Source organism: Stenotrophomonas sp. UBA7606, from assembly GCF_002477705.1.
Taxonomy (GTDB): domain Bacteria; phylum Pseudomonadota; class Gammaproteobacteria; order Xanthomonadales; family Xanthomonadaceae; genus Stenotrophomonas.
In genome coordinates, this window is sequence record NZ_DLJW01000094.1 from 1 (window position 1) to 57671 (window position 57671).

The 57671-nt window shown below is 63.5% G+C and carries 53 protein-coding genes, 6 tRNA genes and 1 pseudogene (1 of these 60 running past the window's edge); 18 read left to right on the plus strand and 42 right to left on the minus strand.

What is annotated here, in order from left to right:
* From B2527_RS11810 to B2527_RS11820, 3 genes are all read left to right on the plus strand, one after another.
* Nucleotides 1–361 (plus strand): peptide chain release factor family protein (locus B2527_RS11810; protein ID WP_343124756.1); only part of this gene is annotated, 361 nt, incomplete at its 5' end.
* 134 nt (nt 362–495) lie between these two features.
* A complete protein-coding gene (locus tag B2527_RS11815) occupies nt 496–825 on the plus strand; it encodes a helix-turn-helix domain-containing protein (protein ID WP_293712475.1) in 330 nt (109 codons plus the stop codon).
* Nucleotides 826–956: 131 nt separating this feature from the next.
* A complete protein-coding gene (locus tag B2527_RS11820; RefSeq protein WP_293712478.1) occupies nt 957–1745 on the plus strand; it encodes a tyrosine-type recombinase/integrase in 789 nt (262 codons plus the stop codon).
* Nucleotides 1746–1779: 34 nt separating this feature from the next.
* Here the strand turns inward: B2527_RS11820 and B2527_RS11825 are convergent.
* From B2527_RS11825 to B2527_RS11860, 8 genes are all read right to left on the minus strand, one after another.
* Nucleotides 1780–1855: transfer RNA gene (locus B2527_RS11825), tRNA-Phe, on the minus strand.
* A gap of 55 nt (nt 1856–1910) precedes the next feature.
* Nucleotides 1911–2384, minus strand: coding sequence for a hypothetical protein (locus tag B2527_RS11830; RefSeq protein WP_293712481.1), 474 nt, complete (start codon nt 2382–2384; stop codon nt 1911–1913).
* A gap of 419 nt (nt 2385–2803) precedes the next feature.
* A tRNA-Ala gene (locus tag B2527_RS11835) sits at nt 2804–2879 on the minus strand.
* Between the two features lie 205 nt (nt 2880–3084).
* Entirely contained in the window at nt 3085–4527 is a 1443-nt protein-coding gene (locus B2527_RS11840; protein ID WP_293712484.1) for an amidohydrolase, read from the minus strand.
* Between the two features lie 17 nt (nt 4528–4544).
* A complete protein-coding gene (locus tag B2527_RS11845) occupies nt 4545–6356 on the minus strand; it encodes an amidohydrolase family protein (RefSeq protein ID WP_293712487.1) in 1812 nt (603 codons plus the stop codon).
* 14 nt (nt 6357–6370) lie between these two features.
* Nucleotides 6371–7375 carry a FecR family protein gene (locus tag B2527_RS11850; protein ID WP_293712490.1) on the minus strand — a complete coding sequence of 335 codons (1005 nt, stop codon included), beginning with the start codon at nt 7373–7375 and terminating at the stop codon, nt 6371–6373.
* On the minus strand, nt 7359–7973 hold the full coding sequence (locus B2527_RS11855; RefSeq protein ID WP_293712493.1) for an RNA polymerase sigma factor: 615 nt from the start codon (nt 7971–7973) through the stop codon (nt 7359–7361). Before B2527_RS11855 ends, B2527_RS11850 begins: the two co-directional genes overlap by 17 nt.
* Nucleotides 7974–7998: 25 nt before the next feature.
* Entirely contained in the window at nt 7999–11355 is a 3357-nt protein-coding gene (locus B2527_RS11860; protein ID WP_293712496.1) for a TonB-dependent receptor, read from the minus strand.
* Nucleotides 11356–11540: 185 nt separating this feature from the next.
* Here B2527_RS11860 and B2527_RS11865 point away from each other — a divergent pair, with 185 nt between their 5' ends.
* The 4 genes from B2527_RS11865 to dxs all read left to right on the plus strand — a co-directional run bounded on the left by B2527_RS11865 (nt 11541) and on the right by dxs (nt 16903).
* Nucleotides 11541–12017 (plus strand): LEA type 2 family protein, encoded by a 477-nt coding sequence (locus B2527_RS11865; RefSeq protein ID WP_293712499.1) that lies wholly within the window; start codon nt 11541–11543, stop codon nt 12015–12017.
* Nucleotides 12018–12053: 36 nt separating this feature from the next.
* The gene (locus tag B2527_RS11870) at nt 12054–13844 is read left to right on the plus strand and encodes an acyl-CoA dehydrogenase C-terminal domain-containing protein (protein WP_293712501.1); all 1791 of its coding nucleotides are present in this window, start codon (nt 12054–12056) and stop codon (nt 13842–13844) included.
* Between the two features lie 316 nt (nt 13845–14160).
* Nucleotides 14161–14826 carry an HNH endonuclease gene (locus B2527_RS11875; protein ID WP_293712503.1) on the plus strand — a complete coding sequence of 222 codons (666 nt, stop codon included), beginning with the start codon at nt 14161–14163 and terminating at the stop codon, nt 14824–14826.
* A 166-nt stretch (nt 14827–14992) separates the two neighbouring features.
* Nucleotides 14993–16903: a 1-deoxy-D-xylulose-5-phosphate synthase gene (dxs, locus tag B2527_RS11880; RefSeq protein ID WP_293712506.1), complete on the plus strand. Its 1911-nt coding sequence runs from the start codon at nt 14993–14995 to the stop codon at nt 16901–16903.
* Nucleotides 16904–17175: 272 nt separating this feature from the next.
* Here dxs and B2527_RS11885 read toward each other — a convergent pair whose 3' ends face one another.
* A complete protein-coding gene (locus B2527_RS11885) occupies nt 17176–17331 on the minus strand; it encodes a DUF333 domain-containing protein (RefSeq protein WP_293712509.1) in 156 nt (51 codons plus the stop codon).
* 298 nt (nt 17332–17629) lie between these two features.
* Nucleotides 17630–19855, minus strand: a complete 2226-nt coding sequence (locus B2527_RS11890) for an arylsulfatase (protein WP_293712511.1) — start codon at nt 19853–19855, stop codon at nt 17630–17632.
* Nucleotides 19856–20003: 148 nt separating this feature from the next.
* Between B2527_RS11890 and B2527_RS11895 the strand changes: the two are divergent.
* The 3 genes and pseudogenes from B2527_RS11895 to B2527_RS11905 all read left to right on the plus strand — a co-directional run.
* Nucleotides 20004–20191, plus strand: a pseudogene (locus B2527_RS11895) (transposase); the annotation flags it as partial.
* A 122-nt stretch (nt 20192–20313) separates the two neighbouring features.
* Nucleotides 20314–20622 (plus strand): hypothetical protein, encoded by a 309-nt coding sequence (locus tag B2527_RS11900; protein ID WP_293712513.1) that lies wholly within the window; start codon nt 20314–20316, stop codon nt 20620–20622.
* A 238-nt stretch (nt 20623–20860) separates the two neighbouring features.
* Nucleotides 20861–21091 carry a DUF1653 domain-containing protein gene (locus tag B2527_RS11905; protein WP_293712515.1) on the plus strand — a complete coding sequence of 77 codons (231 nt, stop codon included), beginning with the start codon at nt 20861–20863 and terminating at the stop codon, nt 21089–21091.
* Nucleotides 21092–21185: 94 nt separating this feature from the next.
* Here the strand turns inward: B2527_RS11905 and B2527_RS11910 are convergent.
* The 12 genes from B2527_RS11910 to uvrB form a co-directional block, all read right to left on the minus strand.
* A tRNA-Pro gene (locus B2527_RS11910) sits at nt 21186–21262 on the minus strand.
* 61 nt (nt 21263–21323) lie between these two features.
* Nucleotides 21324–21680 carry a MerR family transcriptional regulator gene (locus tag B2527_RS11915; protein WP_057629341.1) on the minus strand — a complete coding sequence of 119 codons (357 nt, stop codon included), beginning with the start codon at nt 21678–21680 and terminating at the stop codon, nt 21324–21326.
* Nucleotides 21661–21960 (minus strand): integration host factor subunit alpha, encoded by a 300-nt coding sequence (locus B2527_RS11920; protein ID WP_232147785.1) that lies wholly within the window; start codon nt 21958–21960, stop codon nt 21661–21663. Before B2527_RS11920 ends, B2527_RS11915 begins: the two co-directional genes overlap by 20 nt.
* A 21-nt stretch (nt 21961–21981) precedes the next feature.
* Nucleotides 21982–24363 carry a phenylalanine--tRNA ligase subunit beta gene (gene pheT, locus B2527_RS11925; RefSeq protein ID WP_293712520.1) on the minus strand — a complete coding sequence of 794 codons (2382 nt, stop codon included), beginning with the start codon at nt 24361–24363 and terminating at the stop codon, nt 21982–21984.
* A 134-nt stretch (nt 24364–24497) separates the two neighbouring features.
* Complete coding sequence (pheS, locus tag B2527_RS11930; protein ID WP_293712521.1) at nt 24498–25493, minus strand: phenylalanine--tRNA ligase subunit alpha; 996 nt, start codon at nt 25491–25493, stop codon at nt 24498–24500.
* A gap of 200 nt (nt 25494–25693) precedes the next feature.
* Nucleotides 25694–26053: a 50S ribosomal protein L20 gene (rplT, locus tag B2527_RS11935; RefSeq protein WP_054657697.1), complete on the minus strand. Its 360-nt coding sequence runs from the start codon at nt 26051–26053 to the stop codon at nt 25694–25696.
* A 10-nt stretch (nt 26054–26063) separates the two neighbouring features.
* Nucleotides 26064–26261: a 50S ribosomal protein L35 gene (gene rpmI / locus B2527_RS11940; RefSeq protein ID WP_002811096.1), complete on the minus strand. Its 198-nt coding sequence runs from the start codon at nt 26259–26261 to the stop codon at nt 26064–26066.
* Nucleotides 26262–26547: 286 nt separating this feature from the next.
* Nucleotides 26548–27072 (minus strand): translation initiation factor IF-3, encoded by a 525-nt coding sequence (gene infC / locus B2527_RS11945; protein ID WP_293713848.1) that lies wholly within the window; start codon nt 27070–27072, stop codon nt 26548–26550.
* A 63-nt stretch (nt 27073–27135) separates the two neighbouring features.
* The gene (gene thrS, locus B2527_RS11950) at nt 27136–29037 is read right to left on the minus strand and encodes a threonine--tRNA ligase (RefSeq protein WP_293713793.1); all 1902 of its coding nucleotides are present in this window, start codon (nt 29035–29037) and stop codon (nt 27136–27138) included.
* A 334-nt stretch (nt 29038–29371) separates the two neighbouring features.
* Nucleotides 29372–29446, minus strand: a tRNA-Val gene (locus B2527_RS11955).
* Between the two features lie 117 nt (nt 29447–29563).
* Nucleotides 29564–29638, minus strand: a tRNA-Val gene (locus B2527_RS11960).
* Between the two features lie 97 nt (nt 29639–29735).
* Nucleotides 29736–31751 (minus strand): excinuclease ABC subunit UvrB, encoded by a 2016-nt coding sequence (gene uvrB / locus B2527_RS11965; protein WP_293713795.1) that lies wholly within the window; start codon nt 31749–31751, stop codon nt 29736–29738.
* Nucleotides 31752–31852: 101 nt separating this feature from the next.
* Between uvrB and B2527_RS11970 the strand changes: the two genes are divergently transcribed.
* On the plus strand, nt 31853–32464 hold the full coding sequence (locus tag B2527_RS11970; RefSeq protein ID WP_293713797.1) for a GspH/FimT family pseudopilin: 612 nt from the start codon (nt 31853–31855) through the stop codon (nt 32462–32464).
* A gap of 49 nt (nt 32465–32513) precedes the next feature.
* Nucleotides 32514–32590: transfer RNA gene (locus B2527_RS11975), tRNA-Asn, on the plus strand.
* 130 nt (nt 32591–32720) lie between these two features.
* Here B2527_RS11975 and B2527_RS11980 read toward each other — a convergent pair.
* The 6 genes from B2527_RS11980 to B2527_RS12005 are packed head-to-tail and all read right to left on the minus strand — an operon-like array spanning nt 32721 to nt 39340.
* Nucleotides 32721–33155 carry a type IV pilin protein gene (locus B2527_RS11980; RefSeq protein ID WP_293713799.1) on the minus strand — a complete coding sequence of 145 codons (435 nt, stop codon included), beginning with the start codon at nt 33153–33155 and terminating at the stop codon, nt 32721–32723.
* 5 nt (nt 33156–33160) lie between these two features.
* The gene (locus tag B2527_RS11985) at nt 33161–36748 is read right to left on the minus strand and encodes a pilus assembly protein (protein ID WP_293713801.1); all 3588 of its coding nucleotides are present in this window, start codon (nt 36746–36748) and stop codon (nt 33161–33163) included.
* A 29-nt stretch (nt 36749–36777) separates the two neighbouring features.
* On the minus strand, nt 36778–37341 hold the full coding sequence (locus tag B2527_RS11990; RefSeq protein WP_293713803.1) for a pilus assembly PilX family protein: 564 nt from the start codon (nt 37339–37341) through the stop codon (nt 36778–36780).
* The gene (locus B2527_RS11995) at nt 37338–38261 is read right to left on the minus strand and encodes a PilW family protein (RefSeq protein WP_293713804.1); all 924 of its coding nucleotides are present in this window, start codon (nt 38259–38261) and stop codon (nt 37338–37340) included. The genes B2527_RS11990 and B2527_RS11995 overlap by 4 nt, the downstream gene beginning before the upstream one ends.
* A gap of 14 nt (nt 38262–38275) precedes the next feature.
* Entirely contained in the window at nt 38276–38791 is a 516-nt protein-coding gene (locus tag B2527_RS12000) for a prepilin-type N-terminal cleavage/methylation domain-containing protein (RefSeq protein ID WP_293713805.1), read from the minus strand.
* Between the two features lie 15 nt (nt 38792–38806).
* Complete coding sequence (locus B2527_RS12005) at nt 38807–39340, minus strand: GspH/FimT family pseudopilin (protein WP_293713807.1); 534 nt, start codon at nt 39338–39340, stop codon at nt 38807–38809.
* A 253-nt stretch (nt 39341–39593) separates the two neighbouring features.
* On the opposite strand from B2527_RS12005, the gene B2527_RS12010 reads away from it, so the two are divergent.
* On the plus strand, nt 39594–40493 hold the full coding sequence (locus B2527_RS12010) for a sensor histidine kinase (RefSeq protein ID WP_293713809.1): 900 nt from the start codon (nt 39594–39596) through the stop codon (nt 40491–40493).
* Nucleotides 40494–40503: 10 nt separating this feature from the next.
* On the opposite strand, the gene ppnN is transcribed toward B2527_RS12010, so the two are convergent.
* From ppnN to grxD, 5 genes are all read right to left on the minus strand, one after another.
* On the minus strand, nt 40504–41892 hold the full coding sequence (gene ppnN / locus B2527_RS12015; RefSeq protein WP_293713811.1) for a nucleotide 5'-monophosphate nucleosidase PpnN: 1389 nt from the start codon (nt 41890–41892) through the stop codon (nt 40504–40506).
* Nucleotides 41893–42002: 110 nt separating this feature from the next.
* Nucleotides 42003–45272, minus strand: coding sequence for a TonB-dependent receptor (locus B2527_RS12020; RefSeq protein ID WP_293713813.1), 3270 nt, complete (start codon nt 45270–45272; stop codon nt 42003–42005).
* A gap of 217 nt (nt 45273–45489) precedes the next feature.
* On the minus strand, nt 45490–46083 hold the full coding sequence (locus tag B2527_RS12025; RefSeq protein WP_293713815.1) for a YhgN family NAAT transporter: 594 nt from the start codon (nt 46081–46083) through the stop codon (nt 45490–45492).
* Complete coding sequence (locus tag B2527_RS12030) at nt 46080–46823, minus strand: SDR family NAD(P)-dependent oxidoreductase (RefSeq protein WP_293713817.1); 744 nt, start codon at nt 46821–46823, stop codon at nt 46080–46082. The genes B2527_RS12025 and B2527_RS12030 overlap by 4 nt, the downstream gene beginning before the upstream one ends.
* Entirely contained in the window at nt 46820–47140 is a 321-nt protein-coding gene (gene grxD, locus B2527_RS12035) for a Grx4 family monothiol glutaredoxin (protein ID WP_293713819.1), read from the minus strand. The genes B2527_RS12030 and grxD overlap by 4 nt, the downstream gene beginning before the upstream one ends.
* 118 nt (nt 47141–47258) lie before the next feature.
* On the opposite strand from grxD, the gene B2527_RS12040 reads away from it, so the two are divergent.
* Nucleotides 47259–47837 carry a superoxide dismutase gene (locus tag B2527_RS12040; protein ID WP_293713821.1) on the plus strand — a complete coding sequence of 193 codons (579 nt, stop codon included), beginning with the start codon at nt 47259–47261 and terminating at the stop codon, nt 47835–47837.
* A gap of 101 nt (nt 47838–47938) precedes the next feature.
* On the opposite strand, the gene B2527_RS12045 is transcribed toward B2527_RS12040, so the two are convergent.
* From B2527_RS12045 to purE, 3 genes are read right to left on the minus strand one after another with little or no spacing between them, the layout of a single operon-like run.
* Complete coding sequence (locus tag B2527_RS12045) at nt 47939–48274, minus strand: carboxymuconolactone decarboxylase family protein (RefSeq protein ID WP_293713823.1); 336 nt, start codon at nt 48272–48274, stop codon at nt 47939–47941.
* A 44-nt stretch (nt 48275–48318) separates the two neighbouring features.
* Complete coding sequence (locus B2527_RS12050) at nt 48319–49479, minus strand: 5-(carboxyamino)imidazole ribonucleotide synthase (RefSeq protein ID WP_293713824.1); 1161 nt, start codon at nt 49477–49479, stop codon at nt 48319–48321.
* Nucleotides 49476–49979, minus strand: coding sequence for a 5-(carboxyamino)imidazole ribonucleotide mutase (gene purE / locus B2527_RS12055; protein WP_293713826.1), 504 nt, complete (start codon nt 49977–49979; stop codon nt 49476–49478). The genes B2527_RS12050 and purE overlap by 4 nt, the downstream gene beginning before the upstream one ends.
* A 59-nt stretch (nt 49980–50038) precedes the next feature.
* Here purE and B2527_RS12060 point away from each other — a divergent pair, with 59 nt between their 5' ends.
* The 4 genes from B2527_RS12060 (at nt 50039) to B2527_RS12075 (ending at nt 52623) form a co-directional block, all read left to right on the plus strand.
* Nucleotides 50039–50308, plus strand: a complete 270-nt coding sequence (locus B2527_RS12060; protein WP_293713828.1) for a Trm112 family protein — start codon at nt 50039–50041, stop codon at nt 50306–50308.
* Entirely contained in the window at nt 50308–51165 is an 858-nt protein-coding gene (gene nadC, locus B2527_RS12065; RefSeq protein WP_293713830.1) for a carboxylating nicotinate-nucleotide diphosphorylase, read from the plus strand. The genes B2527_RS12060 and nadC overlap by 1 nt, the downstream gene beginning before the upstream one ends.
* 59 nt (nt 51166–51224) lie before the next feature.
* A complete protein-coding gene (locus B2527_RS12070; RefSeq protein WP_293713832.1) occupies nt 51225–52205 on the plus strand; it encodes a DUF2272 domain-containing protein in 981 nt (326 codons plus the stop codon).
* A gap of 67 nt (nt 52206–52272) precedes the next feature.
* Nucleotides 52273–52623, plus strand: a complete 351-nt coding sequence (locus tag B2527_RS12075; RefSeq protein WP_293713834.1) for a DUF3301 domain-containing protein — start codon at nt 52273–52275, stop codon at nt 52621–52623.
* Between the two features lie 287 nt (nt 52624–52910).
* On the opposite strand, the gene B2527_RS12080 is transcribed toward B2527_RS12075, so the two are convergent.
* The 6 genes from B2527_RS12080 to B2527_RS12105 all read right to left on the minus strand — a co-directional run.
* Nucleotides 52911–53345: a ClpXP protease specificity-enhancing factor gene (locus B2527_RS12080; protein WP_293713836.1), complete on the minus strand. Its 435-nt coding sequence runs from the start codon at nt 53343–53345 to the stop codon at nt 52911–52913.
* Nucleotides 53346–53427: 82 nt separating this feature from the next.
* The gene (locus B2527_RS12085) at nt 53428–54063 is read right to left on the minus strand and encodes a glutathione S-transferase N-terminal domain-containing protein (RefSeq protein WP_293713838.1); all 636 of its coding nucleotides are present in this window, start codon (nt 54061–54063) and stop codon (nt 53428–53430) included.
* 149 nt (nt 54064–54212) lie between these two features.
* On the minus strand, nt 54213–54956 hold the full coding sequence (locus B2527_RS12090) for a cytochrome c1 (protein WP_293713840.1): 744 nt from the start codon (nt 54954–54956) through the stop codon (nt 54213–54215).
* Nucleotides 54949–56211, minus strand: coding sequence for a cytochrome b (locus tag B2527_RS12095; RefSeq protein WP_293713842.1), 1263 nt, complete (start codon nt 56209–56211; stop codon nt 54949–54951). Before B2527_RS12095 ends, B2527_RS12090 begins: the two co-directional genes overlap by 8 nt.
* A 2-nt stretch (nt 56212–56213) precedes the next feature.
* Nucleotides 56214–56834 carry a ubiquinol-cytochrome c reductase iron-sulfur subunit gene (gene petA, locus B2527_RS12100; protein ID WP_293713844.1) on the minus strand — a complete coding sequence of 207 codons (621 nt, stop codon included), beginning with the start codon at nt 56832–56834 and terminating at the stop codon, nt 56214–56216.
* Nucleotides 56835–57005: 171 nt separating this feature from the next.
* Nucleotides 57006–57671 carry the 3' portion of a lytic transglycosylase domain-containing protein gene (locus B2527_RS12105; protein ID WP_293713846.1) on the minus strand. It continues 246 nt past the right edge of the window, so 666 of the gene's 912 nt are visible here — the last part of the coding sequence; the start codon falls outside the window, past its right edge; its stop codon occupies nt 57006–57008.

A 57671-nucleotide genomic window follows, 5' to 3' on the forward strand; every position in this document is an offset into this window, starting at 1 on the left:
CTGGGCGAAGCACGAAGATTGCGTTGAGCATGCTCATGCAGTCGCGCCACCCGGCAGCCAGATGCCGAAGGAACAGCCGCCGTACCAGTGGTGGCTGGACCTGCCTGCGTTCCCCTCCGCCCGCCCGCAGGGGGGTGAAGTGATGCCACTTGACCCCAAGGACGTAACCATCGAGTGCTATCCGCTGAAAGAATCTGGCGGCCTGACGTTCGGAACGAGCGCTGGTGTGAAGATCACGCACCGAAACGGCATGGTTGCAATCTGCGACAGCGAACGCAGCCAGCACCGGAATAGGGAGAAGGCACTGGCTACGTTGGAGGCGATGGTTGCGAACAGCCCGCAGGAGGCGAGCGATGCGTGATCGCCGCCACCACAACAACACCAGCTACCGACAGATCAAGCGCGGGAAGACCCGCGTGCAGGTCAAACGGATAGCGCGCCGCCTTGGCATCCCATACGGAGCCAAGGCACTAGAAGCACTGAAAGGAGGGGAAGATGAGCGAGAACCTGCTGCTTAAAGAGGCGGCACTCCACCTCAGGATGCACCCCGTGACGCTTACACGGCTCATGGGCAAGAAGAACCACCCGCCAGGACGTAAGGTGGGCGGACGCTGGAAGTTCAACAAACAAGCGCTCGACGCGTATCTGGCTGGCGAAAAATGGCAAGATGTCCCTACACCCTCGTTGCCCGAGGTAAAAAAGGCAACCTCTACATCCGTTACACCGACCCCAACGGTGAGCGCGTATTTAGAAGCACTGGGACTTCCGACCGCGCCCTCGCTGTCGAGTGGGCGTCGAAGCTCCACGCGGAAACGTACCGCGTAAACCGGCTGGGCGAGAAGCCTCGGCGCACTTGGCCCGAGGCGGTCACCCGCTGGCTGTCCGGAAGCCAAGGGAAGCGGAGCCTGAGCAAGGATCTCCATAACCTCCGCTGGCTGGACCCCCACCTGCGGAACTTGGCGCTAGACGACATAACGTCCGACGTCATCGCCGACCTGTTGGCTGCCCGCATGGCCGAGCCAAAGGTAAAGAAGAACCGCCGTGCGGACGATAACCGCACCACGTCGCGCTCGACCGCCGAGAAGATGCTGGCCCTTGTCCGGTCGATCCTGCGCGCTGCCCATTCGTGGGAGTGGATCGACCGCGTTCCGGCCATCCAGCTGCAGGAGAACGGGAAGCCGAAGGAGGACTACCGATGGCTGACTCGCCCTGAAGCAGAGCGCCTGTATGACGAGCTGGCCGACCACCTCCGCGCACCCTACCTATTCGCGCTGGCAACGGGCTGGCGTGAGCAGAACGTCTTGCGGCTGGAGTGGTCGCGGGTCGACGTCGCGCGCCGTGTGGCTTGGATTCCTGCCCCTCACGCGAAGGGGAAGCGGGCCATCGGCGCGCCCCTCAACGATCAGGCCATGAAGGTTCTGGAGATGCAGAAGGGGAAGAACAAGGATTGGGTGTTCCCGAACGAGGAGGGCCAGCCTTACACGCGTGGCAACAACCACGGGTTCAAGGCGGCGCAGCGCCGGGCGAAGATCCAGCCGTTGCGGTGGCACGATTTGCGCCACACCTGGGCCAGCTGGCATGTCATGGCAGGAACGAGCCTACGGGCGCTGATGGAACTGGGGGGATGGCGCTCGTACCAGTCGGTACTGCGGTACTCGCACTTGTCACCGGAGCATCTGGCTCTTGATGCAGCCCGTCTTCCAACTTTGGGGAGTGGTGCAAAAACGGTGCAAGCCATGAAATAAAAAGGGCCTGCATTTCTGCAGACCCTTGAATTTATGGTGGCCGAGGACGGAATCGAACCGCCGACACGGGGATTTTCAATCCCCTGCTCTACCAACTGAGCTACTCGGCCACTTTGCTTTGTTTTCGTCGGCGTTGCTGCCGTCGAGGAGGCGTATATTACGGAGCTATTTCGGTTTCGGCAAGCCATTTTCACAAAAAATTTCACATTGCCCGGAATTGCTGCCTAAACCCTTGTCGCGCAAGGAGCGGCCCCAATGCGACAGCGGCTGCGCTGGCGATAATTTCAGCATTCCTTCGCCACCTCCCTCTGCAAGCCCCGCTGTCCCACTCAACCCAACGACGCCGGCGCAGCTGATGCATCCATGCCCGCGTTTCCGCGTGGCGCCACTCAACCCATCCTCGCTCAGTTTCTGATCGAGCACCTCGTTGCCAGTGAATACTTCATAGCGCACATGTACGTCGTACTTCTTCTCGAAGTGGGCGATGGTGTCCGGGGCCACATAGTCCGGCCAGTTGTAGACAGTCAGCACCTGCCCCATGCCAGCGGTGCTGTCGGGCTTGGCGGCTACTGCGGAGGGCGTGTCGCCAGTGTACGAAGCCAGCGACAAAAGCATCGCGGCCAGGGAAAACTTCTTCAAATCTCATTCCCAGTTGCTGATCTGCAGGGAAACCGGGGCCGAGATGCATGCATATCTTCGCCCCCTTCAGGCAATGGCATTCCCGGTGCCATCACTGGAATCACAACAGAAAACCTGCGGGCCGCCGCTTGACGCGTGGCTTCCGCTCCCCTGCTGCAACCTCAGGTGCGCCCATGTGCAGGCCAGGTGCACACTGCCTGGCAGATAACGTAAGAACCTGCGCCGCTCCGGCAACATGAATTGCTGCACGCCAAAGCAGTGACAGAAACATACAAATGCGGCGTGCCCTGCATGAAACCGTCGGCCGACAATCTGGGTTCAACCCGCCATCGAGCCGGTGCGCGCTTGTCGCGGGAAGTCCTGCCTCGGTTGCAGAAACAGAAACGCCACGTCGTTGGACGTGGCGTTTTTGAAGACAGTGGTGGAGCGGAGGAGGATCGAACTCCCGACCTTCGCATTGCGAACGCGACGCTCTCCCAGCTGAGCTACCGCCCCACACGACAGGGGCCAGTGTACGCCCGCTGCCGGTGTCATGCAAAACCGACCAACGGCTGAAAGTTCGAGCGGCGGCCCGATGGAGGGGATCGGGCCGCCGCCCTGGAAGCGATGGGCTACCCAGCGGCATCGCTCCCGGGGGAGAGTGCCTGTGCCCGGGTGAAGCCTGTGTCGAACTGGCGTGTCAGGCGTGCGACATCCGTGCTCAACCCTCAGGCTTACGCCGGTAGTCCAGTGGCGGATCAGCCCGCTGCAGCAACGGGGTGTAGCGGAATTGCGGGCCACGGCGCGCATCGAACTCCTGCTTTGCCTTGGCCACCGTCTGCGGCGATTGCAGCAGCTGTACACCCGCCAGGGCCATGGCCTTGGCGGCATTCAGTGCGCCCTTGGCGCCAATGGACATGCCCGACGCCGCCACGGCTTGCCAGCTGTGGGCCGGTGTGCCGGGCACCCAGGTAGCCGTGCTCAGGCCCACCGTTGGCACGTTCCAGCTCACATCGCCCACGTCGGTGGATGCGCTGCCTGCAAGATCGGCACGGTACGACTGCAAGGCCTCTGCCTGCTCAAGCCCCGGCTGCTTTTCCAGGCTCTGCTGCAGACGCTGCGCGAAGGCCTGTTCGTCCGCGTCGTAATGCACGCCCCCCACCTGCTGCAGCGCGGCCTGCATCACCTGCCCCAGCGTGTCATTGGGCAGCAGCGAGAACACGCCGCCGGTCTGCTCGAACGCCACGGTGGTGCCTGTACCCATTGCTGCACCCTCGGCGGCCTTGCGCAGGCGCTCGACCACGTCACGCACCACCGCAGGGTCGGTATGCCGCACGTAGTAATACGCTTCGGCCTCGGCAGGCACCACGTTGGGCGCCGCCCCACCATTGCTGATGATGTAGTGGATGCGCGTGCCATCGGGCACGTGTTCGCGCATCAGGTTGGCCATGTGGTTGAACGCCTCCACGCCATCCAGCGCAGACCGCCCGCGTTCCGGGGCGATGGCAGCATGCGCGGCCCGCCCCTGGAAACGGAACTTGCCGCTGATATTGGCCAGACTGGTTCCCTGCGCGGCGGAATTCTCGGCAGACGGATGCCAATGCAGCACCACGTCAACATCATCAAACAGACCCGCCTTGGTCATGTAGACCTTCCCCGAGCCGCCCTCTTCGGCCGGCGTGCCGTACAACCGTACCTCGCCGGGATTGCCGGTCTGCTGCAGCCATTGCGCGATGGCCCGCGCCGCGCCCACCGATGCCGCACCAAACAGGTTGTGACCACAGGCCTGACCCGCGTCCTGGCCGGCGATGGGCGTGCGTACCGGCGCAGCCGCCTGCGCCATGCCCGGCAGCGCATCCATTTCCGCCAACAGCGCGATCACCGGCCCCTTCCCTTTGCTGCCATAGCGGGCAACGAAGGCCGTGGGCATGCCCGCTACCCCGGCCTGGATGCGAAAGCCTGCCTGACGCAATTCCTGCTGCAGCAGTGCGGAGGACGCCTGTTCCAGGTACCCAAGCTCGGGCTGCTGCCACAACTGCACGCCCAAGGCCGCCTGCCGCGGCGCGTAGGCATCCAGGCTTGCAATGACATCCGTCGCGGCCGCAGTTCCTGCCAGTGACAGCACGGCCAGCAGCAGGCCCGGGCGCAAACGTGTGTGCTTCATCCCGTACTCCTGCCGCATCAATAGAAGCTGACGTTGTCGATCTCGAACCAGACCTTGCTGCCCGCTGCACCACTGGCCGAGAACACCAGCTGCTGCAGGTCATTGCCCTGCCACTGTGCAACCGGTGCCTTGGCGCGGTAAGGCGGCTGGCCCTGCAAGGCGGTGAACGGGATCTCGACGGTCTGCCAGGCATCGCCCGCCTGCAACGGCGCGATGAAACGGCGGTTGCCCAGTGCACGCACCTCCAGTCGCAGCTCAGGCGCGCTGCCACGCAGTTCGAAGCGCACGCCGCGGTACGCCGTGGCATCCACCGGTGCCACCGAACCACGGCTCAGCGGCAGGATGGCGGCAGCAAACGCCGTGTCCTTGCTCGACAACTTGGCCTGCGTGGCCAGCGCCTTGCCGCCGGTCTCGCGCGCCACCACTTCGGTCACCTGCCAGGTGCGGTCGTTGCCGCCGTCGGCCTCGTCCACGCGCAGCGTATCCAGTGCGGTACGGCCATCGGCACGCTCGAAATCATCCACCAGCGCCTGCACCGGCTGCGCGGGCAGTGCCAGCGCCTTGTTGCCCGCCGGAAGCACCGCGCCGCGGCCGTGTACCTGACGACCGGCGACATAGACCTGCTGGGTGTTGCGGATGTCGGCAATCCTGCTCCACGGCTGGCCACGCACCAGCAGCAGGTCGGCACGTTTGCCGACCTCGATGGTGCCGCGGTCGTCCACGCCCAGTGCCTTGGCGCTGGCCGAGGTGCCTGCCAGCAATGCCTCGCTCGGGCTCAGCCCGGCCTGCACCAGCAGTTCCAGCTCACGCAGGGTGGATGCGCCATGCGGCGTACCGGTCATGCCTGCATCCGTACCCACCACCACGGGAATGCCGGCATCGTGCAGCGTCTTGACGTTGTGCAGGGCGTTGGCGAAGTTCTGCTCGCGCTGAGCCAGCACCTCGGGCTTGCCGTTGTTGCGGCCACTGCCGTCCACCCGCTCGGGCAGGTACACCGCCAGCGACGGGGCATACGCCGTGCCGTGGGTACGCATCAACTGGATCAGCTCGGCATCGGCCGGCCCGTCCTGCACGCTATGGGCAATCACATCCACGCCGGCACGTGCCGCGGCCTTGCCGCGCTTGACCATCACCGTATGGGTGAAGACCTTGAGGCCGTGCTTGTGTGCCTCGTCCACCAGCGCGGTGAGGGTTTCCTCGTCCATGCTGCTGTTGTCGGCGGCATTGGAATAGCGCCAGCCATCGGTGAACGCCTTGATGAAATCCGGCTTGTAGGCGGCAACCGCCTGCACACCCGCGCGCGCCGCCTCGGGCGAGTTCACCCAGCGCGTGGTGTTTTCATCGCCCCAGTCGGCACCGTGGCCCAAGGGCGTGCTCATGCGCGCTGCGAACTTGACGTCCGGCGCGGCGATGGACGCCAGCCAGGCACGGCGTGGCGCGTAGGCTTCCGGCGGCTCGTGGAAATCACTCACCGTGGTCACCCCGGCAGCCATGTACAGGTTGGCTACCTGCGGCAGTTCGGACGGGGTGGCATTGGGCGTCCAATGCGTGTGCAGGTCGAACAGGCCCGGCAGCAATGCCTGCCCGCGTGCATTGACCACGCGCGCACCCTTGGGGGCTGCCAGGCCCTCACCGATGGCAGCGATGCGCCCCTCCTCCACCAGCACGCTGGCGGCGAAAGGCGCCCGGCCGGTACCGTCGAACACCATGGCATCGCGGATCAACACCGTCTTGTCGGCGGCGGTGGCGGCGATGCAGGCTTGGCCTGCGCCCAGCAATGCCGCCGTCACTACCGCCAATGCCAGAATACGCTTGCTGTCGTGCTGCATGTGATTTCCCGAATTCATTGCATGGATCGCGCCACGTGTGGCGCGGCGTCAGGGGAGCTCAGCCGCACCACGTTGCCGTGCTGCTGCACCACCAGGCCCAGGCTCAAGGCCACACTGCGTGCAAAGCCCAGCGGGTCGCTGGCCGAGTACAGGCCGACGATGCGGCGGCTGCCCACCAGCGGGTCGTCGATGACGATGCGGGTATCGCTGTAACGCATGAACTGCGCCGCCGCCACCGACAAGGTGTCACCATTGAAGGACAGCATGCCCTCGCGCCAGGCCAACTGCTGATCAACATCATCGGTGGCCACCGCCTCGATGCGGATGCCGTGGCTGCGATTGGCCAGCGCGCGGTAGTTGGCCACCAGCCTTGCGGGTGCGACTGCACCCTGGGTATCGGCCACGTCCACCACGCCTTCGCGCACCAGCACTTCCACCCCGCCGCTGCGACGCTCGGTCAGGCTGACCGCGAAGCTGGTGCCCACGGCGGTCACGTCGGTCTCATCGGCACGCACCACGAACGGGCGCTCGGGGTTCTTGGCCACGTCGAACAAGGCCTCCCCCTGCAGCAACTGGATATCACGGCGGCTGTCGCTGAACAGCACGCGCACCTGCGAGTCCGAGTCCAGGGTGATGGCCGAACCGTCCTGCAAGGGCACGCGCAGGATCTCGCCCTTGCGGGTGGCGTAGTAGTCGGCACCGTCTTCGTGGCGTTGCACGCCGATGGCCAGCACACCCACCGTGGCCGCCACGGCCACCGCCCAGCGCAGCACCCGCCGTGCCCGGCGTGGTGCCTGCGCGGTGTAGGCACGGTCCATGCCGCCGGCCGACAAGGCGCGGGCACGGTCGGTACGGGCCAGCACGGCATGGGCGCGCGCATAAGCGCCAAAGTGCCGCGCATCGGCCTGCAACCAGGCATCGCGCTCGGCACTTTCGTCACCACTGAGCGGCGCACGGTCCTCGCGCGCAACCCACGCTGCCGCCACATCATCAATGCTCATTTCAGCGCCGGCGCGCATGGCGGGCTCCTTGCGCGGCGGGCCGCTCCTTGTCGTCCTGCATTCCGGTGTCATCGCGTTTCATCGAATCCATCAATACCCGGATCCCTTTGCAGATGTGTTTCTCCACGGTGTTCTCGCTGATCTGCATGCGTTGGGCGATCTCGCGTTGCGAGTAGCCCTCCACCCTGCGCAACACGAAGGCCTCGCGGCACTTCTCTGGCAAGCCGTCGATCAACGCGCCAATGCGCGCCAGCTCCTGCCGCGAAGACGCCAGCCGCTCGGGGCTGACCTCGTCACCGACAATCGCCACGCGGTCGATCTCGGCAACCGCCTCGATCGACACCACCTGCGCGCGGCGCAGCTGCTGCAGCACCACCGAATGCGCCACCGAATACACATAGGCGCGGGGCTGCTGGATATGCGACACATCCGCCATCGCTGCGAGGATGGCGTAGGTTTCCTGCACCACGTCGTCCACGTCCTGGCGCAGCGACAAACGCCGCCGCAGCCAATCGCGCAGCCCCGGCTCGCAGGGCAGCACGTGCTCGGCCAGCCAGCCGGCCCGGTCACGGGCGAGTGCCGCGTTCATCGCGGCACCCGGCTTGCCTGCAGCCATCGGGGATCTACAACCTTGTCGAACATCAGAACGCCTTGCTCACATTGACGTACCAGTAGCGCGGATTGGCCTGGTACACACCGGAGGGGAAACCGAACACATCATCGGACACCGGCGGCCGCTTGTTGGCGATGTTGTTGGCACCCACCTTGACCGCCACGCCGTTGAGCCAGCCCTCGCGCTCGAAATCGTACTTGACGAAGGCATTGGCCAGGGTCTGCGACTTCACCGTCCACGGTGTGCCGTCGGCCAGGGTCAGGCCGTTCTCGACGTACGAACTTGCGTAACGTGCGTTGGCGCCCACCGACAGCTGCTGGTAACGCCAGGTCAGGGTGCCGGACCACTTCCATTCCGGGTTGCCGCCATTGCCGATCAGGTTGCCGCCACCGGTGATGCGGATCGACGGATCGACCAGACCGGTGGCCTTTGCATCTTCCAGCGCCTGCAGCGCCGGCGAGCGCTGGCGGTAGAACTCCACCAGGTGGGTGCCGGTGACCGACACGTCGAAGCGTCCGATGGCGGTCTCCGGCGAGTTCCAGCTGAAGTTGTAGTCCACGCCACGCAGCGTCTGCGGCTCCAGGTTGACGTACTGATCGGTGACGTAGAGCACCTTGCCAGCGGCAGCCAGGCCAGTACCGGCGAAGCGGGCGATGTCATCCGCGGTCGGGTCGGCGCGCACCACGGCGGCATTGCTGCTGCCCTGCTGGCGCAGGATGTAGTCCAGGATCAGCGCATTGCCCTCGCCGAACAGGCCGATGATGCCTTCCTGCTCATACTTGTAGTAATCCACGGCAAACGTGAAACGGCCGTAGTTCTCGGGGATGAAACGCGGCTGGAACACCAGCCCGGCGCTGGTATTGGTGGAAGTTTCCGGCTTGAGGTTGGGGTTGCCGGAACGGCGCGCCGTGGTCGAATACGTATAGCCGCCGCAGTTGGCGATCGACGCCTGCGTGCCGGTGCGCACGTCGGCCTCGCACTGGATGTAGTCGGTGCGGTTGTTGGAGCGGCTCACCACGGTCGCGTTGATCTGCTCCAGGTTGGGCGCGCGGAAGCCCTTGGCCCAGGACGAGCGCAGGGTAAGGCCATCAAAGATCTGCCAGCCCAGCGCCAGCTTGGGCTTGGCGACGTTGCCGAAGTCGTTGTAGCGCTCGGCACGCCCGGCCACCTGCAGGTCCAGCGAGCGCACCAGCGGCACGTTCATCTCCGGCGATACCAGCGGCACCGAGAACTCGGCGAACAAGCCGGCCACCGTGCGCGAACCATAGGTGTCCGGGGTCGGGCTGACGCCATACATGTCGCTGGGGTATTCCACCCCGGTGATGGCGTCGGTGAAGGTCACCGAGCCGTCCACGCGCGCATCGCGGTCGTCGCGCTGGGTTTCATGGCGCACTTCCAGGCCTGCCGCCATGCCCACGTCGCCGGCCCAGGTCTTGAACAGGTCCGCACGCGAGGCTTTGAAATCCCACAGGAACAGCTCGGTCTTGCTTTGCCGTTGCGCCTTGTAGAAGAACTGGTCCAGCTTGTCCCAGTCGTTGCAGCCACCGCAGAACGGGTTGTAGGCCGACGCGGTTGGATTGGCCAGCGCCTGCTGGAACAAAGACATGCTCACCGCGTCCTGGGTGTCCTTGACCTTTGCCTGCGAGTACAGCGCCGCCGACTCCCAGTCAAAGCCGAAGTGGAAGCCACGCAGGCCGGCCAGTGCACGCACCTGGGTATTGTTGACCTCGATGCGGGTCGGGCGCTCGAAGCGATAGCTGGTGATGGTCACCGGCAGGCCGTCCGGGCCGATGTTCAGGCCTTCCAGACGATTGGGGTTGAGCGACCCATCGGGCAGATACATCGCGCCGAACGGGTTCCAGTAGTTGCTGGCCGCCACCGTCATCGGCAAGGCGGTGATGGTGTTGACGCCATTCTGCAGGCTGTAGGCACGTGAGTCGTAAATGCCGGCCTCACTGAAGAACGACAGGCCGTTGTCGAAATCGTGCTTCCCGGTGACGAACAGGTTCAGCCGCCGCACATCCGGGCTGATCGACAGCGGGTACTGGCCCTGCTGGTTGTCGCGCAGATTGGCATCGGCACCTGATGTTGCCTTGCTGCCGGACTGTACACACAGGCCATCACCGAGGGTGGCAGCACAGCCACTGTTGCTGGTCGGCTGCACATGGAAGGCGCCCGCCGCAGTGGTCAGCCAAGTGCCGTCCTGCGAAACGCGCGGGCCATTGACGGTGAAATTGCCCCACGGGCTGTTGGTATTGCGGTTGTCGGTACCAGCCAGGCCCTCGAACGGCGTGCCCAGAAAATCCGCCGCACGGTTGCCATTGCGGGTCCAGTCCTGGTCCAGCGAGTTCAAGCCGGTAGTGTTGTAGTAGTTGAAGGCGATGGTGATGTTGGAACGCAGGTCTTCGGAGTTCTTGCCCCACATGCCATTGACGCCGACATCGCTCAGATCGGTGCCTTCACCGAAGCCCTTCTGCACGCTGATGGTGCCGCCATCCATGTCGTCACGCAGCACGTTGTTGACCACGCCAGCCACCGCATCGGTGCCATAGATGGCGGCCGCACCGTCCAGCAGCACCTCCACCCGGCGCAGGTTGGCCACGGGCACTGCATTGGCGTTATAGGTCAGCACCGGTACCAGGTTGCCGTCGGCCTGGCTGGTCGGGTGGACCACGGTGCGGCGCCCGTTGATCAGCAGCAGGGTATTGCCGACGCCCAGGCCGCGCAGGTTGACCGAGGCGATGTCGCCACGTGCGTAGTTGGAGCTGTTGCCGCCGTTGGTACCACTGAAGGAGACATCACCCATCTGCGGGATGGAACGGTACAGGTCGTCCCCGGACACCGCACCGGTGGCCTCGATCTGCTCGGCCTGCAGGGTGGCCACCGGCAGGATTGCCGCCGACTTGCTGCCCTTGATCTGGCTGCCGACCACGGTCACCTGGTCCAAGGTGTTCACGTTCGTGTTGGCCGGTGGCGGTGGCGGGGGCGCAGCAGCTTCAGGTTGCACCGCCTGGCCCACCGCCAGCCCGCCCAGGCCTGATAGCGATGCCAGCATCGGCGTGGCCGCACGCAGGGTGATGGTGCGGCCATCGTCGGAGGCAACGGTTAGGCCGGTGCCGGCCAACAGGCGTGCCAAGGCCTGGCGCGGCTCCATCTGCCCCTTCAACTCGGCCACGGCAATGCGTCCGGCCTCGCCTGAATGCGCGGGCGCCACAATCTGCACGCCGGCCTGGCGGGCGAATTCGGGCAATACGTCCTCGATGTTGCCTGCCTCAAGGTCGAACTGCGGCGGCGCTGCCAGCGCCGGAACGGAGGCGCACAGCGCCACAACTGCCAGACCGCCGCGGATAGCGCTTGCAAGCGGCAACAACTTGAATGAACGCATTGATGTATCCCCAGAAAGTGACGCGAAAGGCGGCAACCACTGCCCCTTGCATCACTTGATGCATGACCGCACAGGTTCCGCCATCCTGTCCGCAATTGGTCGCATGTGCATACCTGCACCCGCACGCCGCGCCATACGCCGTAGTATCCTTCGACGACAACCTCCGCAACCGAGGACCCCGCCCCATGCGTTTTCGCCCGCAGTACGCCCTGACCGCCATGCTCGCCCTGCTGCTCACCGCCTGTGGTAGCGGCCCGGTCAAGCGCGTTTCCGAACCGGCCGCCAGCATCCAGCAGCTCACCGTGGGCAACGACGGCAACTGGGAGGTAGACCTGCGCCTGCGCAACTACAGCTCCATGCCAATGCGGTTTGACAGCGTCAGCCTGGCGGTGAAGGTGGGCGACGAAGCGGCAGGCACGCTGAGCGCAACCCCGGGTCTGTCCATCGGCCCGGAATCGGCGGATGTGATCAAGGTGCGCCTGCAGCCTGCCTCGGCCGCGCGCCTGGTGGTGGCTGACGCATTGGCCGGCAGCAGCACGTTGTTCTACGAGCTGGAAGGCAGCGTCAGCGCAACACCGGAAGACAAGAAGCAACGCAGTTTCGACATCAAGTCGCGCAACAGCCTCAACCAGGCCCCGGGCCTGCCCGGCGTGCTGCGCTGATCCCCACCGTTTCCCGCATCGTTCGAGATCGTTCTGATGAGCAACTACAAAGCCCCCGTTACCGACCTCCGCTTCGCCCTGCACGACGTGCTCAAGGCCGAGTCCCTGTTTGCCGCGATGGGTCTTGAGGACGCCAGCGCCGACGTCATCGATGCGGTACTGGAGGAAGCCGGCCGTTTCAGCGGCGCCGTGCTGGCCCCGCTGAACGCCGTTGGCGACCAGACCGGCTGCAAGCTGGACAAGGCCACCGGCGAGGTCACCACCGCACCGGGCTTCAAGGAAGCCTATGCGCAGTTCGTGGAAGGCGGCTGGACCGGCCTGACCGCTTCGCCGGATTTCGGCGGCCAGGGCATGCCGGAGACGCTGGGCATGGCGCTGAGCGAAATGGTGTCCTCGGCCAACCTGGCCTGGAGCCTGTTCCCCATGCTGTCACACGGCGCGGTCGAGGCCCTCAAGCACTACGGCGAGGACTGGCAGAAGGAAGCCTTCCTCAAGCCGCTGGTCGCCGGCAACTGGACCGGCACCATGTGCCTGACCGAGCCGCATGCCGGCACCGACCTGGGCCTGCTCAAGACCCGCGCCGAGCCGAATGTCGATGGCAGCTATTCCATCACCGGCACCAAGATCTTCATCACCGCCGGCGAGCACGACCTGAGCGACAACATCGTGCACCTGGTGTTGGCCAAGCTGCCGGACGCACCGGCCGGCCCGAAGGGCATCTCGCTGTTTGTCACCCCCAAGTACAAGGTTGACCGCGACGGCAAGCAGGGCGAGCGCAATGCGCTGCGCTGTGGCGCGCTGGAGCACAAGATGGGCATCCACGGTTCGTCCACCTGCGTGATGAACTTCGACGGCGCCCAGGGCTACCTGGTCGGCCAGCCGCACAAGGGCCTGCAGGCGATGTTCGTGATGATGAACTCCGCCCGCCTCGGCGTCGGCGTGCAGGGTCTGGCCCAGTCCGAGCGCGCCTACCAGGGCGCGCTGGCCTATGCCCGCGAGCGCCTGCAGTCGCGCGCGCCCAAGGGCCCGATCCTGGCCGACAAGCCGGCCGACCCGATCATCGCCCAGCCCGACGTGCGCCGCATGCTGCTGACCACCAAGGCGCTGACCGAAGGTGGCCGCCTGCTGGCCGCGCACGCCTACACCCAGCTCGACGCGGCCCAGCATGCCAAGGACGACAAGGCCCGTGCCGACGCCGACACGCTGGTCAGCTTCCTCACCCCCATCGTCAAGGCCTGCCTCACCGAGTGGAGCATCGAGGCCACCTACAACGGCCAGCAGGTGTTCGGCGGCCACGGCTACATCGCCGAGCACGGCATGGAGCAGTACGCCCGCGACGCCCGCATCACCACCTTGTACGAAGGCACCACCGGCATCCAGGCACTGGACCTGATCGGCCGCAAGACCGCCGTCTCGCAGGGCGCCGGCCTGAAGTTGTTCCTGGCCGAGATCGAACAGTTCATTGCCGACAACGCCAGCAACCCGGCCGTGGCCGAGTTCCTGCCGGCCTTGGGTGGCAAGGCCAGGGAATGGGGCAAGCTGACCATCGAGGTGCTGCAGCGTGCCGCCGCCAACCCGGAAGAACTGGGTGCGGCCAGCTGGGATTACCTGTTCTACAGCGGCTATGTCGCCGTCGCCTACTGGTGGGCGCGTTCGGTGGTGGCCGCGCAGGCGTCCAGCCATCCGGAAGCCTTCAAGCAGGCCAAGCTGGAAACCGCGCGTTTCTACTACGCCCGCATCCTGCCGCGCACCCTCAGCCATGCCGCAGGCATCGCTGCAGGCGCCGACTCGCTGATGGCAATGGATTCGGTCCGCTTCGGCGACTGATCCGACAGCAAAAAAAGCGCAAAGCTCCCCTCATCCGCCCCTTCGGGGCACCTTCTCCCGCACGCGGGAGAAGGGAGCGATCAGGAATGCCTGCGACCCTGAAGCCCCTCTTCCGCCCGCGGGAGAGGGGTTGGGGTGAGGGCAGCTTCCGCTTCGCCCCCTCCCTTGCGCCGAAGGCGGAGGGGAGGGCTGGGGAGGGGTTGGCTTTCAGGCGCTTGAAACACCACCAGCCTCGCGGCTCACGCCGTTCCTACAAGGCCAACCGCCATCGGCCTTTACACAAATTGTCACGTATCGTGTATAAGCTGTTTTCCCGATGGAGACAGACACTACACCGCGTAGTCTGATCGATACCGGAGCCGGAACTTCCGCTCCGACAGACGGGTTTTCACTACCGCCCTCCCTGCACCAACTCGGCTCCGTGCGACTGTTGTCGCTGGATGCGCATGGACGGGTGCTGGACTGGATCACCTGGCAGGACGCCGCCTGCCTGTATGCCCGCGGTGCCGTGGCCTGGACATTGGGTGACCCCTGCCTGCACGTGCATGGCGCGATCTCGCGCCTGACCGGCCTGCGCAGCGGCATGGACCTGCACCCGATCATCGCCTCGCGCGGCCATGCCCGTTCGCGCGCCATCGATCCCACTCCCAACCTCACCAACACCGCGCTGTTTGCGCGTGACGCACAGCTTTGCCTCTACTGCGGCCAGCACTTCAGCCGCCCGCAGCTGACCCGCGACCATGTGCTGCCGGTGTCCAAGGGCGGCCAGGACACCTGGGAGAACGTGGTCACCGCCTGCTTCCACTGCAACTCGCGCAAGAGCAACCGCACCCCGCAGCAAGCCAACATGCCACTGCTGGCAGTGCCGTACCGGCCCAGCTGGATCGAGCACCTGATCCTGTCCAACCGCAACATCCTGGCCGACCAGATGGCCTTCCTGAAGGCCCAGCTGCCGCGCAAGGCCCAGCAGCGCGTCGCCTGAAACGGCCACGCCGCGGCTTCGCATTCACGCGGAATCACCGTCCAGGCTGAACAATCGCTTCAGCTTGGGGCAAAACCACGTCATCCGGCATTCACAGGTGTCGCGCTTTGCTTGCCCCACCCTCTCCGGACGGGGAAAATACCGTTTCGAGTGAAACGCGAAGACCATGATCGACTCTGCCAGCTACCCGCGCCTGTCGCGCATCCAGACCCCCGATGACCTGCGCACGTTCGATGAGAGCGAACTGGCAGCCATCGCCGCTGAGTTGCGCGCCTACCTGATCGAATCCGTGGGCAAGAGCGGCGGTCACTTCGCGGCCGGCTTGGGCGTGATCGAGCTTACCGTCGCCCTGCACTATCTGTATGACACCCCGGTCGACCAGCTGGTGTGGGACGTGGGCCACCAGACCTACCCGCACAAGATCCTCACCGGGCGCCGCGACAGCATCCACACCGTCAAGCAGAAGGACGGCGTTGCCCCCTTCCCCAAGCGCGAGGAAAGTGAGTTCGACACCTTCGGCGTCGGCCACTCCTCGACCTCGATCTCGGCCGCTCTGGGCATGGCCATCGCGCGCCAGCGCCAGGGTGACGAGCGCAAGGTGATCGCGGTGATCGGCGATGGCGCGATGACCGCCGGCATGGCCTTCGAAGCGCTGGCCCACGCCGGCGGCATGGACGACGAGCCGAACGTGCTGGTCATCCTCAACGACAACAACATGTCCATCTCCGAAGCCGTCGGTGGACTGACCAAGATGCTGGGCCGGGCAACCGCCAGCCGCACGCTCAATGCGCTGCGCGAGAGCGGCAAGAAGATCCTCGGCGACAAGCGCCACAGCCCCCCTGCCCGCTTCGTGAAGCGCTGGGAAGAACAGTGGAAGGGCATGTTCGTGCCCTCCACCGCCTTCGAGCAGATGGGCTTCCATTACACCGGCCCGATCGATGGCCATGACCTGCCGCTGCTGCTGTCCACCCTCAAGCACCTGAAGGATGCCAAGGGCCCGCACCTGCTGCACATCATGACCACCAAGGGCAAGGGCTACGAGCCAGCCGAAGACGACCAGATCGGCTACCACGCCGTCGGCCCGTTCGATCCCAGCAAGGGCCTGCCGGAAAAGGGCGCGCCCAAGAAGCCGACCTACACCGACATCTTCGGCAACTGGCTGTGTGATGTCGCCGCCGCCGAGCCGCAGTTGCTGGCGATCACCCCGGCCATGCGTGAAGGCTCGGGCCTGGTGCGTTTCAGCAAGGAATACCCGGAACGTTACTTCGACGTCGCCATCGCCGAACAACATGCGGTAACACTGGCCGCCGGCATGGCCACCCAGGGCGCCAAGCCCGTTGTCGCGATTTATTCGACCTTCCTGCAGCGCGCCTACGACCAGTTGGTGCACGACGTCGCCACCCAGGACCTGGACGTACTGTTCGCCATCGACCGCGCCGGCGTGGTCGGCCCGGACGGTGCTACCCACGCAGGCAATCTCGACCTGAGCTACCTGCGCTGCGTGCCGAACATGGTGGTCATGGCCCCAGGCGATGAAGCCGAATGCCGGCAGATGCTCAGCACGGGCCTGCAGTACAAGGGCCCAGCCGCCGTGCGCTACCCACGCGGCACCGGCCCCGGCGCAGCCGTCGGCACCGACCTGTCCACGTTGGAGATCGGCAAGGCACAGCTGCGCGTGCAGGGCAGCCGTCTGGCCATCCTCGCCTTCGGCGCGGCCGTACCCGCGGCGGAGCAGGTAGGCCGCGAGCTGGGCCTGAGCGTAGTCAACATGCGTTTCATCAAGCCGCTGGACAAGGCGATGCTGCTGGAGCTGGCACGCAGCCACGATGGTTTCGTCACCGTTGAGGACAACGTGGTTGCCGGCGGCGCTGGCTCGGGCGTGTCGGAACTGCTCAATGCCGAAGCCGTGCTGATGCCGATGCTGCATCTCGGCCTGCCCGACAGCTACCAGCACCATGCCAGCCGCGAAGACCTGCTGGCCGAAGCCGGGATTGACGCCGCCGGCATCCGCGCAGCGATCCTGAAGCGCTGGCCGAAGCTGCAGGACACTACAGCACCGTTGAGCGCCGCTGGCTGAGCCGAGCAAGCAAGAACGCACCAACACGCCCCACTTGCCGATGACTTATCCCGAATCCGATGCCAGCCCTCTGGCATCGGATTTTTTGTGGGAGCGGCGTAGCCCCGTAGCCCGGGTAGGCGCAGCGCACCCGGGAAGCGAATCTCCAACGATCTTTACAGGCTGCGGGTAGTGCCGCGCCATGCTCGGCAGAAGCTTTACCGGGAACGCCCCATGCCGAGCATGGCTCGGCACTACCGGGCTGGTGGTCAACCACGCAGGTACCGCAAAAATCAGCCAGCAGGACCATCGCGACGAAACAACTCCCACTCATCTACCTGGCTGCCATCCGGCAAATGGCAGACGCCGTACTCGGCGCCTTCTGCATTCTTGCGGATCTCAAGCTTTCCGCCCTTCTTCACGCAATGCTCGGACGCCGGGTTGGCCATGCCCACACGCTGCGGAGCGGCTTGACCCTGAGCGCTCTGCCTCGGGCTACACGCCGTCAGACCGAGCAACGACACAACAGCGATACCGCGGATCCATGAAGCAGGCATGTCTCGTCCCAAGGGCTTAGGCGCATAATCAGCGTCGGCCACAGGCTAGCAGGATCCCACCAAGTCCGCGTGCAGGACAAAGGCGCACACCCTGAGGCGGCGCCCTTCCACAACAGCAAGAAGCGCACCTGGAAGTACACGCTGCCCTATGTCGCAGCGACCAGATCAATGCCGGTACCCGGCGCCGGCCTCAGTCCATCACCACCGTCAGCTCTTCCAGCACTCCCTGGAAGGGATAGGGCACCGCATAGCTCTCATCAACCGGCGAGGTGAATGCCTGCCCGACTCCCAGAGAACCCAACACGGGTGGGCCCAGCCGATCGATGTGCCCGCGCGCCACGCGACGCCCGTTTACATGCATTTCAATCGCGCCGGCAGGGCCATCGTTCTCGCGCTTGAACGACAGCTGCAGCAACGCAGTCCCGGCGGGCACCGGTTCCGAAGCGCGCAATTGAACGCGCTCGCGGCCGTTGATGTTGTTACTGAAGACCAGATAGCCCTCGCGCATATACCACGCAAACCCGCCAAGGCGGCTGCCATAGGCCATCAACATGCCGTCCCCCGTTCCGGCCGCGACCCGTGCATGCGCTTGCACCGAGAAGCTGGACTTCGCCAGACGAGGCAAGGACTTGGTCGGCAGGCGCTGCACCGGCGGGTGGTAGCTGAAAGTTCTTCGATTGCCAGCCACGGTGGGTGCGCCATAGTCGCGGCCCTCCACGTAGTTGGACAATGGATAGACATTGTTCCGGCGTGCCTCCTCGTCGAACAGCTGCTTCAGCGCTTCAAGCTTCTCCGGATAGGCGGCTGCCACATCATGGGATTGGCTGAAGTCCTCGGCGAGGTTGTACAACTCCCACCGATCTGTGTCGAAGCCCTCCGGATACGGCTTTATCCAGGGCGTCATGTGCCGGGCACTTGCGATCCAGCCATCCTGATACAGCGCACGGTTGCCGAGCATTTCAAAGTATTGGGTTCTTGCTGGCGCGCTGCTGCGTTCGCCCCGGAACGTATCGGCAAAGCTGCTGCCATCCAATGCGCGCTGCCCAACCCCGTCCACAAACGCAGGCATCGGCGCATCTGCTACTTCGAGAATTGTCGCTGCAACGTCGTTGACGTGGGCAAAGTCGCGCACGGTACGGCCGGGCGCGGTGATCCTGCCAGGCCAGGAAACCGCCATGGCCACACGCAATCCGCCGAAATGCGAAGCCACCTGCTTCATCCATTGAAACGGCGTGCTCCCAACCCACGCCCAGGCTGACGAATAGTCGTTGAAATGCAGCGGGCCACCCAGTTCATCGAGGTGCTCAAGCTGCGCAGGGGCTCCGCTGGCTGCATCCATGTAACCGTGAATGCCCTCCATGCCACTCGCGCCGTTGTCACCTGCAACATAGAACACGACCGTATTGCTGGCGGGATCATCAGCGGCCGCCTCATTCAACAGCCGGCTGATTTCATGGTCCGTATGCGCGAGATAGGCTGCGAACACTTCCATCTGCCGTGCAAACACCTTGCGCTGGGCCTCATCAAGCGCGCTCCAGGCAGGTATTTCCGGTGGCCGCGGCGTCAATACAGCATCTGCCGGTATGATCCCGAGCGTCTTCTGGCGCGCGAAGATTTCTTCCCGCAACGCGTCCCAGCCCTGGTCGAATCGTCCTTTGTATTTCTCTATCCACTCCTTGGGCACATGGTGCGGGGCATGCACTGCACCGGTGGCTAGATACAGGAAATAAGGCTTCTGCGGTGCGATGGATCGGTGCGTTCTCAGCCACTGGATGGCATCGTCGACGAAGTCGGCGGTCAGGTGATAGCTGCTTCCCTGCCGATGGTCCGCTTCCACCGGCGTGGTGTTGCGATAGAGGCTGGCTGGCTCCCAGTGGTTGTCACCACCGTGGTTCATGATGCCGTAGAAATAGTCGAACCCCAGCCCGGTAGGCCAACGATCAAATGGACCGGCGGGTGAAACCTCCCATTCCGGCGTGTTGTGCCATTTCCCTATTGCTGCAGTGCTGTATCCCGCATGCGACAACACCTTCGCGATGGGTGCGGCATCCGCCTTCCAGACGGCGTCATAACCGGGCGTGCCGGTCGCCCAGTCGGCAACACGGCCAAAGCCTACCGCGTGGTGATTGCGGCCGGAAAGCAGCGACGCGCGTGTCGGCGAGCACATGCCGGTGGTGTTGAAATTGGTGAAGCGCAGTCCGCCGCGTGCCACGCTGTCAAATGCCGGCATCTGCGCCAAGCCGCCGAAGCCGGCAGGGTCACTGAAGCCGACATCGTCCAGCAGGACAACAATGATGTTGGGACGACTCCCAGAAGGCTTTTCCTGCGCCCACCCCGAAGCACCCGCAGTACAAGCCAACAGCATGGCCGCAACCACCAGCCCCACCCTGGACACCAGCCAACGCTTGTTCCCCATCCCGAAACGCCCCTAAACGCAGTTGCTGCCAACTTGCCCTCGAAGAACGACCATAACAAGGCAGCTTCTGTAGCTTCAGTGACTAGCAACGCCTTGCGGCGCCTTGGCGCGCAGAAGCTGCTCGGCTTCCCGTTGATTTGATCCAGGTATTCCTGGTGGTCCCCGGCAAACCAGCCCGGGCAGATCCGCGAAGCCGAAAAATTTCACGAAGCGCCAGATCGGCACGACGTTGAAGCAGGTTGAGGCCGGAAAACGGAGCAAGGATGTCTGCCGTGAGCTGGGCGTTTCCATGCGCCTTACTTCATGTGGAGGAGCAAGTGCAGCGGCATGGACGCCTGCCAGACTGGACTCTGTGCCTGGAGCCCGATCACACAACGGCGCTGGGGTAGCGCCGCACTTCCAGGTTTTTAACCCATCCGGCAGCCGCTAAGATTCATCCTCTGCCGAAGGAAAAGAACATGCCCCAAGACACCCTGCTCCACGACATGTTGATCACCTTGGACAGGCTCATCACCGTCTTTTCTTCCGCCACCCCGGATGAAAAAGCTTGGCGCGAAGCGATCATCGAAATGCGCGAAATCCGAGCCTCATTGGCAGGATCTCCAGCATTGGAGAGATTCGTCGGCAAGCGCATAAGGCAGTCCCTCGATATCCGCGGTTTGAGCCTCAGCAACGGCCCCGCCACGCGCGCACTCCTAGGCCCTACCCTCGCCACCAACCTGACGCTGGCCAGGCAAGTAGTGGAAGGCTACCTGGGCAAGCGCTGAGGAACGAAGCAGCTTTCCACCCCAGCCTGCCGGCAGCCGACCAGGCAGAAATCAGGTGCGGAACTACCGCAATGCTTTGCGGCGACGCAGCTCCCGATCTTCGCGGCTTGGTCGCGGCGAGCAAACTGGGACCTTGATCCCTCTCCGCCAGGGATCAAGGTTGTCCTTGCTTTCAGCTCGCAGGGCAGCCCTTTGTTTGACTTACTACGATCCCCCATACCCGACAGAGAAATCATCGATGTCCGACCTCCCTCCCCTTCCCAATCTCACGCTCGGACGCTATCGCCATTTCAAAGGCGGCGAATACGAGGTGATCGGCCTCGCCCGGAGCAGCGAAACATTGGAAGCAGTGGTCCTATACAAGCCCCTGTATGGCGACCGGGGCCTGTGGGTCAGGCCATATGCCATGTTCGTTGAACAGGTCACCGTCGAAGGCGTGTCCCAGCCAAGTTTCGCCTACCAAGACTGACGGCTCCATGCGCCACGGCGCAGGGAGCAAACCACGCGGGCAACGAAAAAGGGCCTGCGCAATGAAGCGCAAGCCCTTGTTCGTATTGCAGTAGTGGTCGGGACGGCCGGATTTGAACCGACGACCCTCTGCCCCCCAGGCAGATGCGCTACCAGGCTGCGCTACGCCCCGATCGTTACTGCTTTCGCCTTGCGGCGAGCCGGTGATTATACCGGTTTTCACACAAAAAAGATCAACGACGGAGCAGTTGCAATACTTCTTCCAGCTCCATGCGTACCTGCTTGATGATCTGGTTGCTCAGCGCCGACTCTTCGCGGGCGCCCTCGCCTTCCAGCCGCAGGCGGGCGCCACCGATGGTGTAGCCCTGTTCGTACAGCAGGCCGCGGATCTGCCGGACCATCAGCACGTCATGGCGCTGATAGTAACGACGGTTGCCACGGCGCTTGGCCGGCTCAAGGCTGGGAAACTCGGTTTCCCAGTAGCGCAGCACGTGCGGCTTGACGTCGCACAGCTCGCTGACCTCACCAATGGTGAAGTAGCGCTTGGCCGGAATCGGCGGAAGTTCGCGGTTACTGCCCGGATCCAGCATATGCCTCCACCCGCTCCTTGAGCTTCTGGCCCGGACGGAAGGTGACTACCGTACGGGCGGAAATCGGAATTTCCTCGCCGGTCTTGGGGTTGCGACCCGGGCGCTGGTTCTTGCGCCGCAGATCGAAATTGCCGAAGCCCGACAGCTTCACCTGACGTCCCTGTTGCAATGCATCGCGCAACACATCGAAAAACGCGTCGACAAACTCCTTGGCCTCACGCTTGTTCAGACCGACTTCGTCAAACAAACGATCCGCCATCTCCGCCTTGGTCAATGCCATGCCTGCTCCCTGTATCCCGCTTCAGCCACGGATCTTTGCGCCGTGCCCGTGATCAATCGCCGCCACCACATCGGTGACTACGGCTTCCACGTCACGGTCCGTCAGGGTGCGCGACTTGTCCTGCAAAATCAAGCCCATAGCCAAACTCTTGAAGCCTGGCTCGACACCCTGGCCGACATAACGGTCGAACAGTGCGACATCGCGCAGCAGCTCACCGCCGGCGCCGCGGATGGTGGCGGACAGCTCGGCCCAGCTGACTGATTCAGCTACGACCACGGCCAGGTCACGGCGCACGGCCGGGAAGCGCGACAGTTCGTTGGAACGCGGCAGCGAACGCGCCGCCAGCGGCGCCAAGTCCAGCTCGAAGCCGTACACGTCCACGTCCACTTCCATGGCCTTGGTCAGGCGCGGATGCAGCTGGCCGATCCAGCCGATGCACTGCCCATCGCGCCAGATATCGGCCGAACGCGCCGGATGCGCGTAAGGACGCTGCGAGGCGCGGAACTCCAGCACGGCGCCGGAGGCGGCGGCCAGCGATTCCAGGTCACCCTTGAGGTCATGGAAATCAACCTTGCGCGCCTTTTCACCCCACTGCAGGGTGGCAGCATCGCCACACACCGCAGCGGCAACACGCACGGTTTCCTTGGGTGCGGGCTTGCCCTCCCCGGCCTGCGCCTCGAACACGCGGCCAATCTCGAACAGGCGTACGCGGCCAGCCTGGCGGGCGACGTTGCGGCCCAGCGTGGCCACCAGACCCGGCAGCAGCAACGGGCGCATCACTGCCAGCTCGGCCGACAGCGGGTTGGCCAGTGCGACCAGACCATCGTTCTGCTGCCACTGCTTCAACAGCTCGGCATCGACGAAGGCGAAGTTGATGGTTTCCAGCATTTCGCGGGCCACCAGCTGGCGGCGCACACTGAGGTCATCCAGACGGGTTTCGCTGGGCATGGCGATGCGTGCAGCGCCGCCCGGCAAGGTGGTCGGGATGGACTCATAGCCGTGGATACGGGCCAGCTCCTCGATCAGGTCTTCTTCGATGGCGATGTCGAAACGACGGCTGGGGCCGGTAACGGTCCAGCCATCGGCAGCCGCCTCGACCTGCATCCCGAGCGCGCGCAGGATGCGCTCCACTTCGGCGTCATCGATCTGGATGCCCAGCACGCGAAGGATGCGGGCGCGGCGCAGGTGGATGTTGGCGGCGACCGGCAGGTCGGCCTCACGCACGGCCTCGGTGACCGGCGCCGGCGTGCCGCAGGCCAGGTCCAGCACCAGCCGGGTGGCATATTCGATGGCAACGCGCGGCAGCTGCGGATCAACGCCACGCTCGAAGCGGTGGCCGGCGTCGGTGTGCAGGCCCAGCTTGCGGCCGCGGCCCATGATGGCCGCCGGGGCGAAGTGCGCGGCCTCCAGGAAGACCTTGCTGGTGGCGTCGGTAACGCGGGTATCGAAGCCGCCCATCAGGCCGGCCAGGCCGACCGGACGGTCGGCATCGGTGACCACCAGGAAGCTGTCGTCCAGCGCGGCGTCGCGGCCGTCCAGCAGCTTGAGGCTTTCACCAGCACGCGAGCGGCGCACTGCGATCGGCCCCTTCAGCGTATCCAGGTCGTAGGCGTGCATCGGCTGGCCGAGTTCCAGCATCACGTACTGGGTGATATCCACCAGCAGCGATACCGGGCGCACGCCGCTGCGGCGCAGGCGCTCGGCCATCCACAGCGGGGTGGTCGCGGCGGCATTGACGCCCTCGATCACGCGGCCGAGATAACGCGGCGCGTCGGCACCGGCGTCGAGCTGGATGGTCAGCTCGCGCGTACCCACGGCCGGCACGGCGTCGGCGGCAAACGGCTTCACCTCGCTGCGGGTAGCTGCAGCCACGTCGAAGGCGATGCCGCGTACGCTGAAGCAGTCAGCGCGGTTCGGGGTGAGTTTGATCTCGATGCTGGCATCCGGCAGGCCGAGGTACTCAACCAGCGCGGTGCCAACCGGTGCGTCGTCCGGCAGTTCCAGCAGGCCGGAAGCATCATTGTCCAGGCCCAGTTCCTTGGCCGAGCACAGCATGCCGTTGGATTCCACGCCGCGCAGCTTGGCCGGCTTGATCTTCAGCTCGCCGAGCTGTGCACCCACCATGGCCAGCGGTGCGACCAGACCCGGGCGCGCATTCGGCGCGCCGCAGACGATCTGCAGCAGCTCAGCCTGGCCTGCATCGACCTTGCAGATCTGCAGACGGTCAGCTTCCGGATGGCGGGTAGCTTCGACGATGCGCGCGACCACCACATTGTCCAGGCCTGCGCCCAGCGCGGTGACTTCTTCGACTTCCAGACCAATGGCAGTCAGCACAGCACTGAGTTCGTCGCGCGAGGCGGTGGTTGGTACGTGGCTGCGCAGCCAGCTTTCAGAGAATTTCATGTGGTTACCTTGAGGGGAGGCGCGCCTCCCGTTGCGGTTCTTTGTTGATACCCGGCGCTTTGCGCCTGGGGTTGGTCAACGTTATTGAGCCGAGCAGGAGTTGCCGAGCATGGCTCGGCACTACAGCCGCTCGTTTACGCGAACTGCTTGAGGAAGCGGACGTCGTTCTCGAAGAAGGCGCGCAGGTCGTTGACGCCGTAACGCAGCATCGCGAAACGCTCCACGCCCAGGCCGAAAGCGAAGCCGGTGTAGCGCTCCGGGTCGATGCCAACCGACTTCAGCACGTTCGGGTGGACCATGCCGCAGCCCAGCACTTCCAGCCAGCGGGTGCTGCCATCGGGCTGCTGCCAGGCAATGTCCACTTCCGCACCCGGCTCCACGAAGGGGAAGTAGCTCGGGCGGAAACGCATCTCAAAGTCGCGCTCGAAGAAGGCGCGCACGAACTCGGACAAGGTGCCCTTCAGATCGGCGAAGGTGGAGTGTTCGTCCACCAGCAGGCCTTCAACCTGATGGAACATCGGCGAGTGGGTCTGGTCGCTGTCGCTGCGGTACACCTTGCCGGCGGCAATCATGCGCAGCGGCGGCTTGTGGTCGCCCATGTAGCGCACCTGCACACCGGAGGTATGCGTGCGCAGCAGGCGGCCGTCGCCGAAGTAGAAGGTGTCGTGCATGGCGCGCGCCGGGTGGTGCGGCGGGAAGTTCAGCGCCTCGAAGTTGTGCCAGTCGTCTTCGATTTCCGGGCCTTCGGACAGTTCGTAACCCAGGCGACCGAAGATCTCGGTGATGCGCTCCAGGGTGCGCGTGACCGGGTGCAGGCCGCCGCGCTCGCCATGACGGCCCGGCAGGGTGACATCGATGCTTTCAGCGGCCAGGCGTGCGTCCAGCGCGGCGTTTTCCAGCAGCGCCTTGCGCTCACCCAGGGCCGAGGACACCGCGTCACGCGCGATATTGATCGCCTCGCCTGCTGCCTTGCGCTCGTCGGCCGGCAAGGCGCCAAGCTGCTTGAGCTGGGCCGTGATGCTGCCGCTCTTGCCCAACAGCGAAACACGCAGGTTTTCCAGCGTTTCCGGGCTCTGCGCCGCGGCCACATCGGCCAGCGCCTGCGCGGTCAAGGATTGGATGTCACTCATGGGATCGACGAAACCTCTGGCCGGCATGCCTACGCGGTATGCGCCGGGCCGACCCCCGTCGCCACCAGTGCCTGATCGCCGCGCAAGCAAGCGCTGCGGCAACCAACACAAAAAAGAATGGGGAAGGACTTGCGCCCTTCCCCATGCATTGTCTCACCACAGCCGCTGCGCGTGAACGCTACAACTGCTGCAGGAAGAACTTATGCCGCCAGTGCGCCCTTGGCCTTTTCTGCCAGAGCGGCAAAACCGGCTGCGTCGTGCACGGCGATATCAGCCAGAACCTTACGGTCCAGGGTGATACCAGCCTTCAGCAGGCCGTTCATGAAACGGCTGTAGCTCAGGCCGTTGATGCGGGCAGCCGCATTGATGCGGGTGATCCACAGCGAACGGAAATTGCGCTTCTTCTGCTTACGGCCAATGTAGGCGTACTGCTGTGCCTTGATGACTGCCTGCTTGGCAACGCGGAAGACCTTGCGACGGGCGTTGTAATAGCCCTTGGCGAGATCCAATACTTTCTTGTGGCGGCGGCGCGCCTGCACACCACGCTTTACTCGTGCCATGGTTCAGTCCTCAGAGGTAGGGAAGCATACGGTCCAGACGGCCTGCGTCTTCTGCGCGGACGTGATTCGTCTGACGCAGGTTACGCTTCCGCTTGGTCGCTTTCTTCGTGAGGATGTGGCTACGGTTGGCGTGACCGCACTTGTACTTGCCGGAGGCGGTCTTGCGGAAACGCTTGGCCGCCGCCCGGTTGGTCTTGATCTTGGGCATTGCTATGTCCTTGATGGTCTCTTTACTGACTGGGCGGTGGGCTGACCCACACTTTCCATCCTTGCCCTTGTCTGTCAAAAGCCCGCGCTCCCACTGGAGGCAGGCAGGTCCTGGGGGTGAAGCAAACAACAAACCCGGCGAACCGGGCCGCCCATTATGCCTTGCGCGCCAGTCACTTGCAAATCGCAAGCAGGCCGGCACCCAGATCAGCTGAACAGGCAAGCAAACAGGGAGGCGGCCAAAGCCCCTCCCTGTTCAGCAAAACGACGGCCGCAAGGCCTTCGGCTTACTTCTTCTTCGGCGCGATCATCATGACCATCTGCCGGCCTTCCAGGCGCGGACGGGACTCGATCACGATGTCCTCGCCCAGATCAGCCTCGATCCGGTTGGCCATCTCGCGACCCAGTTCCTGATGGCTCATTTCGCGGCCACGGAAGCGGATGTTGACCTTGATCTTGTCGCCGTCCTCGAGGAAACGGCGCATGTTGCGCAGCTTGATCTGGTAGTCGCCCTCGTCCGTTACCGGACGGAACTTCACTTCCTTGATCTCGACCTGCTTGGTCTTCTTCTTGGCCTCGTTGGCCTTCTTCTGCATCTCGAACTTGAACTTGCCGAAGTCCATGATCTTGCAGACAGGCGGATCAGCCTGGGGCTGGATTTCAACCAGGTCCAGACCTTCATCCTCAGCCATCGACAGCGCTTCGTCGCGCGACAACACGCCGATCATTTCGCCATCACTACCGATCACGCGCACACGCGGAACGCGGATTTCCTGGTTGCGACGGTTCTGTTTGTTGTCAGGGGTACTGATATTGCAATCTCCGAGTGGATTAGAACCGGTCCGACGGCGGTGCCGCCGGGGCCGGGGCTCTACTTACTTCAATTCTGCTTGCAGCCGTTCAATGAAGGCTTGAACCGACATCGAACCAAGGTCTTCACCGGACCGCGTGCGCACTGCGACCGCCCCGTTTTCCTTCTCGCGGTCACCCACGACCAGCAAATACGGCACGCGCTGCAGCGTATGCTCGCGAATCTTATAGCCGATTTTCTCGTTGCGCAAATCCGCGTCAACCCGGAAGCCTTGATTTGCAAGGGTTTTGCGAACCTGTTCGACGTATTCGGCCTGGGCGTCGGTGATATTGGCCACCATCACCTGTACCGGCGCCAGCCAGGTCGGGAACGAACCGGCGTGGTGCTCGATCAGGATGCCCAGGAAACGCTCCATCGAGCCGACGATGGCCCGGTGCAGCATCACCGGATGGCGCTTCTGGCTGTTTTCGTCAACGTATTCAGCCCCCAGACGGCCCGGCATCATGAAATCGACCTGCATGGTGCCCAGCTGCCAGGTACGGCCGATGGCGTCCTTCAGGTGGTACTCGATCTTCGGGCCATAGAAGGCGCCCTCGCCCGGCAACTCCTGCCATTCCACGCCGCAATGCGACAGCGCCGTGCGCAGCGCACCTTCGGCCTTGTCCCAGGTGGCGTCGTCACCCAGGCGCGATTCCGGGCGCAGGGCGATCTTGATCTGGATTTCCTCGAAGCCGAAGTGCTGGTAAACCGCCAGCGCCTGCTGGTGGAACGCGGTCACTTCCGCCTCGACCTGATCCTCGGTGCAGAAGATATGGCCGTCGTCCTGGGTGAAGCCACGCACGCGCAGGATGCCGTGCAGCGCGCCGGACGGCTCGTTGCGGTGGCAGGAACCAAATTCGCCGTAGCGGATCGGCAGGTCGCGGTAGCTGTGCAGGCCCTGGTTGAATACCTGCACGTGGCCCGGGCAGTTCATCGGCTTGACCGCATAAGTCCGCTTCTCGGACTCGGTGAAGAACATGTTGTCCTGGTAGTTGTCCCAGTGACCGGACTTCTTCCACAGGCTCACGTCCAGGATCTGCGGGCAACGCACTTCGCCGTAGCCGCTCTGGCGGTAGACATTGCGCATGTACTGCTCGACCACCTGCCAGATCGACCAGCCCTTCGGGTGCCAGAACACCAGGCCCGGCGCTTCTTCCTGCAGATGAAACAGGTCCTGCTGCTTGCCGATGCGGCGGTGGTCGCGCATTTCGGCCTCTTCAATGCGCTTGATATAGGCCTCAAGCTGCTTCTTGTCGGCCCAGGCAGTGCCGTAGATGCGCTGCAGCTGCTCGTTCTTGGCATCGCCGCGCCAGTACGCACCGGAGATGCGCATCAGCTTGAAGGACTTCAGGAAGCGCGTGTTCGGCACGTGCGGGCCGCGACACATGTCCACGTATTCCTGGTGGTAGTACATGCCCATCGCGGTGATGTCCTCGGACATGTCCTCGATCAGGCGCAGCTTGTAGTCCTCGCCACGGGCCTTGAAGATCTCGACCACTTCGGCGCGCGGCGTCATCTTCTTGATGACGTCGTAATCCTGCGCGATCAGCTCACCCATGCGCTTCTCGATCGCCGCCATGTCTTCCGGCGTGAACGGGCGCTCGTTGTAGATGTCGTAGTAGAAACCTTCGGCGATGACCGGGCCGATCACCATCTTGGCGTCCGGATACAGCTGCTTCACCGCATGCCCTACCAGGTGGGCGCAGGAGTGGCGAATGATCTCCACACCCTCCTCGTCCTTGGCGGTGATGATGCGCAGCGCGGCATCGTGATCGATCACGTCACTGGCATCGACCTGCACGCCATCGACAGCACCGGCGATGGTGGCCTTGGCCAGGCCGGCACCGATGGACTGGGCAACGTCCATGACGCTGACCGGGTTTTCGAACTGACGGACGCTGCCGTCTGGGAGAGTGATGTTGATCATGAGGTTCACCAAAGGTCACGGCCCGCCGGGCGGGCTGGAAACCATGCCGGGCGGCGTGGCTTCACGGGAGTTTCAAGGGAATTGCGGGCAATAAAAAAGCGCCACGACGGCGCCTGCATCAGGGCGGTGGCGTTGAATCAGCAGTGGGCGATGGTAGTGCTCATGTCACACGCTCGGCCGGCGCTTGGCGCGGGCCACCTTGGATGCCGTCAGCTTGGATGTGCTGATCTTAAACCAATCCCGCGCCGACTGCCTCAGCCGCAACGCTGCACGGGGGTCTGAAACGCAAAAACCCGGCCAAAGCCGGGCTTTTACAGGCCACTTCCCAGGGAAGTGGTGGGCGGTACAGGGTTCGAACCTGTGACCCCTACCATGTCAAGGTAGTGCTCTACCGCTGAGCTAACCGCCCGATACAACTATCGACGCCTGCGACCAAGGTTATACCCGTGAACGCCGCGCGACAACGCTGACTGAAAATGAAAAAACCCGGTTGCCACCGGGTTTTCGTAGCCACTTCGCAAGGAAGTGGTGGGCGGTACAGGGTTCGAACCTGTGACCCCTACCATGTCAAGGTAGTGCTCTACCGCTGAGCTAACCGCCCTTCTCAGCAACCAGTTCAGCGTTGCGAGGGCGCGTATCTTAACCCTGCTTGCGACGAAGAACAATAGTTTCCGCAAAGAATTTCACCTTGGGCCGCCTCAGCCCAGGTTGGCCTCCTTGAGGCGATGGATCTGGTCGCGCACGCGCGCCGCGTCCTCGAACTCCAGGTCGCGGGCATGCTGGTACATCTGCTGCTCCAGCTCCTTGATGCGCGCGGCCAGCTTGGCCGGCTCCAGCGGCAGGTAATCGGCCTCCGGCTCGGCGACGCGGCGGCCCCTGCCCTTGGCGCTGGACTTGGGCGAGCTCTCTTCGTGGGCGCCTTCGAGGATATCGACAATCGGCCGCGCCACCGACTTGGGCACGATGCCATGCGCCTCGTTGTACTCCACCTGCTTCTGCCGGCGACGATCGGTTTCGTCGATGGCCGCCTGCATCGAACGGGTCATCTTGTCGGCGTAGAGGATCGCCTTGCCGCGCACATTGCGGGCAGCGCGGCCGATGGTCTGGATCAGCGAGCCAGTCGAGCGCAGGAAGCCCTCCTTGTCCGCATCCAGGATCGCCACCAGCGACACCTCCGGCATGTCCAGGCCCTCGCGCAGGAGGTTGATGCCAACCAGCACGTCGAACTTGCCCAGGCGCAGGTCACGGATGATCTCCACCCGCTCCACGGTGTCCACATCCGAGTGCAGGTAGCGCACGCGGATGCCGTGTTCACCCAGGTACTCGGTCAGGTTCTCGGCCATGCGCTTGGTCAGGGTGGTGACCAGCACACGGTCCCCCATCTTGATGCGCGCATTGCACTCGGACATCAGGTCGTCCACCTGGGTGCCGACCGGGCGGATCTCCACCTGCGGATCGATCAGGCCGGTCGGACGCACCACCAGCTCGGTGATGTCATCGCCGGACTCACGCAGTTCGTAAGGGCCGGGCGTGGCCGAGACATAGATCGCACGCGGCGAGCGCGCCTCCCACTCCTCGAAACGCAGTGGCCGGTTGTCCAGCGCCGACGGCAGGCGGAAGCCGAATTCCACCAGGGTTTCCTTGCGCGAGCGATCGCCCTTGTACATGGCGCCGATCTGCGGAATGGTCACGTGTGACTCGTCGATGACCAGCAGGGCATCCGGCGGCAGGTAGTCGAACAGGGTCGGCGGCGGCTCGCCCGGCGCCTTGCCGGTGAGGTGCCGCGAGTAATTCTCGATGCCGTTGCAGTAGCCCACCTCGGCCATCATCTCCAGATCGAACTGGGTGCGCTGCGCCAGGCGCTGCGCCTCGACCAGTTTGTTCTGTGCGTAAAGCTGCTCCAGCCGCTCCTTGAGCTCGACCTTGATGGTGTCCACCGCCGCCAGCACCCGCTCACGCGTAGTGGCGTAATGCGTCTTCGGATAGATGGTGTAGCGCTGCATCTTGCGCAGACTTTCGCCGGTCAGCGGGTCGAACATGCTCAGCTGCTCGATCTCGCCATCGAACAGTTCGATGCGCACCGCCTCGCTATCCAGTTCTGCCGGAAACACATCGATAATCTCGCCACGCACGCGGAAGGTACCGCGCTGCAGCTCGTATTCGTTGCGGGTGTATTGCAGCTGGGTCAGGTGCTTTATCAGGTCGCGCTGGTCGATGCGCTCGCCCTTGGACAGGATCAAGCGCAGCGACAGGTAGTCTTCCGGCGCACCCAGGCCATAGATTGCCGATACCGTGGCAACGACGATCGCATCTGGCCGCGACAGCAGGGTTTTGGTTGCCGCCAGACGCATCTGCTCGATGTGTTCGTTGATCGAGCTGTCCTTCTCGATGAAGGTATCCGACGACGGCACATAGGCCTCGGGCTGGTAGTAATCGTAGTAGCTGACGAAGTACTCCACCGCATTGTTCGGGAAGAATGCCTTGAACTCACCGTACAGCTGCGCGGCCAAGGTCTTGTTGGGCGCCATCACCAGGGTTGGACGCTGCACCTGCTGCACCACGTTGGCGATGGTGTAGGTCTTGCCGGAGCCGGTCACGCCCAGCAGGGTCTGTTTGGCGATGCCCGCCTCGAAATTGGACACCAGCTTATCGATGGCGGCCGGCTGGTCGCCCGAGGGCGAATACGGCGATACGAGCTGGAAGCTGTCGGACATGAGGGCAGCACGACTTGGGAGACATTTCAGTATAGCGAGCCCGGGCCTCACATCCCGGCGAGCGCTAAACCCATGTTCAGGGGCTGGACGCAGCGAACGCTTTGGCCAGCTTTTTCCACCACGCTGCACTTCACAAAACGCGCGAACCGACCGCCATGCCCCTGCCCCTCCACGTCGCAACCCAACGCCGCCCCACGCCGGGCTTCACCCTGCCTGAGTTCATTATCTGCCTGGTGATAGCAGCAATCCTCGCAGCCATTGCACTGCCCAAGCTGCAGCAGACACTGCACCGCCAGCGTGCCATCTCGGCCCAGAACGCGCTGGTTGCGCACCTGCACCTGACACGGGCGACCGCGCTATGGCGTCGTCAGCCAACCCTGATCTGCCCGACAGTCGACGGCAATCGATGCAGCCACAGGGGCGACTGGGGGACCTCATGGCTGGTTTTCCTGGATCCGGACGGTGACGGAAGAGCAAACGCCCCATACGACATCATCCGCGTCACCCTGGGCGCCCGACAACCGAAGCTCAGGGTATTTGGCTCCGCCGGACGCTCCCATGTGCGCTATCTGGCCGACGGGCGCAGCGCGGGCTCCAACCAGACCATCCGATTCTGTGATCCCTCCGGCGCCCTGCAGGCAGCGATCATCATCAACAACAGCGGACGTGTGCGAAGCACTTCAGGTCGCGGCGCGCAAAGGTGCCCTCCGTGAAGCACAGGTGTTGCACTCCTTCATCTCGCCGAGTAGAATGCGCCTCCCCGCCCGAATAGCTCAGCCGGTTAGAGCACTTGACTGTTAATCAGGGGGTCGTTGGTTCGAGTCCAACTTCGGGCGCCAAATAAATAAACACAAAGCCCGCCGCAAGGCGGGCTTTGTGTTTTGCGGGACGCAACACTCCGCTGCAACAATCAGGACTCGTCCGCTAAAAAAAAACCGCCATTTCTGGCGGCTTTTCCGGATAGCTGCCTTACCAGCACTCGCCTACCGAGGCAGTACCGCTCTTGGTCCGCACACCCTGCGCATTGATCGTCAGCGTTCCGCATTTCGGATCCTTCTGACTGGACGTAGGGACAGCCTCCAGAATGTAGGCGCGCGCGGTGGGATCCCCGCCCTGGAAACCAACCACATAGAAGCTGTTCAGATCAGCCTCGCAGGTGGGCGCCGGCGCCCCTACATACGTCAGGTTGGTGGTATGAAACCGCTCCATCGTCTGCGCATGCTGCTGCAGGCACCCCTCAACCGCAGTACGCCGCGCCTTGACTACATAATCCCGATAATTGGGATAGACAATGGCCGACAGGATCGCAATCACTGCGACAACGACCATCAACTCCACCAAGGTAAAGCCCGCCTCACGCGGCACCAAACCCGACCTACGCTGTACGCGAACCATGTTGTTCATCCCCTTCAATCCCCCGCAAGCTCGCGCCAGGAGACGCGCTTGATATTGCCATTGTTGGTGTTGGTCTTGGTCTTCTGGTAGCTACCGTCGTCCAAGCTTGTATACATGGTGTCGCCAATAAAGATCGGGTTGTTCGGGCTGCTGCCATAGCCAATACCCGAGACCGGCGCACCATCCAGCGAATCCTTGCTATCGATCACGCCATCGCCATTGGCATCGAAGAAGCCACCGGACAGACGCCCACCGGTGAACGGATCGATCGCCATGGTGAAACCCCTGCCTGTCGGACTGCATACGTCGGCCGAATCCGGGATACGTGTGGTGCCAATCAGCGTAAGCCCCTGGAAGAAGTTGGGCACCACCATACGTTCCCCTGCGGCAACACCCGTCGAAGGCACCAGGTTCATGAACCAGCCATCGGTACCAGGCGCCGAAATGCGCTCCAGCACGCGCACGTCGTACCCACCGACCTTGCCCTCATTGACAATGCTTACCTCCTTCAAGCCAGCGGTGCCGGAGATGGTCGACCCCTTGTCAACCAGGCCATACCAGGTCTGCACGTTCTTGTTGGCGCGATCAGCCGAATTCAGATAACGCCCGGTGCCCACGAAAACCCAGGTCTGCAGGGTCTTGGGATTCACCGCCACCAGCGGTGCAGCGGTGATCGGCTTGGCGGCTCCCGCGGCGTACAGCAGACTGACGGTTCCGGTAGCAAGCTTGAAACGCCAGAGGTTTCCCTTCAGGTCGCCAGCGTACACCGTATCCACCAGGCCATTGCCGGCGGCGGACCATGCATTGACCCCTGAGAGGCCGTTGTCGCCCCCGACCGCGGTGGAAATGGTCGACACATCGCCATCGGCGAGATCGATCACCACCAGCTTGGCAATGCCGTCGGTGCTGTTCGGCCCGTTACCCAGCACTACGCGCCAATCGCCATCGGCCACCTGCGAGACGATCGGCTGTCCAAGGTTGTTGCCCAGCGCCGCATCATTGATTTCCCACATCAACGTCGGTGACGCCGGGTTGGTGACATCCAGTGCGAAGATGGTCTTGCCACCACGCCCCATGGTGCCGATCAATGCAGTGCGCCAGCGTGCACCGTCGTACCAATCTGCCGCGGTCATCGCGCCATCAACAGTATAGGTATGCTCGTAGTTGGGGTCCGTGAACTTCTGGGTACCCGACAATTTGGCCATGCCTTCGGTAGGCACGAAAGCAAACAGTTCCTTGCCCGTATTGGCATTGAAACCATGCAACATGCCGTCGTTTGCGCCAACGTACACAACCGGCGTGCGGCCTGCCTGTGCGGAGGCAAAGGCGGCGTAGCCGGAAGCACCGGTGAATGAACTATTGACGTACAGTCGGCTGTTCGGGGTGCCGACATACACCGGCTGCGAGTTGACGATGTCCCCCAGCAGACTCAGGCGGTTACGGAAAGCGCCGCCATTACTCTTCTCCCCGGAACGATCACCGCGCAGATAATTGACAACGCCCGTGGACAGGCCGTTGATCGAACCCTGGAAATCCGCCAACCGGCCGCCATTGTTGTAGTAAATCTTGCGGGCATTGGTGGTGGCATTGGTCGGACCCCAGACCGGAAACTGATCAGCCGCCGACCACGCCTGCGTCAACGCGCCGGTGGATGTGTTGACGTCGTACGCATACAGACGACCGGCCCATTCGCGGTTCTGGCCTGTAACAAACTGCGCTTGGAAAGTGCGCGCACCTGCCTCCAGCTTGGTAGAGTTTGCAGCAAAGGAACTGGCAGAGCCCTCTGCGCGCTTGGCGATCGATTCGAACGCCTGCCGCAGGCTGGCAACCATCTTGTCCGCCTCGCTGGCCACGTAAAAATTGTCCGGACGCGGATAATTGTTCTTGGTACTGGTGACACCACTACCATCCAGGTAGTCCGTATTGGTATGCCACCACGATTCCTGCAACGCACCGGTGGTCAACGGATCAAAGCCCAAGGGCACGTCAAAGCCACCGTACTTTGCTGTCAGCCAATACTGATTGGTGGCCTTCGGCAACAACACCTGATTTTCGCGAACATCCACCCAGTAAGTGGATAGCGTCTGCATGCCAACCGTGTTCGGCTTGGCAGCATCGTCCTTCCGGATGTCATTGGTATTGGCGTAATAGGCCAAGCCAGCGATGAACGCCGAGTTGCCGCGCCCACTGAACACCGCATTCGCCTTGGTGGTGATGCCCTCAAGGTCGAAAATTTTCTGTGTGTACTTGACCGCGAGATCGTAATCCTTATCCGGATTATTTGGAATATCACGATCCTCGTGGGTATTTACGTCGCCAATACCAAGAGCCGCATTCACCTGGCAGGAATAACGAATGGGATCATCCCAGTCTGTAATAACAGGGAATCCATCGGCATAGGTGTAGTTGATATTATTTGTATACGCAGCCACGTTGCCTTGTCCGCGGAAATAACGCAGTGCTGCATAATAAAGTTCGCTGACGGGGTCATTGCTCTTGGGCGCAGCCGATGTCATCTGGCCGAACTTGTTCAAGTAATTGATAACACCACTGTCCGCGATTCCACTGATACTGGTGCCTGCAGCATCGGCGGGATCAGGGTTCTTGACCAGCACACCCGTGGTCGGATTCCACTCCTTGTTGACGTTATCGAGCGTACCCAGCTCCGGGTAATAGCTGTTCGGCCCGACAAACTTCTGGCGCGCACGCATCACGCCGCCATTTCGCGAATTCCCGGATTCATTCAGGAAACCGAAAATACTGTAACGGATCCGCTTGGAATACTCTTGAATCAAACCCTCAGGTTTCCACCCCTGCGAATACTGCACGCAGTTGCTTTCGACCCCCACACTGGCATCACAGACCTTCACCCGCACGCTGACTTCATAGAGCGTAGCTGCATCGCTACCACTACCAGTCTTCAATGCGTGCTTGGCGGGGTTGTAATCAACAACGGTTGTCCCTCCGATACTGCCAGTGGATGTGAAGCGCATCTTGTTGCCAAGATTTGCTATCCGCACAGTCATGCTGTTCCAAGTCGACCCAGTAGCATTCTTGACCAGGGTTGCATCATTCCCGGACGCAGGCACAGAACGATCCGGGTACAGATCCCCACGGTGGTGGCGCGCCTTTTCCAGAACGGTTTCCGTGGGAGTGTCCACCACACGGTAGCCACCGGTGAGTCCTGAACGGAAGGGATCGATGGTCTGGGTGGCTGCCCAGTTCATGAAATTACCACTCCACTGTTTGTCTGTGGCGCAGGCGAATGAGCTGGCCTTGGCAGTGGGATAGAAGTACCGCTCGGTCTCGACGGTGCTGTATTTGTACAGATAGCACTTTTCAGGATCAAAGTAGCCTGAGTAACGGCGACCCTTATCGTAATTGCCGATATTCGCCTGACTGATCAGTGTCGGGTATTCCACCGACGGTACCAGCACCAGGTTACCCGGCACATCGCTGCCGACATACATCGGCGACTGTGCGATCTCGACTGCCGGCACCTGTACCGAACACAAGGCCGCAAACAGGCCGATGGCAAAAGCACCGAGACGTCCGCTCACCGCCCCGGTCCTGCGATTGGTTTCAAGGATTGTCTTTTTCATGATCTTTCAGAGCCCCAAGGCGACGGTACTTACTTGACCGTGATGTTGGACTGCAGCACCACCACCGCGCGGTCGGTGACCGTGGCGGGATCATGACTGCGGGCGATGATGCGATAGAACGATTCGAGCGTGACGCCCCCGCCACCGCCATACTGATTGGCATTGGCGCTCTGGTTCTGCTGCAGTTCGTCGGTACTTTCGCGCTGCCCAAGGTACTGAACGTAGTACTGCGGCCGCCCTGCAGCCACCGTCTGCGTAGCAGTGCCATCCACCCACCCGGCACCACCCCCGGTGTAGGTGTCGGCCGGCGGAATCGGGCAGGAGGTACTGGCCAGACTGCAGTCCACACCGATGGAACTGCCCGATACAACGGCGGCACGCACCGCAACTTCTGCCTCCCGCAAGGCTGACTCGGCCGATTGGAACGCCAGGCTGCGGTCATACATGTTGCCGCTCATCCGCTCGCGCAGCAGCGTGCCGCGAATGCTGGCCAAGCCAATCAAGGTGATCACCACCAGGATGATCAGCACGACCAGAAGACTGGCACCGCGCTGCCGGAGCGCCTGCGCAGGCGGGTAATGGACGTTCTTCATTGCGCGCGACTCCTCAAGGTGACCACGTACTCCAGATCGCGACTCAACGGCACGTTGCCTGTGCCCACCGCGCTGTCGCTATTGACGGTAAAAGTGATGCGCACCGCGGACACGTCCTGCCAGGCTGCCACCGCACCTGCGGCCACATAGGTGGTGGTTGCCGGGTCCTGCAGGTAGGCCAGCTGCATGTCGTTCACGCCTTCGACCATTTCCTCGCGTGCCGCGCCATTGAGCACTCGAAACAGGGAGCGCCCACCGCGGCCGTTGTCAGCCACAAACCAGCGCACGCCATTGAGCTTGCTGACCACCGAGTTGCGCGGGTAAACATAGGCCGGTGCCGATGCATTGCACGGCGCGGGCAGTACGTTGAGGCTGTTGCTGCAATTGCCGCCATTGGCATGGCTCACACTGGTCGCACTGACCGCTCCCGCCTTGAACACGGCCAGCTGCTTGGTATCGCACACCATCAATACGTCGTTGGTAGCAAAATCGCCGCCGTTGTCGACGGTGAGGACGGTGCCGGCGTGCGCGCTGACATTGGCGATGGCGTCCCCGACCAGCAACAACTGCAAGGCGTCGGTGCCGGCGACAGAACCTGTGAGCGCGCCGTTGTCGTAGCCGCGCACGGGCTGCGACCAGGTACTCCACCAGTTGGCGCCGCCAAGGTCGGCCACGTTGGCCACAGGAAGATCGATATCGCAGGGGTTGCCACCGGCCTCACGGATATCCCGCGCCATCATCTCGAAACCGAACTGCATGTTTTCCTGCACCTTGCCCAGGCCATCGGTGGTGCGGTAGGCCTGCTGGCTGGACAGGAAAATCATCGCCACCGCGCCAAGCACCACCAGCCCGATCACCAACGAGATCATCAGCTCGATCAGGGTCATGCCGGCCATGCCAGCCCTTGAACCCAAGGTCATTGCACGCACACGCCTCATAGCCGCACCGCCGTCTGCACCTGGCGCTGCGCGCCGCCTTCAACATTGTCAGCATTGTCTGCGGCCGCATCACCCTGCTTTCCGCGGGTGTCGTCCCACTGCACTGTGACCGTACATACTTCCGCCGCGCAGGTGATCTGGCCGCAGACACTTTCATCGTCGGGATTCTTGGCGATGCCATTCTTCAGCGACGTCATCCAGCGACTCACGTCGTCCTGGGCCAGGCTGCCGCCCCCGGGGACACTGCACTCCATGCCGTCCGTGTTGTAGGCACCAGCCAGGGCCTCCTGACGATTGGCGCGCATGGCATCAATGGCCGAATAGGTATAGGCGACGATCTGGCTGCGCTCCAGGGAACTTTGGCCGTTTCTCAACGCCGTCGCCTGCATGGCGGCGATGCCCAGCAAGGCCACACCTAGCACCAGCACCGAGACCATCACCTCGATCAGGCTGACACCCGCCTGGGACGTCGGCGAGGGCGCGCGTCGGCAACGAAACAGTTTACTTTTCACCTGTATCACCCCGCATCAAGGACATGCACCGCCACCATCAGCCCGGCTGCTGCTGACGCGCGCGGCCGAGGCAAGGGTGACGACACGCTGGTTGTCCGCCGGGGATCCGGTCGGAATGCAGACGATGATGCTGCTGTTGACCGCAGTGCTGGACAGGCCATCGGCACGGAAAGTGACCCGGTCAACCCCCGAGGACACCACTACCGGCGCCTTGACCGCATTGACTCTCAGTACCGAGCCATCCGCTTCCACCACGGTCAACCAGTTCTTGGCCCAGCCACCGCCGCAGGTTGCCCCATCTGCACTGCCACAGACCGAGACACGGGCGTTGCGCTTGATTGCCTCGCTGCGCGCCAGCTGCAACGACGCAACCAGCTCATTGGCATGGCTGGTCAGGCGGCTGGAGTTGATCATGGAACGAAACGACGGGATGGCGATTGCAGCAAGGATCGCAGCGATGGCTACCGTCACCACCAGTTCGACCAGGCTGAACCCCATGTCGCGTCGACGCAGGCCTGCGCGACAGGCGACTGGAAGAGTGCTGGGCATACCTTTCCCCATTTGGACGACTTACTCTATTCGCCACCGCATACGCACTCCACCGGTTCGGGGATGAACGGCCTGATCGGGTGCACGAATGGCACCGCTCCCCTGCCTCATCAGGATCCCCAGCCGCATGTCGACCCTGCCACATACAGAGCTCAACCCACTGGACCCGTTATCGCAGGCCCAGACCATCATCCGCATCATGCTTACCGGCGAGGCACTGGCTGCCCTGTTGACGTTGTCACAAAGCGCCCGCGTGGACCTGCTCACCTACTTCGGACTGGCATCCTTCACCATTCAATGGGTTGCGCTGGCGTCCCTGGCGATGCTCTACCTGGTGCGCCGCCGGCTGCGCCGCGCCAGCCCTGCCCGCATCGCAGCAGCTGCATTGACCGCCCTGCTCTGCAGTACATGGCTGGTGACCGCGCTTGCGTGGCTGGTACTGCGCAACACGTGGCTCTCCCCCGCCGAGGGCTGGCTGCTGTTTGCGACCAAGATAAGCACGCTGGCCTTGCTCGTTGGCCTGCTGACCCTGATCGCCTTCCAGAGCCATTGGCGGCTCAGGCAACTCGCTGTCCGGGCAAAACAGGCCGAACTGGAAGCCCTGCAGGCACGCATCCGCCCGCATTTCCTGTTCAACACGCTCAATACCGGCGCGGCACTGGTACACCTGCGGCCGCAGGATGCCGAACGTTTGCTGCTGGATCTTGCCGACCTTTTCCGGGCTGCGCTTGCGGGACCCCGCGAAATACCCCTCAGCGAGGAGATCGCCCTGTCCCGCCGCTATGCGGAGATCGAAGGCCTGCGCTTTGGCGACCGTATGCGCGTCGACTGGGACATCCCCTCGCCGATTCCGCCTCTACAGGTCCCCACCCTCTCCATCCAACCCCTGATCGAGAACGCCATCCGCCACGGCGTGGAGCCAGCGGCCAACGGCGGGCACATTCTGGTGCGACTGCTACGCCTGTCGGACAGGCTGGAAATCCTGATCGAAAACGACCTGCCCCCCGCCGCCGCGCCCAATCTGCACACCGGCCACAAGGTGGGCCTGGAATCTTCCCGGGCCCGGATCCGCGCACTCACCGGCGGGCACGGCGATGTGACGACACGTATCAGGAACGGCCGCCACATCACCACCATCACCCTGCCGATCTAACCCGGCTGCTTCATGCAACCACCTGGTAACACGGGTGGTACTCACCGGAAATCTTCATGCGCCGCTGCTGGACGAAGGCACGCAGCAGCGCATCCAGGGCCTGCATCATCTCCGGGTCACCATGGATCCTGAACGGACCGAACTCCTCGATCCGCGCCATGCTTTCCTCCTTGACGTTGCCGGCGACGATGCCGGAGAACGCGCGACGCAGGTCGGCCGCCAGGTCCGGCGCCGGGCGCCCCTTGTGCAGGTCCAACCCGGCCATCGCCTCATGCGTGGGCACGAACGGCTGCTGGTAGGCCAGCGGAATGTCGACCTGCCAGTTGTAGAAGAACGAATCACGGTGCGCCAGGCGGAACTCGCGCACACGCTTGATGCCCTGCGACATCTTGCGCGCCACCCCGACCGGATCACCAACGATGATCTCGTAGCGTTCGGCCGCCTGGTCACCCAGGGTCAGGCGGATGAAGCGGTCGATCTGCTCGAAATAAGGTGCGGCAATGGCCGGGCCACTGAGGATCAGCGGGAACGGCAGCTCCTTGTTTTCCTCACGCAGCAGGATGCCCAGCAGGTAGAGGATCTCCTCGGCCGTACCAACGCCACCCGGGAACACGATGATGCCGTGGCCAAGGCGCACGAAGGCCTCCAGGCGCTTCTCGATGTCCGGCATGATCACCAGGTGATTGACGATCGGGTTCGGCGATTCGGCGGCGATGATGCCCGGTTCGGTGATGCCGATGTAACGTGTATTGGTCTTGCGCTGCTTGGCATGGGCAATGGTGGCGCCCTTCATCGGCCCCTTCATCGCACCCGGGCCACAGCCGGTGCAGATGTCCAGGCTGCGCAGGCCAAGCTCGTAGCCTACCTGCTTGGTGTAGAGGTACTCGTCGCGCGAGATGGAGTGGCCACCCCAGCACACCACCAGGTTGGGGTCGCTGGGCTGCAGGATGCGCGCATTGCGCAGCACGCCGAACACGGCATTGGTGATGCCATCCGAACTCTCAAGGTCCGAGGCGTATTCCGGCCCCAGCTCGATGGCCATGTAGGCCAGGTCGCGCACCACCGAGAACAGCAGCTCGGCAATACCTCGGATGATTTCACCGTCCACGAACGCCATCGCAGGCGCGTTGGTCAGGTCGATGCGGACGCCGCGGTCCTGCTGGGTCACCTGCACATCGAAGTCCGGGTACAGGTCACGCGCAGCGCGCGGGTCGTCCGATGCGCTGCCACTGGTCAGCACGGCCAGCGCACAGCGCCGCAGCAGCTCGTGCATGCCACCACTGGAGGCGTCGCGCAGGCGCGCCACCTCGGCCCGCGACAGCACATCCAGCCCGCCGCGCGGGTAAATACGCGCGTCCTGCACCGGCAGCGCCCTCGCTGCCCCTTCACTCTTGGTCATTTCCACATCTGCTCCTTTCGTTGGCGATCGACTTTAGCGCTACCCCCATGAAAAGGAAAACGGCCGGGTTGCCCCGGCCGTTTTCGGTTTACATCCGATCAATCAAACGATCAGAACTTGTACTTCAGGCTCAGCATCATCGACCAGCGCGACACAGCGGTGTTGCCCTTGTCGTTGTTGTTTTCCTGGATCGACGCGTTGTCGGTGGTACCGGTGAAGTTGTAGATGTACTTGCCGGTTGCCGGGTCGATACCTGCGTAGTTGGCGATGCGACGGGTCGAGTAGAAACCGTAGTCATCAATCAGGCCCCACTTCTTGTTGAGCAGGTTGCCGATATTCATGACATCCAGCGCAATCTCGGTCTTGTGGCCCTTGAAGAAGCCCGGCAATTCCTGGCTGATACGCACGTCGAAGCTGTTGACCCACGCCGCACGGTGCGAGTTGGCCGGCACGACCTGACCCTTGTAACCCGCCAGATCCGGGTTCTTTTCCAACCAGGCAAAGAAGTCCTGCTCCATCTTCGCACCGCCGGTCCACAGCACGTCGCCGTAACCGGACGGCACGTAGAACAGATCGTTGGTGTTGGCACCGTCGCCGTTGGCGTCGTTGTAGAAGATATAGCTGAACGGACGGCCCGAACGGCCTTCATAGAACAGACCAACGCGGGTGGCGTAGTCACCGAAGAAGGCGTGCTTCCACTCCAGGGTACCGGTCACGCGATCCTTGATTGCATAACGCGAATCATAGGCAACGTTCTCGTTGGAATTGAAGATCAGCGTGTTGTTCCAGTTCGAGGTGTTCTGCGAGCTGGTCAGCGAGCTGACTTCCTTGGCCTTGGTGTAGGTGTAGCCCAGCGACCAACCCCAGTTCTCGCTCATCGGCTTGCTCAGCGCGAAGGTCGCCTGGACGCTGCTACCCTTATCGGTGTTGCGCAGCAGCATCACGTCGCCGATGTCATCAGGACGATTACCCTTCGCACTGGGGCACATGCCGGCCGCAATCTGCGCCGGTGTCAACACCTTGGCGCAATCCTGACCCTTGTACTTACCCGCCTCAATACCAAAGCGGCCAGCGCTATTGGGGTCAAGACCTGCTGCATTCCAGTAGTTGTCGCGACCATCCATCGTGCCGGTGTAGGTCGGATCCATCAGATCCAAGCGTTCGAAGTACAGAGCGTCATTGACCTTGGTGTACAGCAATTCGGCCGATGCCACGATACCGTACCAAGGCAACTCATGATCGAAAGCCAGATTGGTCTTCCACACCGACGGCAGTTTGGTACCCGGAGCAATGATGTCAACATTCGCGCGACCGGCACCCGCCGTCAGACCGGCGGTAGAAGGCGGAACGGTCGGATCAAATGCCGGGGCTTTGCCGTCCTTCAAATCATACTCGACGTAGTTCAGACCAGTGTTCTGGTAGGCACCTGCCAGCCAGACGTTCGGTGCTGCACCGCCAAACAGGCCAATACCGCCACGCAGCTGGGTCGGACGGTCGCTGTCGAAGGTGTAGTTGAAGCCGACGCGCGGCTGCACCAGCTTGTCATCCACCAACTGGGTGTTGTTGTATCCGTACAGCTCCTGGATACGCGGGTTGTACAGGCGCTGGTCGCTGAAGTCCGGCAGGTCGACGCGGACGCCGAACATCAGGCTCAGGTTGTAGTTGATCGCCCAGGTATCCTGCACGAACAGGCCAGTGTTCTTCAGATTGAACGCCGCCGGGATATCACTACGGCTGCCACCTTCGCGCGGAGCGCGCAGCTGATAGCGGGTCGGGGTGCCAGCAAGGAAGCTTTCCAGATCAGAGAATTCGTACACGCCGTTGAGATTACGGCCATAGAAGTTCATCAAATCGTTATCAGAGTAGTCGAAGCCGAACTTGACGGTGTGATCACCCACGTACCAGGTAGCCGCACCAAAGGCGCTCAGCTCCTTGCTCTCGACCAGGTTCACATGCGTGTTCTGTTCGGTACCCAGCAACAATGCATCATTATTCTTACCAAAGCCATTGATGCGGATCGACGGCAGATCAACCAAGGCCTCGCGGTTGGCGCTGTAGTCCTTGTGCGAAATCTTGAACTCGGTGGAGAAGTTCTCGCTCCAATCGGAGAACAATTCACCCATCCAGGTTTCATAGGTCTTGGGCTGGCCGTACCAGTAGTTGCTCAGCGACACAGTGCTCGAGGCCAGGCCCGGGAAGCGCATCACGTTCTGTTCCATCTTGTTGTAGCGCAGGGCTGCACGATGGTTTTCGTTGATGTTCCAGTCCAGCTTGATCGCGTACTCTTCGATCTCGGTCTTGTTGTCCGGAGCGCTCAGGCCACCCACGTCATAGCCCTTGGCCGACATGAAGTCCTGCACTTTCTTGATATCGGCATCGGTGATGGAACCCTTGCCATACGGACCGTCGCTCAGGGCAACGCCCGGTGCCGAACGCTCGTACTTTTCGTAGTTGGCGAAGAAGAACAGCTTGTCCTTGACGATCGGGCCGCCAAAGGTCATGCCGTAGGTCTTCTCGTCCTCGAAGCCGTTGAAGTCGCCCTTGTCGCCTTCCAGACGGGTACGGACCATATCCTTGTCGCGGTAGGAGCCGTAGACGGTGCCGTGGAATTCATTGGTACCCGACTTGGTCACGGCGTTGATCACCGCACCGGTACCACCGTAGATGGTGGTGTCGTAGTTTGCCAGGTCGATGTTGATTTCCTGGATGGCGTCCATCGATACCGGCTGACGCTCGGTCGGCAAGTTGTTGGACTCCAGGCCGAACGGGTCGCCTGCGCCGATACCGTCGATGCGGATGGCGTTGAAACGGGTGTTCTGGCCACCGGCCGAGATCGCACCGTCAGCCTTGCTGACCTGCGAAATGCGCGGATCCAGACGGATGTAGTCCTGGATGTTGCGGTTGGCAGAGGGCAACGCTTCCAGCGTTTCGCGGGTAACGTTGGTACCGGTACCCATCTTGTTGGCACTGAAGATTTCCGAACCACCGCCGACAGCCAGAACCTGCACGGCTTCCAGGTTGGTCGCCGCCAGATCCCCGGTCAGCGCGGCATTCACCGTGTTGACCTGGTTCAGGTTCAGGTAGACGCCTTCTTCGGTCTTGGTGCCTTCACCGGGCTTGGTGATGGTGATGGTGTACGGACCGCCGACGCGCAGGCCGCGCGCGTTGTAGCGACCCGCCGCATCGGTGGTCGCGCGGCTGACGGTGCCCGACTCAACGTGGGTGATGGTGACTTCGGCACCAGTCACCGGCTGGCCGGCGGACGAGGTGACCTGGCCGCCGACGCCGGCGGAGGTGCTCTGGGCGAAAGCCGGCGCGGCCGCAAGAGCGGCGACGAGACCAAGGGTGAGCTTGGACATCCGGATGCGAGGGTGATTCATTGTGGGTAGCCTCGATACGAGTTGGCGATTGAGAAAAAACGCGATCCATCAGCCCCGGGATCAACCGGGCGCCTGATCGTCTTGAATCTGGGGGTCCCTTCCGAAGCGGTTGCAGCCGCAACGGTTAAGATAAGGTTAACACGGTAATGACAGTTTATGACTGCAATAAGACAGCCGTGCGGCACCGCAACATGACAAAAAGCGACAAATCAATCGTTTAAGGCAGCGAGCCCAGGTAAGTCGCCAGCCCGTCGAGCAGCATTTGCACCGAAATCGCGACGAGCAACATGCCCATAAGGCGCTCCAGCGCGGTCAGCGCGCGCGCCCCGAGCAGCTTGTACAGCAGGGTCGCCGACATCAGGATTGCCGCCGTGGCACCCCAGGCCAACAGCAATGCCAGGCTCCAGTCCGCAAGCCGGTCCGGCTCGTTGCTGCCCATCAGCATCACCGCGGCCATTCCCGACGGGCCGGCCACCAGCGGGATCGCCATCGGCACGATGAAGGGCTCACCGTCCGGCACCGCCCCCATCAGCCCTTCCGGCCGCGGGAAGATCATGCGGATGCCGATCAGGAACAGCACGATGCCGCCGGCAATGGCCACCGACTCCTGCCGCAGGTGCATCAACTCCAATGCGTACTTGCCGCCCCACAGGAAGCCCATCAGCACCGCCAGCGCGATCAGCAGCTCGCGCACCAGCACCACCCGCTGGCGCTTGGGCGGCAATGGCTTGAGCAGGCTCAGGAACACCGGGATATTGCCCAGCGGATCCAGGATCAGGAACAGCAGCAGCGCTGCCGACAGGATGGTCACGCAGTGAGATCCATCACCTTGCCGCGCCAGACTGCCCCGGCTGCAGACAGCAGCTGTACGCAGGCATCGGCATAGCCGGCCGGATCCACCGGCGCGGCGTCTTCTTCGTGGGTATAAGCACGCGCGCGCAGGCCGGTTCGCATCGGCCCGGGCTGCAGGCCACTGATGCGGACCGGGCCATTGCCCAGCTCATGGTGCAGGCTCTGGATCAGCCCACGCAGCCCATACTGGGCCACGCCGTAGCCGCCCCAATAGGCCTGCCCCACCCGCTGCGGGTCATCCAGGGCAAACACCACCGCCGCGTCCTCGCGCTGACGCAACAGCGGCAGGCAGGCCTGGGTAAGCCAGGCACGGGCGGTCAGGTTGACATGGATGGCGCGGGCGAATGCGGCCGGGTCGCCCAATGCGAACGGGGTAAGCCCGGCAAAGTCGGCGGCACAATGCAAGATGCCGTCGAGCTGCCCCAGCTCAGCCTGCAGACGCTCGGCCAGGGCGGCGTAGTCGTCCGGGCTGGCACCTTCCAGATCCAGCGGATACAGCAGCGGCTCCGCGCCCAACTGGGCGGCACTGTCATAGACGCGATTGAGCTTGGCCACCTTGCGCCCAAGCATCACCACCGTCGCACCGGCGGCAGTGCAGGCGCGGGTCGCCGCGGCCCCCAGGCCACCGGCAGCGCCGGCAATCAGAATCACCCGACCGGTCAGGTCGGCCCCTGTGACAGCCCGGGGCTGCGCACTCACGCCTGACCCGCCTCGGCGACGATGCGCTTGAGCTCGCCGGACTCCAGCAGCTCCAGGATGATGTCGCAGCCGCCAATGAGCTCACCGTGCATGAAAAACTGCGGGAAGGTCGGCAGGTTGGAAAAACGCGGCAGGTTGGCGCGCACTTCCGGGAACTCCAGCACGTTCACCGTGCGCAGGTTGGCTGCACCGGCCGCCAGCAGGGCCTGTACGGCGCGGCTGGAAAAACCACACATCGGGTACTGCGGCGTGCCCTTCATGAACAGGACGAGGGGGTTGTGCTCCACCTCGGCCTGGATTTGTTCCATCACCGGCATTCGAATTCTCCCAATTGCGAAAGAACGGCCCGTCCTGGTCGGATAGACTTTCCCGTGGTCGGCAATTGTAAGCCGAGCCGACCGATTCCCGGCGCCCTGCCACGAAAAAGAATGCCCCATGCCCCTCGAACTGCCTGAGCTGCCCTACTCCCGCAACGCGCTGCAACCGCACATTTCCGCCGAGACCCTGGACCTGCACCATGGCCGCCATCACCGCGGCTACGTGGACACGGTCAATGCGCGCATTGCCGGTACCGAGCTGGCCGAGGCCACGCTGGAGGAAATCGTGCAGCACAGCCAAGGCAGCCTGTTCAACGCCGCCGCCCAGGCCTGGAATCACGGATTCTTCTGGCAATGCCTGCACCCGCGCGCAGGCGGCGAGCCGCACGGTGCACTTGCCGAGTTGATCAACCGCCAGTTCGGTGACGTGCAGAAGCTGCGCGAGGAGTTCAATCGTGCCGCACTGGCCCTCTTCGGCTCCGGCTGGGTCTGGCTGGTGCAGCACCCGGACGGCAAGCTTGCCGTGGTCACCACCCGCAACGCCAACACCCCCTTGACCGGCGACAGTACGCCGCTGCTGGTCTGCGATGTATGGGAGCATGCGTACTACACCGACTACCAGAACGACCGTGCGCGCTATCTGCAAGGCTTCTGGAAGCTGGTGAACTGGGACTTCGCCGCCGCGCAGCTGCAGTAACACCTGCACCACACGCAAAGACGCGGCTGGCACCTGCGCACTTTGCGCAAGCGCCACGTACAGAGGCAATCGCGGCCGCTGCACGCCCTTTTCTGCGGCGTTCAGCCGTGCGCCGCCACCGCGTCCAGCACCCGGGCTGAATACACCATGGCCGCGCCGGCATTGAGGGCCACCGCCACACCCAGCGCCTCGGAAATTTCCTCGCGGCTGGCGCCCTGCTTCAGCGCGGCATCCACATGGGTGGTGATACAGCCATCGCAGCGCGTGGTCACTGCCACCGCCAACGCGATCAGTTCACGGGTCTTGCCATCCAGGTGGTTGGTCTGCGCACCTGCACCGCTCAGCGTCAGATAGCCCTTGAGGGTGTCGGGCGACAATTTGCCGAATTCGCCAATGCGGCCCTTCAGCTCACGCCGATAGTCATTCCAGTCAAGCATGGCGGTTCTCCGGTTGGGACCGGAGAACCTTACGCCTGCATTGCTTAGCCCGGCGTCATGCCGGTGCGACGCAGTGCTTCCACCACCGGCGCCACCTGCGCCTGCCGGCCCAGCGCATCGCCGACCCGCTGCAGCGCCTCGACGAGGGCCAGCGGGGTATCGGCCCGCAGGTTGGCATGGCCGACCTTGCGGCCCTCGCGCGGCTGCTTGCCATAGTCGTGCCAATGACCGGCAGCCTCAGCCAGCACCGGCTTGGCATCGGGCATCTGTCCCAACCAGTTCAGCATGCTGGCGTGGCCCAATGCGCAGGTGTCGCCCAGCGGCAGGCCCAACACGGCACGCACATGGTTTTCGAACTGCGAGGTCTCGGCACCATCGCTGGTCCAGTGGCCGGAGTTGTGCACCCGCGGTGCCATCTCATTGGCCAGCAGTTCATCGCCGCGACAGAACAGCTCCAGCGCGAACACGCCAACGTAGCCCAGGTGCTCGCCGACCCGACGCGCATAGTCGATGGCCGTGGCCTGCTGCGCCGGTGTCACCTCGGCCGGGGCCAAGCTGGCGGAGAGCACCCCGTCCACGTGCCAGTTGCCGGTCAGCGGCCAGGCGCGGAACTCACCGCCGCGACCGCGTACGGCCACCACGCTGACTTCCCGATCAAAGGCAACGAAGCCCTCGAGGATCAGCCCGGTCCTCCCGGCCTGCGCACCCAGCGCCTGCCAGGCGGCATCGATATCGGCCTGGCTGCGGATGCGGAACTGCCCCTTGCCGTCGTAACCCAGACGCCGGGTCTTGAGGATGCAGGGGGTACCGAACTCGGCCACCCGCGCCGCCAAGGCCTCACGGCTGTCGATGTCGGCAAACGGCGGCAGCGGAATGCCCAGTTCCTGGAACAGGGTTTTCTCGCTGAGCCGGTCCTGCGCCACGGCCAGTGCGGCAGGATTGGGATACACCGGCCGCCGCTCAGCCAACCAGCGTGCACTGGCCGCCGGCACGTTCTCGAAATCGAAGGTGATCACGTCCACCTTGGCAGCGAACTCGGCCAAGGCAGCATGGTCGTCAAACGCCCCTACCTGCAACGGCGCCACCTGGCCGGCACAGGCATCGGCGGCCGGGTCGAACACCACGAAGCGCAAGCCCAGCGGCGCGCCGGCCAGGACCATCATGCGGGCCAACTGCCCGCCACCCAGAATGCCGACCGTGGTCATAGACGCGGATCGTCGCTGGCCATCACGTCATCGGTCTGACGGGTGCGGAACTGCTCCAGCGCGGCACCGATCTGCGGTTCGGCCGGGGCCAGCATGGCCGCGGCGAACAGACCCGCATTGGAGGCACCGGCGTTGCCGATGGCAAACGTGGCCACCGGGATGCCGGCCGGCATCTGCACGATGGACAGCAGCGAATCCATGCCGTTGAGCGCCTTGGACTGCACCGGCACACCCAGCACCGGCACCGCGGTCTTGGCCGCCAGCATGCCCGGCAGGTGCGCTGCACCGCCGGCACCGGCAATGATCGCGCGCAGGCCGCGCAGGCCGGCCTGTTCGGCATAGCTGAACAGAACGTCCGGCGTGCGGTGCGCCGAAACAACCTTCACTTCATAGGGCACGCCCAGAGCATCAAGCTTCTGGGCGGCGTGTTGCATGGTTTCCCAGTCGGAGCGGGAACCCATCACGATGCCGACTAGCGGCGCGGGGTGGTTGGGGGTCATTGGCCGTCACCTGCTGCAAAGACGTATTCTAGCCGTCTTCCCGGCAAGACCACGAACTGATGGACCGCAAACTGCTCGACCTGCTCGTCTCCCCCGATACCCGCCAGCCACTGGCGCTGCTGGAAAGTACTGGCCTGGACGCGCTCAACCGCGCCATCGGCACCGGCGGCATCACCCGCGCCGACGGCAGCCCCCAGGCGCAGTCGCTGCGCGAGGCACTGATCACTGCCGACCGCAAGCTGGTGTATCGCGTGGATGACGGCATCCCGGTGCTGTTGGCCGACGAGGCCATTGCCACCGCCCAGATCACCGACTTCCCGGCCAAGTGATGCTGCCGCATCCGCCGCAGGCCCCTGCCCAGGAGTTGATCGACGCCGACGTCGCGCGCGCCCTGGCCGAAGACATCGGCAGCGGCGATGTCACTGCCGCGCTGCTGCCGGACAACGACGATATCGCCTACCTGCTGTGCAAGCAGGATGCGGTAGTCGCCGGCCGACCCTGGTTCGACGCCACCCACCGTGCGTTGGACCCGCAGGTGCAGATCCACTGGCGGGTACTGGAAGGTGACCACGTCAAGGCTGGCACCGTGCTGGCCACCCTGGCCGGGCGCAGCCGCAGCCTGGTCAGCGCCGAACGGACCTCGCTGAACTTCCTGCAGACCCTGTCCGGCACCGCCACCACCACCGCGCGTTACGTCGCGGCCGTGGCCGGCACCAGGGCGCGCATCCTGGACACCCGCAAGACCCTGCCCGGCCTGCGCCTGGCGCAGAAATACGCGGTGCGCTGCGGCGGTGGCGACAACCACCGCATCGGCCTGTTCGACACGGTGATGCTGAAGGAAAACCATATCCGCGCGGCCGGCTCGTTGACCGCTGCGGTGCAGGCCGCCCGTGCCCAGCAACCGCGCCTGCCCCTGGTGGTCGAGGTCGAGGAGCTGGCGCAGTTGGAGGAAGCCTTGGTTGCCGGCTGCGAAAGGATCCTCATCGACGACTTCAGCCCGGCCATGCGCCGCGATGCGGTGCGCATCGCCGCCGGCCGCATACCGCTGGAAGTGTCCGGCAGCGTCGACCTGACCAGTCTGCGCAGCATCGCCGAGGACGGGGTGGACTGCATTTCCATCGGCGGCCTGACCAAACATGTACAAGCCATCGACCTGTCGTTGAAGCTGGGGCCGCCGCCGGCCTGACTCACGGCCCGCATACAGCCCCTGCTGCGACACTGCCCCATCCCCCTGCGGAGTTTGCCGTGGCTTACCGCTACCTGTTGTGCGGCCTCACCTTGTTCGCCCCGGCGTTTGCCGCCCACGCCGTCGAAGCCTGTGACATTCCACCACGCTTTGGCCTCAGCGAGACAAGCAAAGCCGTTGTTCGCGCCGCCTGTGACGAACACCGCCTCTGGTACCGGCCGTTCATCGATCGCGACGGCCGCATCGCCAGCCTGGGCGTAACGGAAGCAGAAGCCGAACACCTGGCCGACAACGGGCTGATCGCTTGGCAGCGCGTTGCCGGTTACTGGCGCGACAGCGGCACTCTGGGTGCGATGGGCGCCATCCCTGGGGCATCCAGTTGCATGCAGCCTGCCGGCAACCGGTACACCGATAGCGACTGTCGCGCGTTCCTGATCGACAACCCCTGGTCCGCAGCATTCATTTCCTGGGTAATGACCCGCGCCGGCGTACCCGGCTTCGTACGCTCGCCGCGCCATATCGACTACATCCGCGCCGCCTACCAGGGCGGTGCCAATGGCACGCCTTACCGGCTTGCAGATCCCGCGCTGGAAAAGCCGACGCCAGGCGACATGCTGTGCTTCCTGCGCGACCGCAGCAGCACCCTGAACTACACCGGCCTGGTACAGGCACTGGGCAGCGGCCGCACCGGCAATTGGAAGTCACATTGCGAAATCGTGGTGAGTGCCAACATGGGCGGTGACCGTACGCTCTACCTGGTAGGCGGCAACGTCGCCAACAGCGTGGTGATGCGCAAGCTGACCCTGGACCGTACCGGTCTGCTGGAACTCCCCAAGGCCAGCGAGCCCAAGCCGCAGGCCTCGGCCGTTGAACTGGGCTGCTCGCCCGGCCACGAGGAGGAGTGCAATCTCAATCGGCAGGATTGGGCTGCCCTGTTGAAGCTCACCGCCAGCGCGCCGGTGGCGGCACCCACCCCGGTTTTCAACTCAACCGCCCCCTTGCCACCGCCACCGGACGAACCGGCTCCGCCGACCCGCTGATCGGCAGCATCTGTTGCCGCAATACAGGGCCGCCCAAAAAGCAGGGGCGATACCCTAAAGTGGCGGCATGCCTACCCTGCTTATCCTGATGATTGTCGGCGCCATCGGCTTTGCGTTCTGGGACCGTTCCCGGGCCGCAGCGGATCGCGCCACCGAGCTTGGACGCAATGCCTGCCGCGCAGCCGATGTGCAGTGGCTGGACCAGAGGGTGCATGCCACTGGCCTGCGCCTGTGCCGCCTGCCCAATGGCTGGCTGGGCTTCGAGCGCAGCTTCCGCTTCGACTACTCGTACGACGGGGTTGACCGGCACACCGGACGGATGGTGTTGCGCGGCCGCGAGCTGGTGTCCTTCAGCGGCCCTGCGGCTGCGCAGATCGGCCGACTGCGGCAAAGCACCGAAGAGGCCGAGGACATCTAAGCAGCGGACAGGAGCCGCATAAGCTGCGGCATTACGGGGTGCAGAGCCCCGCCGCGGCCCCATTCCGCGCAGCACACGGGGCGACACGCCAGATGTGAACCGCGATTGCTCGCACGCCCCGCCTACGCCGCAAATGGGAGCAGATGCTGGGCACCGGCAGCGGCGGCAGCTGTGCAAGCCGGAGAACGGGCCAGGCCCCAACGCTGCAAAAATCTCCAGCCCTGCCCCCGTTTGGATGGAGCAAGGCGCAAAACAACACCGCCGCCTTGCGGCGGCGGTTGCGGTTTTTACTTCACCACCCTCAGGAACGGGCGCTTGCCCGCAGCAGGCGGCTCCGGCGCGCTCGGTGGCGGCGTATCGTCATCGTCACCCGGCAGCGGCTCGGTGCCGGGGATGTCGTCCGGCAATGCCATGCCCTGCCCGGTCTCGCGCGCATAAACCGCCAGCACCGCGGCAATCGGCACGTTCACCGGAAAACTGGTGCCACCAAAACGTGCAGTGAAACTGACGTATTCGTTGTCGATATGCAGGCCCACCACCGCACGCTCGGCGATATTCAGCACCACACGCTCTTCCTTGATCGCACTGGCAGGAACCTGCACCCCCGGCACGCCGGCATCCACCATCAGGTGCGGGGTCATGCCGTTGTCGTTGATCCACTCCACCAATGCGCGCAGCAGGTAGGGCCGATGGCTGCTCATCCGGAAAATTTCTTCAGTCATGCGCCAAGTGTACGCGGCATTGCTGCCCGATCACCGCCCGCAGGCGGCAATCGATAAGTCGGCATACAGCAGCAGGCGCCGACTAGACCGGCAACTCGCGCAGCTTCTTTTCCTGGTCGGTCAGGCTGCGGATGAAACCCGGGTTGCGGAAGATGCGGTTGCCATAGTCCTCGATGGCCTTGCCGTCCTTCGGCAATGCCACCCCCAACGACTCCAGACGCCAGATGATGGGCGCCATCGCACAGTCTGCCAGGCTCATTTCGGGATTGAGGAAGAACTTGCTGGCCTTGAACAGCGGCACCGATTGCGCCACCAGTTCCTTCAATCGCTTGCGGCCGGCCTCGGACTGGGTCTTGTTGCCCAGCTGGATGGCCTGCACCTGAGGCACCCAGTCGTGCTCGATGCGCAACATGGCCAGGCGCAGGCGCGCCCGCGACAGCGGGTCCACCGGCATCAGCGGCGGGTGCGGATAGCGCTCGTCCAGGTATTCACTGACCACCGATGCCGCATACAGCACCAGCTCACGCTCAACCAGGGTCGGCACCGAGTGGTAAGGATTGAGGTCGATCAGGTCTTCCGGCGGATTCTGCGCATCAACCGGCACCAGGTCGTAGTTCACGCCCTTGGCCGCCAGCACCAGCCGCACGCGATGACAAAGGACATCGTCGTTGGCAGAGAACAAAGTCAGGGTATTACGCATACGCACACTCGCCGCCATCAAGGGCTCTCCAACGGCCGGAATCCGCCGGCCTTACGGCCCCGTCGACCCATTGCCGACGGTCGCCACGGTCACCCCGAGTGTGCCAACCGACGGGCGTAGTTGCCAAGACCCTACGCCCACCCCGGGGTTAAAGCGATGCAATCGCCTTAGTGAACGTCCTTCCAGTACTCGGTCTTGACCAGGTAAGCAAGGAAGGTGAGCAGCGCCAGAAACAGCACCACCCACACACCCAGACTCTGCCGCTTCAGCGCGGCCGGCTCACCGGCGTACTCCAGGAAGTTGGTGATGTCACGCACCGTCTGGTCGTACGCACGCGCGTCCACCTTGCCGGGGCGCTCGACCTTCAGCGCGACCACCGGCGGATCGATACCTTCCTGCTCGGCCTTGCCATGGATGGCATGTTGCAGGCCCTGCAATTCCCACAACGGGTTGGGCATCGAGGCGTTCGGGAACACCTTGTTGTTCCAGCCCAGCGGCCGCGACTCGTCCACGTAGAACGATTTGAGGTAGCTGTAGACCCAGTCGCTGCCCCGCACCCGCGAAATCAGGCTCAGGTCCGGCGGCATCTTGCCGAACCACTTGGTCGCCTCGTCATGCGGCATGGCCACCTGGATCTGCTCACCAAAGGCTGCGCCGGTGAAGTTCAGGTTGTCCATCACCTGCTGCTCGGTCAGCCCCAGATCATCGGCCATGCGCGAATAACGCAGGTACTTGAGCGAGTGGCAGCCCGAGCAGTAGCTCATGTAGGCCTGGGCACCGCGCTGCAGCGAGGCACGATCACCCAGGTCGTTGCCCGCCTGCATCAACGCGCCGCCTTCGGCAGCAAACACCGGGGCGCAGAACAACATCGCGGCGGCCAGTGCCCACCGCACAATCCATTTGTCAGTCATGCGTCGTCACCCGGTCCGGTACCTGCTTGGCGCTGTCAATCCGCGTCCAGACAGGCATGGTGATGAAGAAGGCGAAGTACAGGAAGGTCAGCACGCGCCCCACCCAGGTTTCCCAGATCGCGGTGCCAGGGCCCGAGCCGATCACGCCCAGCCACACGAAGCACACCGCCAGCACGCCCAGCATCACCTTGGAGATGAGACCACGGTAGCGGATCGACTTGACCTTGGCCTTGTCCAGCCACGGCACCAGGAACAGGATGGCGATCGCCGAGAACATCACGATCACACCGCCCAGCTTGTTCGGCACCACGCGCAACATCGCGTAATACGGCGTGTAGTACCAGACCGGCTTGATGTGCTCCGGGGTCACCAGGCGGTTGGCCTCGGTGAAATTGTCATGCTCCAGGAACAGGCCACCGAAGCCGGGCGCGAAGAAGATGATGAAAGCGGCAATCATCAGCAGGAAGCCGACGCCCACCATGTCCTTGACCGTGTAATACGGGTGGAAAGGGATGCCATCGGTCGGTGCGGTCGGTGACCAGCGGTTGCCCTTGGGCCCCTTCTTGATCTCCACGCCATCCGGGTTGTTGGACCCTACTTCATGCAATGCACCCAAGTGCAGCACCACCAGCAGCAACAGCACCAGCGGCATGGCGATCACGTGCAGGGCGAAGAAGCGGTTGAGGGTGGCATCACCGGGCAGGTAGTCGCCCATGATCCACTCGGTCAGGCCGTTGCCGATCACCGGGATGGCACCGAACAGCGAGATGATCACCTTGGCGCCCCAGAACGACATCTGGCCCCAGGGCAGCACATAGCCCATGAAGGCTTCTGCCATCAGTACCAGGTAGATCAGCATGCCCAGGATCCACACCAGCTCGCGCGGCTTCTTGTAACTGCCGTACATCAAGCCGCGGAACATGTGCAGATAGACCACGATGAAGAACAGCGAGGCGCCAGTGCTGTGCATGTAGCGGATCAGCCAGCCCCACTCCACGTCGCGCATGATGTACTCGACCGATGCGAACGCTTCAGCCGCACTCGGCTTGAAGTGCATGGTCAGGAAGATGCCTGTGAGGATCTGGTTGACCAGGATCACCAGCGCCAGCGAGCCGAAGTAGTACCAGAAGTTGAAATTCTTCGGTGCGTAGTACTCGCTGACGTGCTTGCGGTAGACCGGCATCAGCCCAGGCGCACGCTCATTGACCCAATTGGCCACGCCGGTGGCGGTACGGGTAAGGATATTGTCGGCCATGATCAGGCTGCCCCCTGCGGATCGACGCCGATGACGATGGTGTTGTCATCCACGTAATGGTGCGGTGGCACCAACAGGTTGATCGGTGCCGGCACGTCCTGGAACACACGACCGGACATGTCGAAGCGCGATTTGTGGCAGGGGCAGAAGTAACCGCCCTTCCATTGCGCGTCATAGGGCTCAGGGCGGATCTCGGCCACCATCTCCGGCGAACAGCCAAGATGGGTACACAGGCCCACCAGCACGGAAATGTCCGGCTTGATCGAGCGGTATTCGGGATTGGCCTTTAGCACGTAATCCGGCTGCTGGTCCTTGTTGCCGGATTCCGGGTCCTTCAGCCGTCCATCCAGCCCGGGCAATGCCTCGAGGATGGCCTTGGATCGTTTGACGATCCAGATGGGTTGGCCGCGCCATTCCAGGATCAGGCGTTGGCCTTCCTGCAGGGCGCTGATGTCGGCGGTCACCGGGGCACCGGCCAATTTGGCACGGGCGCTGGGGTTCCATGACTTGATGAACGGTACCGCTGCGAAGCCGACGCCGACTGCTCCTACCACGGCCGTGGTAGCTGTCAAAAACCGCCGACGTCCGGTGTTGACTGGATCGTTTACCCCATCGTTGGCCATCCGGCACTCCGAATTGATTAGGTAGCTAGAGGCTGCCAGCGGCCTGGTGGGGGCCAGTCCGCTTTGAATCGAATCGTTCCCGAGTGTAGCGGAACGCTTAACGCTCGCACAACGCGATCAAACACCAAGCCGCGGAATTTGTCACGGCCTGCCGCAGCACAATCGGAAGGGCTACTGGCGACTTGCCTGCTCGCCCCGATAACGGTCGGCCAACTGGGCCACACGCTGCACGTAATACTGGGTCTCCTTGTAGGGAGGCACCCCGCCGTGACGGTCCACGGCGCCCTCGCCAGCGTTGTAACCGGCCGCGGCGAGGGTCAGATTGCCGTTGAAACGGCGCAACAACCATGACAGGTACTGCACGCCGCCACGGATGTTCTGGCCAGCATCATAGGAGTCGGACACCCCGAAGCGGCGGGCGGTCGCCGGCATCAGCTGCATCAGTCCCTGCGCACCGGCGCGGCTGAGCGCGGTCGGGTTGAACGCCGACTCGGCATGGATGATGGCGCGCACCACCGCCTCTTCCACCCCGAACTCGCGGGCGGCGGCGCTGATCTCGGTGTTGTAGGCCTGCGTGTTCAGGCGTACCGAGCCGAAATTGACCGTCGAATTCACACCGCAGGCGAAGCAGCGTTCGATATAGCTGTACTGGATGGTCCGTACCGCACCGACATTGGCCACCTGGGCAGGCCGGGTGCTGGTGTAGTGGCGCACGCCGTCCTTCATGTAGGCGTAGACCTGACCACTGACCACCCGCTGGGCACGCCCCACCGGGGCAGGCGCGGGGCTGGCTGCTACGGCGGTCGGCGCGGCCTGGGCGGCCACCGCCGCCGGGCT

Bases quoted from the DNA above. Each gene is read 5' to 3' on its own strand.
- dxs (WP_293712506.1), top strand. From the start codon at position 14,993: ATGATCGACTCTGCCAGCTACCCGCGCCTGTCGCGCATCCAGACCCCC.
- B2527_RS11860 (WP_293712496.1), bottom strand. From the start codon at position 11,355: ATGCGTTCATTCAAGTTGTTGCCGCTTGCAAGCGCTATCCGCGGCGGT.
- B2527_RS12080 (WP_293713836.1), bottom strand. From the start codon at position 53,345: ATGACTGAAGAAATTTTCCGGATGAGCAGCCATCGGCCCTACCTGCTG.
- B2527_RS12060 (WP_293713828.1), top strand. From the start codon at position 50,039: ATGGACCGCAAACTGCTCGACCTGCTCGTCTCCCCCGATACCCGCCAG.
- ppnN (WP_293713811.1), bottom strand. From the start codon at position 41,892: ATGACCAAGAGTGAAGGGGCAGCGAGGGCGCTGCCGGTGCAGGACGCG.
- B2527_RS11855 (WP_293712493.1), bottom strand. From the start codon at position 7,973: ATGGCTGCAGGCAAGCCGGGTGCCGCGATGAACGCGGCACTCGCCCGT.
- B2527_RS11900 (WP_293712513.1), top strand. From the start codon at position 20,314: ATGCCCCAAGACACCCTGCTCCACGACATGTTGATCACCTTGGACAGG.
- B2527_RS11845 (WP_293712487.1), bottom strand. From the start codon at position 6,356: ATGCAGCACGACAGCAAGCGTATTCTGGCATTGGCGGTAGTGACGGCG.
- B2527_RS11850 (WP_293712490.1), bottom strand. From the start codon at position 7,375: ATGCGCGCCGGCGCTGAAATGAGCATTGATGATGTGGCGGCAGCGTGG.
- B2527_RS11915 (WP_057629341.1), bottom strand. From the start codon at position 21,680: ATGCTGGATCCGGGCAGTAACCGCGAACTTCCGCCGATTCCGGCCAAG.
- nadC (WP_293713830.1), top strand. From the start codon at position 50,308: ATGCTGCCGCATCCGCCGCAGGCCCCTGCCCAGGAGTTGATCGACGCC.
- B2527_RS11815 (WP_293712475.1), top strand. From the start codon at position 496: ATGAGCGAGAACCTGCTGCTTAAAGAGGCGGCACTCCACCTCAGGATG.
- B2527_RS11840 (WP_293712484.1), bottom strand. From the start codon at position 4,527: ATGAAGCACACACGTTTGCGCCCGGGCCTGCTGCTGGCCGTGCTGTCA.
- B2527_RS12090 (WP_293713840.1), bottom strand. From the start codon at position 54,956: ATGACTGACAAATGGATTGTGCGGTGGGCACTGGCCGCCGCGATGTTG.
- purE (WP_293713826.1), bottom strand. From the start codon at position 49,979: ATGACCCCCAACCACCCCGCGCCGCTAGTCGGCATCGTGATGGGTTCC.
- uvrB (WP_293713795.1), bottom strand. From the start codon at position 31,751: ATGTCCGACAGCTTCCAGCTCGTATCGCCGTATTCGCCCTCGGGCGAC.
- B2527_RS11890 (WP_293712511.1), bottom strand. From the start codon at position 19,855: ATGGGGAACAAGCGTTGGCTGGTGTCCAGGGTGGGGCTGGTGGTTGCG.
- B2527_RS12005 (WP_293713807.1), bottom strand. From the start codon at position 39,340: ATGCCCAGCACTCTTCCAGTCGCCTGTCGCGCAGGCCTGCGTCGACGC.
- thrS (WP_293713793.1), bottom strand. From the start codon at position 29,037: ATGATCAACATCACTCTCCCAGACGGCAGCGTCCGTCAGTTCGAAAAC.
- B2527_RS11875 (WP_293712503.1), top strand. From the start codon at position 14,161: ATGGAGACAGACACTACACCGCGTAGTCTGATCGATACCGGAGCCGGA.
- B2527_RS12040 (WP_293713821.1), top strand. From the start codon at position 47,259: ATGCCCCTCGAACTGCCTGAGCTGCCCTACTCCCGCAACGCGCTGCAA.
- B2527_RS12085 (WP_293713838.1), bottom strand. From the start codon at position 54,063: ATGGCGGCGAGTGTGCGTATGCGTAATACCCTGACTTTGTTCTCTGCC.
- B2527_RS11865 (WP_293712499.1), top strand. From the start codon at position 11,541: ATGCGTTTTCGCCCGCAGTACGCCCTGACCGCCATGCTCGCCCTGCTG.
- B2527_RS11870 (WP_293712501.1), top strand. From the start codon at position 12,054: ATGAGCAACTACAAAGCCCCCGTTACCGACCTCCGCTTCGCCCTGCAC.
- B2527_RS12020 (WP_293713813.1), bottom strand. From the start codon at position 45,272: ATGAATCACCCTCGCATCCGGATGTCCAAGCTCACCCTTGGTCTCGTC.
- B2527_RS12095 (WP_293713842.1), bottom strand. From the start codon at position 56,211: ATGGCCGACAATATCCTTACCCGTACCGCCACCGGCGTGGCCAATTGG.
- grxD (WP_293713819.1), bottom strand. From the start codon at position 47,140: ATGCCGGTGATGGAACAAATCCAGGCCGAGGTGGAGCACAACCCCCTC.
- B2527_RS12075 (WP_293713834.1), top strand. From the start codon at position 52,273: ATGCCTACCCTGCTTATCCTGATGATTGTCGGCGCCATCGGCTTTGCG.
- B2527_RS11995 (WP_293713804.1), bottom strand. From the start codon at position 38,261: ATGACCTTGGGTTCAAGGGCTGGCATGGCCGGCATGACCCTGATCGAG.
- pheT (WP_293712520.1), bottom strand. From the start codon at position 24,363: ATGAAATTCTCTGAAAGCTGGCTGCGCAGCCACGTACCAACCACCGCC.
- rpmI (WP_002811096.1), bottom strand. From the start codon at position 26,261: ATGCCCAAGATCAAGACCAACCGGGCGGCGGCCAAGCGTTTCCGCAAG.
- B2527_RS11990 (WP_293713803.1), bottom strand. From the start codon at position 37,341: ATGAAGAACGTCCATTACCCGCCTGCGCAGGCGCTCCGGCAGCGCGGT.
- B2527_RS12045 (WP_293713823.1), bottom strand. From the start codon at position 48,274: ATGCTTGACTGGAATGACTATCGGCGTGAGCTGAAGGGCCGCATTGGC.
- B2527_RS11920 (WP_232147785.1), bottom strand. From the start codon at position 21,960: ATGGCATTGACCAAGGCGGAGATGGCGGATCGTTTGTTTGACGAAGTC.
- B2527_RS12050 (WP_293713824.1), bottom strand. From the start codon at position 49,479: ATGACCACGGTCGGCATTCTGGGTGGCGGGCAGTTGGCCCGCATGATG.
- rplT (WP_054657697.1), bottom strand. From the start codon at position 26,053: ATGGCACGAGTAAAGCGTGGTGTGCAGGCGCGCCGCCGCCACAAGAAA.
- B2527_RS11905 (WP_293712515.1), top strand. From the start codon at position 20,861: ATGTCCGACCTCCCTCCCCTTCCCAATCTCACGCTCGGACGCTATCGC.
- B2527_RS11985 (WP_293713801.1), bottom strand. From the start codon at position 36,748: ATGAAAAAGACAATCCTTGAAACCAATCGCAGGACCGGGGCGGTGAGC.
- B2527_RS11980 (WP_293713799.1), bottom strand. From the start codon at position 33,155: ATGAACAACATGGTTCGCGTACAGCGTAGGTCGGGTTTGGTGCCGCGT.
- pheS (WP_293712521.1), bottom strand. From the start codon at position 25,493: ATGAGTGACATCCAATCCTTGACCGCGCAGGCGCTGGCCGATGTGGCC.
- B2527_RS11885 (WP_293712509.1), bottom strand. From the start codon at position 17,331: ATGGCCAACCCGGCGTCCGAGCATTGCGTGAAGAAGGGCGGAAAGCTT.
- petA (WP_293713844.1), bottom strand. From the start codon at position 56,834: ATGGCCAACGATGGGGTAAACGATCCAGTCAACACCGGACGTCGGCGG.